The following is a 57236-nucleotide window of genomic DNA, read 5'->3' on the forward strand; positions in this document are numbered from 1 at the left end:
AGGCCACCCGCGTCGGCATGCCCTACGTCAACCAGCGCTGGCTGGGCGGCATGCTGACCAACTTCTCGACCGTGCACAAGCGCCTGCAGCGCCTCAAGGAACTCGAGGCGATGGAGCAGACCGGCGGGTTCGAAGGCCGGACCAAAAAGGAAATCCTCGGGCTGACCCGCGAGAAGAACAAGCTCGAGCGCAGCCTGGGCGGTATCCGGGACATGAACCGCGTGCCGTCGGCCGTCTGGGTGGTGGACACCAACAAGGAGCACATCGCCGTAGGCGAAGCCAGGAAGCTGGGCATCCCGGTGATCGCGATCCTGGACACCAACTGCGACCCCGACCTTGTCGACTATCCGATCCCGGGCAACGACGACGCGATCCGCTCGGCGGCGCTGCTCACCAAGGTGATCGCCGCCGCAGTCGCCGAGGGATTGCAGGCACGCGCTGGCGTCGGCAATGGCGACAAGCCCGACGCCGAGGGTGCCGAGCCGCTCGCCGAGTGGGAACAGGAGCTGTTGGCCAGCGCGACCGCGGACGCGGCTGCCGATGGTGCCGCTGATCCCGAAACCACCACTGAGACTTCTTAGGAAGGCGAAACATTGGCGAACTTCACCGCAGCCGACGTCAAGCGACTGCGTGAGTTGACCGGCGCCGGCATGCTCGACTGCAAGAACGCGCTGGCCGATAGCGACGGCGACTTCGACAAGGCCGTCGAGCTTTTGCGCATCAAGGGTGCGAAGGACGTCGGCAAGCGCGCGGAGCGGGCCACGGCTGAGGGCTTGGTCGCTGCAAAGGGCGGCGCGTTGATCGAGCTGAACTCCGAGACCGACTTCGTCGCCAAGAACGAGGAGTTCCAGAAGCTTGCCGACGACATCGTCGCTGCGGCTGGAGCCGCGAAGGCGACCGATGTCGACGCGCTGAAGGCGGCGAAAATCGGGGACAGCACCGTCGAGCAAGCGGTCGCCGACCTGTCAGCGAAGATCGGCGAGAAGCTGGAATTGCGTCGTGCCACCTACTTCGACGGCACCGTCGAGGCGTACCTGCACAAGCGGGCCGCTGACCTGCCCCCCGCTGTGGGGGTGCTCGTCGAGTACACGGGATCGAATGCCGAGGCGGCCCATGCCGTCGCTCTGCAGATCGCCGCGTTGAAGGCCAAGTACCTGACGCGCGACGACGTGCCCGAAGACGTCCTGGCCAATGAGCGTCGCATCGCCGAGGAGACCGCCCGCAACGAGGGCAAGCCCGAGCAGGCGCTGCCCAAGATCATCGAGGGCCGCGTCAACGGCTTCTTCAAAGATGTTGTGCTGCTTGACCAGCCGTCGGTCTCGGACAACAAGACGACGGTCAAGGCGCTGCTCGAGGAGGCAGGTGTGACGGTCACGCGGTTCGCCCGGTTCGAGGTGGGTCAGGCCTAGGCGTGGAACGTGTGCACGCCTTTCGCGACGACGCGCTGTCGGATTCCGACGCCGTTGCGTTGGTGGAGCGGCTGCGAACCGGTGACGTGTCCGCCTCTGAGGTGGTCGACGCCGCGATAGCGCGCGCCGAAGCGGTGAATCCCGCACTCAACGGGCTGGCGTTCGAGGCGTTCGACCGGGCGCGGGCAGAAGCGATGAGGCCGCGGACCGGATACTTCGCGGGCGTGCCCACGTTCATCAAGGACAACGTCGAAGTCGGTGGCATGCCGACGATGCAGGGCACCGACGCCTGGGATCCGAAGCCTGCACCCGCGGACGGCGATTGGGCGGCAACGTTTCTCGCGACCGGGGTCATTCCGCTTGGTAAGACCCAGTTGTCCGAGTTCGGCTTCAGCGCAGCCGCCGAGCACCCCCGAATCGGGCCGGTGCGTAACCCGTGGAACCTCGATCACACGTCGGGGGCGTCGTCGTCGGGATCGGGTGTTTTCGTCGCTGCCGGTGTCGTTCCGATCGCACACGCCAACGACGGCGGCGGCTCCATTCGGATTCCGGCGTCCTGTAACGGGCTGGTCGGTCTGAAGCCCAGCCGTGGGCGGCTGCCCCTGGACAAGCAGATGCGACAGATGCCGCTGAGGGTGGTTCACAACGGTGTGGTCACCCGGTCCGTGCGCGACACCGCCGCGTTCTACCGCGAGGCCGAGCGGCTCTGGCGACCGCGCAAACTCGCGCCAATCGGCGACGTGACGGCTGCGGGCAGGCAACGGTTGACCGTCGGCGTGCTCACCCGTTCGCTGTACCGGGAATGCGATCCCGAGGTCCGCGAGCTCACGTTGAAGACAGCGGCGCTGCTAGAGGAGCTCGGGCACAGAGTCGAGCACCTCGACAACCCGCCTGTGCCAATGACTTTCGCCGACGATTTCATCCTGTACTACGCCTTCCTGAGCTACGCGCTGGTGCACGGCGGACGGCGAATGTTCGGTCCGAGCTTCGACACCTCGAAATTCGACAATCTGACGATCGGCTTCGAGCGCCACGCCGCGCGCAACATGCACCGCCTGCCGCTGGCCCTCACGAGGCTGCGGCTGATGCGGCGGCGCACGGCCCGGTTGTTCCGCACGCACGACGTGGTGCTGACGCCTACCCTTGCTGACCCGCCGACCCCGATCGGGCACTTCGATCCAACCGCGGACTATCAGCAGATCATCGCCCGGCTCATGGACTGGGTGGCGTTCACCCCGCTGCAGAATGCCACCGGCGATCCGGCGATCTCGCTGCCGCTTGCCGAATCTGCGGCGGGGCTGCCCATCGGGATGATGTTTTCCGCAGCGCCCGGGCAGGAGCGCCGGCTCTTGGAGCTGGCCTACGAGCTCGAAGCGGCGCGGCCGTGGCGCCGGATTCAGGACCCGGCCTCCGCTGCGTGATCCGGCGCGCGCAGGCGCTCGTCGAGATTGGACTTATTGCACGCGATTCGCCTAAAAGCGTGCATCAACTCGGATCTCGGCGCGCGCACCGTCGCAACGGCGGGACCTGGTGTGCCTTGTGGGGCTTGTGGTGCGAATGGTGGCCGACGGGCGCTCGTCGGGCTATCCGCCGCGCCTAGGGGTACGCCATCGACCATTCGACTGCGACCATGAGGCAGGATAAGAACTGCCGTCGCAGGCGATCGCCTCCGATGGCGCTCTCATGCCAGGAGCGGGGAGGAGACAGATGGCGGAAGTCAACGGCTCGCCGCCGGACCGCCCGCCGTACACGCGGGTGTTGCTGAAGCTCGGTGGCGAAATGTTCGGCGGAGGACAGGTGGGGCTCGATCCCGATGTCGTCCATCTGGTGGCCCGCCAGATCGCCGAGGTGGTCCGCAGTGGGATCCAGGTCGCGGTGGTGATCGGCGGCGGCAATTTCTTCCGAGGTGCACAGCTGCAACAGCGTGGAATGGAGCGCAGCCGCTCCGACTACATGGGCATGCTGGGCACCGTCATGAACAGTCTTGCGCTGCAAGACTTTCTGGAGAAGGAAGGCATCGCCACCCGCGTGCAGACCGCCATCACGATGGGTCAGGTCGCCGAACCCTACATCCCGGGGCGTGCTCGTCGGCACCTCGAGAAGGGCCGCGTGGTGATCTTCGGCGCTGGCATGGGCCTGCCATACTTCTCCACCGACACCACCGCCGCCCAGCGCGCCCTCGAGATCGGCGCCGACGTCGTGCTGATGGCCAAGGCCGTCGACGGCGTTTTCACCGCCGACCCTCGCCACAACCCGGACGCCGAGCTGCTCACCGAGATCACGCACCGCGAGGTCATCGATCGCGGGCTGCAGGTCGCCGACGCCACTGCGTTCAGCCTGTGCATGGACAATGGCATGCCGATTCTCGTGTTCAACCTGCTCACCGATGGCAATATTGCCCGCGCGGTCGCAGGTGAGAAAATCGGAACACTTGTCACGACCTGAGGAGATGCCGTGATCGACGAAGCACTCTTCGATGCGGAAGAGAAAATGGAAAAGGCTGTGGGGGTGGCCCGCGATGATTTGGCGTCCATTCGCACCGGCCGCGCCAATCCCGGCATGTTCTCGCGCATCAACATCGACTACTACGGCGCGATGACCCCGATCACCCAGCTGTCGAGCATCAACGTGCCCGAGGCACGGCTGGTCGTGATCAAGCCTTACGAGCAGTCGCAGCTTCCCAACATCGAAAAAGCCATCCGCGGCTCGGATCTCGGTGTCAATCCCACCAACGACGGCAACGTGATCCGGGTGGCGATTCCGCAGCTGACCGAGGAGCGGCGTCGCGAGCTGGTCAAGCAAGCCAAGGCTAAAGGCGAGGATGGCCGGGTGTCGGTGCGCAACATCCGTCGCAAGGCGATGGAAGAGCTGCACCGCATCAAGAAGGACGGCGAGGCCGGCGAGGACGAGGTCAAGCACGCCGAGAAGGACCTCGAGAAGACGACCCACCAATACATCGAGCAGATCGACGACCTCGTCAAGAACAAAGAAGACGAGCTGCTCGAAGTCTGAGCAGCGACCGACTCCTGTGGCCACACCCGAGACCAGCGCCTCCAACGGGGCCGACGCCCCCAACGCGAAGACCTCGCGCGCCGGACGTAATCTGCCCGCCGCGATCGCGGTGGGTGCCGTCCTCGGCGCGATGGCGATCGTGGTCTTGGTCTTCTACCCGCTGGGATGGCTCCCGGTACTTTCCGTCGCGATCGCGATCGCGACCTACGAGGTGTACCGACGGCTGCGCGAGGCCGACTACGACCTGCCGATAGTGCCGCTGCTCGCCGGTGGGCAGGCGATGATCTGGCTGTCGATGTGGCACGGTCCGTACGGCGTCCTTCTCGGCTACGGAGCGACCGTCGTCATCTGCATGGTGTGGCGGCTGATCGGCAGCGGCCAGCAGCCGGTGAACTACCTGCGCGACATCTCCGCCACCGTGTTAGTCGCGACATGGATCCCGCTGTTCGCCAGCTTCAGCGCGATGCTGATCTTTCAGGACGAGGGCGGCTACCGGGTGCTCGCAGTGATCGCGACCGCTGCCTTCGCCGACATCGGCGGCTACGTCGCCGGGGTGCTGTTCGGCAAGCACCTGATGGTGCCTGCCATCAGCCCGAAGAAGTCATGGGAGGGCCTGGGCGGCTCGCTGCTCTTCGGAGTGACCGCGTCGGTGCTCGTGGTGACATTCCTGCTGCACAAGCAATGGTGGGTCGGCATTCCGCTTGGCCTGCTATTGGTGATTACCGGCGTGCTCGGCGACCTCGTCGAGTCTCAGGTCAAGCGCGACATAGGCATCAAGGACATGGGCACGCTGCTACCGGGACACGGCGGGGTCATGGACCGCATCGACGCGATGCTGCCCTCGGCCGTCGCCGGCTGGATCGTGCTGACGTTGCTGGCTTGAGATACTGAGAATTCCATGTCCAGCGGTGCTCAGCTCGTCTTCACGCCTCCTCGGCGCGCGCAGCCGCCGCGGCATCTCGCGGATCTCGACGAAGCCGGCCGCATCGCTGCTGTCACCGAGGCGGGCCTGCCCGCGTACCGGGCCAAACAGCTCGCGCATCAGTACTACGCCCGGCTCGTCGCCGATCCCCGGCAGATGACCGACCTTCCGGCCGCCGTGCGGGAAACCGTTGCCGATGCACTCTTCCCGCAGCTGATCACCCCGCTGCGGGAGATCGCCTGCGACGCTGGCGAGACGCGAAAGACGTTGTGGCGGGCCGTCGACGGGACCACCTTCGAGTCCGTGCTGATGCGCTACCCGCAACGAAATACCGTCTGCATCTCGTCACAGGCCGGCTGCGGAATGGCATGCCCGTTCTGCGCCACCGGGCAGGGCGGGTTGACGCGCAACCTGTCCACCGCAGAGATCGTGGAGCAGGTGCGCTCTGCCGCGGCGCATCTGGCGCAGGCGAGGGACCGGCTGTCCAACGTCGTGTTCATGGGTATGGGCGAGCCGCTGGCCAACTACAACCGTGTGCTCGCCGCCGTGCGTCGGATCGTCGACGCTGCGCCAAACGGTTTCGGGATCTCTCAGCGCTCGGTCACGGTGTCGACCGTGGGACTGGTTCCGGCGATCCGCAAACTCGCCGAGGAGGATCTGGGTGTGACGCTGGCGCTGTCGCTGCACGCCCCTGACGATGACCTCCGCGACACCCTCGTGCCCGTGAACACCCGCTGGAAGGTCGCCGAGGCGCTGGAGGCCGCCCGCGACTACGCCGACGCCACCGGTCGTCGGGTGTCGATCGAATACGCGCTGATCCGCGACATCAACGATCAGCCGTGGCGGGCGGACCTGTTGGGCGAGCGGTTGCATGACGCGCTCGGCTCCCTGGTCCACGTCAACCTGATCCCGCTGAACCCGACGCCGGGGAGCCGCTGGGACGCCAGCCCGAAAGCAGCCGAGCGCGAGTTCGTCCGGCGCGTGCGCGCCCAAGGGGTGCCGTGCACCGTGCGTGATACCCGGGGCCGCGAAATCGCCGCGGCCTGTGGGCAATTGGCCGCACAAGGTTAGTCGCGTTTGAGTCCGCGCCAGCGCATATACATGTCGCGGAAGACAAAAGCGAGCACACCCAACGCGAACACGACGAGAAACCAGTCCTCGGTGTGACCGACGTGGTTGCCGTGCAGTGGTGAGAACTGCGACATCGCAAACAGGAACACGGCGATGAGAATCCCGGCGATGTGCCACACCCGCGGATTCCCCCCGCTCCATCCCCATTCGGCGGACGGCGCGTCCGCGGTGTCGACCTTGGTGCGTCGTTCAACCTCGGTGCTGACCATGGCCGTCATTCTGGCATATCCGGACTAACTGAGGTGTCCGTAGCGCCGCAGCGCCTCCTGGCGCTCCTGCTTGTGGTCGACGATCGGCTCCGGGTAATCGCCACTGTCCAGCTCAGGGACCCAGTGTCGAACGTAATCGCCTGTGGGATCGAACTTCTCGCCCTGCGTCGTCGGGTTGAACACCCTGAAGTAGGGCGCCGCGTCGGTGCCCGAACCGGCGCACCACTGCCAGCCGTGCTGGTTGCTGGCCATGTCGCCGTCGACGAGCTGCTCGAGGAACCATCGGGCGCCCCACTGCCACGGCAGGTGCAGATCCTTGACGAGGAACGACGCGGTGATCATCCGGACGCGGTTGTGCATGAAGCCGGTTTCGCGCAGCTGGCGCATGCCCGCGTCGACGATCGGGAAGCCTGTCTTGCCGCCCTTCCACGCCTCGAAGGACTTCTTGGCCGACGTGTCGGTGTCGACGTCGATCGCGTCGAAGTTGCGGTTCCAGTTCCACCACGCGCTGTCAGGCCAGTGGTACAGCACGGACGCGTAGAAATCGCGGAATGCCAGCTCTCGCAGGTACGCCGCATGGCCTTTCCGGCGTGCGTCCAAGTCCGCAGCCATGGTCCGGGGGTGGATCGTGCCGAACTTCAAGTGGGCCGACATCCTGCTGGTGCCGTCCTTGTCGGGTCGGTTGCGGTCCTCGGCGTAGTCGTCGAGCGCGGTGTCGCGGAACCGCTGCCACTGCTTGCGCGCCGCTTGTTCGCCTGCGCCGAGGTCGAGGTCGGCACCGGGATCAGGGATGTCGGCCCCCCCGCGCAGTCCCTTCGGGTCGAGCCAGCGTGCCGATTTGGTGCTCGTGTCCGCAGGTGCTCGCCAGCCGACGTCGTGCCAGCGGCCGAAGAACGCGGTGAAGACCTTGTAGGGGTTTCCGTCGTCCTTCGCGACGCGCCCGGGCGACACCAGGTACGGCGAGCCCGTCATGTGCAGCGGCACCTCTCCCAGGGCCTCGCGCACCGTGTCGTCGCGCCTGCGCCCAAACGGCGCGAAATCCTCCGATGCGCAGACGCTCGACGCGTCGATCTCTTTGACGATGGCGGGGATTCGTTTCTCGGGGCGCCCGCGCGTGACGAAAAGCCGTCCGTCCAGCGTGTCGCGCAGAGCACGCAGCGAGTCGCCCATGAACTGCAGCCGCCGCGGCCCCGACGACTTGACCAGCTGCGGGTCGAGCACGAAGCACGCCAGCACGTCGTCGCCGTCGGCAGCGGCTTCGGCCAGCGGCGGCAGGTCCTGCACCCGCAGATCGCGACGAAACCACAGCAGCGTTGTCATACCAGTCATGCTGTCCGCAAACGCCGTCGGGAAAACACCTGGCCACCGCCGTCCTGACTGAACCTAGTGCGCGCAACATCCGTGTCATTAATGTGAAGGGAGGACCGGCTGCTGCTGCTTTGCGGCCGGGCAACGATGGATTGAGACCGGAGGGGGCTGTCATGAGCAGTCGACGATTGCGCCTTGGGGCGTTCAGTGCCACGACGTTGGTGGTGGCAGCGATGCTGTTCGGGCTGTATCAGACACCGAAAGTGCAGGCGGATGACCAGCTGACCTTCAGCGGTACCACGCTGTCCGGCTCGTCGTTCAACGCGTCGAGCCTGAAGGGCAAGCCCACTGTCCTGTGGTTCTGGGCGCCGTGGTGCCCCTTCTGCAACGCCGAAGCGCCCGGCGTCAGCCAGGTGGCGGCGTCGAACCCGAAAGTGACGTTCGTCGGCATCGCCGGACGGTCGGACCTCGGCCAGATGCAGAACTTCGTCTCGAAGTACAACCTTAACTTCACCAACCTCAACGACTCCGACGGATCGCTCTGGGCACGTTTCAACGTGCCCTGGCAGCCCGCGTACGTGTTTTACAAGCCCGACGGATCGACGACCTTCGTGAACAACCCGACTGCCGCAATGCCACAACAAGAGCTCGCCCAGCGCGTAGCGGCCCTGACGTAGACCGTAGATAGCGTGTGAACCAGGAACTCATAGCACTTGCCTTCGGAGCGGGATTGGTCGCAGCACTCAATCCATGCGGATTCGCGATGCTTCCCGCGTACATCGCGCTGGTCGTCCGCGGTGAGGACTCCGAACCCGTGCCCGACGATGCGGGCCTAGGCACGTCGTTGTGCGCACTGGGCCGGGCGTTGGCGGCCACGTTCGCGATGGCTGCCGGGTTCGTCACCGCCTTCGGTGTCTTCGGAGTGTTGACCGTGTCGCTGGCGTCGACGGTGCAGAGCTATCTGCCCTTCGTCACCGTCGTCATCGGCGTTGCACTTGTGGCACTTGGGATTTGGTTGGTGACGGGACGCGAGTTGGTGCTGCCGGCGTGGTTTCGCAGAGGCGCGCGATGGGCGCCGAGCGCTGCGCTCGGATCCATGTTCGGCTATGGAGTCAGCTATGCGATCGCGTCGTTGTCGTGCACCGTTGGGCCTTTTCTGGCGGTCACCGGCGTGAGCCTTCGGGGCAGCACAGTCATCGGCGGTGTGTCTGTCTACCTCGCGTACGTAGCCGGGTTCACCTTGGTGGTGGGAACGCTGGCTGTCGCGGCCGCATTTGCAAACTCCGCGGTGATCGAATGGATGAGGTGGGTGCTGCCGTTCGTCAACCGGCTCAGCGGTGCGCTGCTGATCATCGTCGGTCTCTACGTGGGTTACTACGGCGTCTACGAAGTGCGGTTGTTCCACGCCCACGGAAACCCGGTGGATCCCTTGGTGACTGCCGCGGGCCAGCTGCAGGGCACGATCGCAGTGTGGGTGCACCAACACGGCGCATGGCCATGGATCGTCGCGGTCGCGGTGGTGCTTGTGGCGGCGGGCGCCGCGACGGTGTGGCAGGGCCGTCGCGCCGCGCGCCAGCGGCAAGACAAACAAGACCAACAAGACAAAGAAGATAAAGCGGTGGAACAGTTTTCGGAATCCTAGAACTGAGGCCGACGACCCCGCGCTCGTTGACAACCTGAAAGTCAAAGCAGATCTTGGGCCGACCGATTCGCTGACGCCGGTCGGCAAGCCCAAGCCGGTCGGCAAGAAGCCGCGGGAAGCTGGCAGACCGAGCCGGCGAAGAATCGCTTCAGCGGACCGAGCAAGCACCGCTTGACGGATTCACCGACCGTAGGCAAGGCGACTTCGCGCCGGGCACAATAGCGGGGTGAGCAGTCGCATCCGCGTGCTCGTCCTGGGCAGCACCGGTTCGATCGGCACGCAGGCCTTGGACGTCATCGCCGCGAACCCGGACCGATTCGAAGTCGTCGGTCTGGCGGCGGGCGGCGCGAACGTTTCGCTGCTGGCGCAACAGCGAGCCGCGACGGGTGTGACGAACATCGCTGTCGCCGACGCACACGCGGCCGAGGCGCTGGGTGAGGTTGCGTGGGCGGGGCCGAATGCGGCAGCCGAGTTAGTGCGAAACACCCAGGCCGATGTCGTTCTTAACGCGCTCGTCGGCGCGCTGGGCCTGGAGGCCACCCTCGCCGCGCTCGAAGGCGGCGCGCGGCTGGCACTGGCCAATAAGGAGTCGCTGATCGCCGGTGGACCGCTGGTGCTCAAGGCCTCCCGGCCCGGCCAGATCGTGCCGGTCGACTCCGAGCATTCGGCGCTGGCCCAGTGCCTGCGGGCAGGACAGCCCGAGGAGGTCGCCAAGCTGGTGTTGACCGCCTCAGGCGGCCCCTTCCGCGGCTGGCCGGCGCCGGACCTGGAGGCTGTCACTCCAGAGCAGGCCGGCGCGCATCCCACCTGGAACATGGGCCCGATGAACACGCTGAATTCGGCGTCGCTGGTGAACAAGGGCCTCGAGCTGATCGAAACGCACCTGCTGTTCGGCGTGCCGTACGAGCACATCGAGGTGGTCGTGCATCCGCAGTCGATCGTGCATTCGATGGTCACCTTTTCCGACGGGTCGACGATCGCCCAGGCGAGTCCGCCCGACATGAAACTGCCGATCTCGCTGGCACTCGGCTGGCCCGACCGGGTACCAGGTGCGGCCGCTGCGTGCGACTTCTCCGTGGCTGCCAGCTGGGATTTCGAGCCGCTGGACGCGTCGGTGTTTCCCGCGGTCGAACTGGCCAGGCACGCGGGCGAGCTCGGCGGCTGCATGACCGCCGTGTACAACGCGGCGAACGAGGAGGCGGCCGAGGCGTTCCTTGCGGGACGGATCCGTTTCCCGGCGATCGTGCGGACAATCGCCGAGGTGCTGGGCGATGCCGACGAGTGGACGGCGCAACCCGCTACCGTGGAGGACGTACTTGACGCGCAGCGCTGGGCCCGTGGCCGCGCGAGCCGCGCCGTTGCACAGGAGGTAGCACCCGTTCGATGAGCTTATGGCTGGGCATTGTGCTGTTCGCCGTCTTGATCCTGGTGTCCGTCGCACTTCACGAATGCGGGCACATGTGGGCCGCGAGGGCGACCGGAATGAAGGTGCGACGGTATTTCGTCGGCTTCGGTCCGACATTGTGGTCGATACGTCGGCCGAACAAACTGGGTTCGACCGAGTACGGCATCAAGGCGATCCCGTTGGGCGGCTTCTGCGACATCGCGGGAATGACGTCGATTGACGAAATCGCACCCGAGGACGAGCCGTACGCGATGTACAAGCAGAAGGTGTGGAAGCGCGTCCTCGTGCTGTTCGCCGGTCCGGGCATGAACATCCTCATCGGGTTGGTGATCATTTACGCGCTAGCGGTCTCCGGCGGACTGCCGAACCTGCACCAGCCAGCTGTGATCGGCGGAACCGACTGTGTGGCAAGCGATGTCGCGAAGGGCCAACGCGGCGTCTGCACCGGCCCCGGTCCCGCCGCGGAAGCGGGTTTGCAGAAGGGCGACGTGGTGACCAGGGTCGGCGACACGCCGGTCTCCAACTTCGACGAGATGTCGGCGGCGATCCGCAAGTCCAACGGACCGACGCAGTTCGTCGTGCAGCGCGACGGAAAAGAGCTGACGAAGACCGTCGTAGTCGCGCCCACGAAACGCTGGCTCACCAAGAACGATCAGGAGCCGACGACCGCCGGCACCATCGGCGTCGCGCCCGGCGTGCTCGGGCCCACGCGATACAACCCGCTCGCCGCGGTGCCCGCCACCTTCACGTTCACCGGCGACGTCACGGTGGAACTCGGTAAGGCCCTGGTGAAGATCCCCAGCCAGGTCGCCCCGCTCGTGCGCTCGATCGGTGGCGGGGAACGTGATCCCAACGGGCCGATCAGCGTCGTCGGCGCCTCGTCCATCGGGGGCAAGGCCGCCGCGCTCGGACTGTGGCTGGCATTCTGGTTCTTATTGGCCTCGCTGAATTTCATTCTCGCCGTGGTGAACCTGATACCCCTGTTGCCGTTCGACGGCGGCCACATCGCGGTCGCCACCTATGAGAAAGTCCGCGACATGATCAGGGCCGCACGCGGTAAGGCCGCCGCCGGTCCGGTCAACTACATGAAGCTGATGCCGGCGACCTACGTAGTGTTGGTGGTGTTGGTCGGCTACATGCTGTTGACGGTCACCGCGGACTTCGTCAACCCGGCCGATCCGTTCAAGTAGGAGGCTCGAAATGACAGTCGGCCTCGGTCTGCCGGCACCGCCCCCGCCGACTCTCGCCCCGCGTCGCAAGACTCGCCAGCTGATGGTCGGCAACGTCGGGGTCGGCAGCGATTACCCCATCGCGGTGCAGTCGATGACGACCACTAAAACCCACGACGTCAACACCACGCTGCAGCAGATCGCCGAGCTGACCGCAACCGGTTGCGACATCGTGCGGGTGGCCTGCCCGCGTCAGGAAGATGCCGATGCGCTCGCTGAAATCGCCCAGCACAGCCAGATTCCGGTGATCGCCGACATTCACTTCCAGCCGAAGTACATCTTCGCCGCGATCGACGCGGGGTGCGCGGCCGTGCGCGTCAATCCCGGCAACATCAAGGAGTTCGACGGCCGCGTCGCCGAAGTCGCCAAAGCTGCTGGTGCGGCTGGGATTCCGATCCGCATCGGCGTCAATGCCGGCTCACTGGACAAGCGGTTCATGGAGAAGTACGGCAAGGCCACCCCCGAGGCGTTGGTCGAATCCGCGCTGTGGGAGGCGTCTCTGTTCGAGGAACACGGTTTCGGCGATATCAAGATCAGCGTCAAGCACAATGACCCGGTGGTGATGGTCGCCGCCTACGAGCTGCTCGCCAGCAAGTGCGACTACCCTCTGCACCTCGGTGTCACCGAAGCCGGCCCCTCGTTCCAGGGCACCATCAAATCGGCCGTGGCGTTCGGTGCCCTGCTGTCGTGCGGCATCGGCGACACGATCAGGGTGTCGCTGTCCGCCCCGCCTGCCGAAGAGGTCAAGGTCGGCAACCAGATCCTCGAATCGCTGAACCTTCGGCCCCGGGGGCTGGAAATCGTGTCCTGCCCGTCGTGCGGGCGCGCGCAGGTCGACGTTTACACACTGGCCAATGCCGTCACCGCCGGACTCGACGGGCTCGACTTTCCGTTGCGCGTGGCCGTCATGGGCTGCGTCGTCAACGGGCCCGGCGAGGCCCGCGAGGCCGACCTCGGAGTGGCATCGGGCAACGGCAAGGGACAGATCTTTGTCAAGGGCGAAGTGATCAAGACCGTGCCCGAGTCGCAGATCGTGGAGACCCTGATCGAAGAGGCAATGCGGCTCGCCGAAGAGCACGGAGACGAGGCAAGTCCGAGCGGTTCGCCGGTCGTGACCGTAAGCTGATGCGGTAATCGTCAGCGGGTGCGGACGCGAGGAGCATTAGGGTCCTCGGCACCGCAGAAGGAATTTCGATGTCGGCTCCACCGGTCTTCCGCTTAGTCGATGAGCGACGCGTGTCGGTGGCGCGTGACCCTGCCGCAGTACAGCGAGTACTCGACGCGGACGCCGTCGGCAGCTGCATGGTGGCCGCGCGAGTGGCCGACCACGGCATCGACGCCTCCGCGATCGGCGGCGAGCTGTGGACACGCCGCGCCGTGGAAGAATCACTGTGTTACGCAGGGGCAAATCTCATTCCGCTGCGAGGCGCGGCCGTCGACTTGCACGCATTCGCCGACAAGGCGATGGGGTCGGCCCGCCGTTGTTCCTCCGTTGTGGGCCGCGCTGAACTGGTGATGCCGATGTGGCGCCGGCTCGAGCACGTCTGGGGGCCGGCCCGCGACGTCCGCGAGCAGCAACCCCTGATGGCGATGGCGTCTCATCCGTCGTGCGCGATCGACAGCAACGTGCGGCGAGTTCGCGTCGACGAAATCGAGGCGTATCTCGTCGCGGCCATCGACATGTTCATCGGCGAGGTCGGCATCGATCCCCGCCTCGGCGACGGCGGCCGCGGCTACCGGCGCCGGGTCGCCGGGCTGATCGCGGCAGGCCGCGCGTGGGCGCGGTTCGAGCACGGTGAGGTGATCTTCAAGGCCGAGGTGGGATCGCAGTCGCCGGCCGTCGGCCAAATCCAGGGCGTGTGGGTGCATCCCGAACACCGGGGCCGAGGCCTGGGAGCCGCCGGGACGGCCGCGGTCGTCGCGCACGTCGTCGGCAGCGGGCGCATTGCGAGTCTGTACGTCAACGACTTCAACGCCGTGGCCCGCGCGGCGTACGCGAGGGTCGGGTTCGCCGAAGTCGGGACGTTCGCGACCGTCCTGCTGGACTGACTCCGCGGTTTGCCTTCCGCGCTGCGGTGCGCCGAAATTCACGTTATGTAGGCCTCTACTCGATTTTTCTCTGCAGAACGTGCATCTCGGCGCATTCGGTGCGTGCGCTGCGGTGCGCCTCCACCACTCCGGCGTGACCGCTTCGTAACATCTGCCTCAATGGCAACTCTGACATCACGAGTAACAGCACTTATCGCAGCGGCCGTCGTCGTCACGGGTCCGCTCGCCGCGTGCACGCCCCGGCCTGAAGGCCCAGGGCCTGTCGCTGAGCAGTTCTTCGCCGCGCTTGGCGGTGGGCACACCGGTGCGGCCGCCGCGCTGTCTGACCGGCCGGAGGACGCGCGCGCGGCGATGAACAGCGCGTGGGCCGGGCTGCAGGCTGAGCACCTCGACGCCCAGATTCTCGGGTCGAGCTACACCGAGGACACCGGCACCGTCAACTACCGCTATACCTGGCGCCTGCCGAAGAACCGGACGTGGACGTACGACGGCAGGCTGTCGATGGTTCGCGAGGAGGGCCGTTGGCAGGTTCGTTGGACGCCCGCGGGGCTGCATCCGAAGCTCGGTGAGCACCAGACCTTCGCGCTGCGGTCCGCCCCGCCGCGGCGCGCGTCGGTGAACGAGGTCGGCGGCACCGACATCCTCAAGCCCGGCTACCTGTATCACTACGCGCTCAACGCCAGTCAGGCGGGCGCACAACTGATGTCGACCTCTCGCGCCGTCGTCGATGCGTTGCGGCCGTTCGACGACACACTCGACGCGCAGCGCCTCGCTGAGCAGTCGAGCGCGTCGGCGTCGCCGGTGGATCTGATCACCCTGCGCCCTGACGACAACAACCGGGTGGCACCGGCAATCGGCCAGCTGCCCGGCGTGGTGGTGACGCCGCAGCCCGACCTGCTGCCCACCGACGACGGATTCGCACCGGCGCTGGTCGCACAGGTGAAGAAGTCGGTGATGGCCCAGCTCGACGGCGATGCCGGCTGGCGGGTTGTCGGCGTCAACCAGAACGGCGTCGAGGTCGGCATTCTCAACGAGGTGCCCGGCACGCCTGCCCCGTCGGTGTCGATCACGCTGGACCGGGCCGTCCAGAACGCCGCGCAAAGCGCCGTGAACGGTGTCGGAAAGCAGGCGATGATCGTGGTGATCAGGCCCTCGAGCGGCGCGATCCTGGCGATCGCGCAGAACGCCGCAGCTGACATGCAGGGACCGTTGGCCACCACCGGGCTGTTCCCGCCCGGGTCGACGTTCAAGATCGTCACCGCCGGCGCGGCCATCGCGCGAGACATTGCCACCCCCAACACGATGCTGGGCTGCCCGGGGACGATCGACATCGGCCACCGGACGATCCCGAACTACGGCGGTTTCGACCTCGGGGTGGTGCCGATGTCACGTGCGTTCGCGAGTTCGTGCAATACGACCTTCGCCGAGCTGGCCAGCCGGATGCCGCCGACGGGGCTGTCGGTCGCGGCGGCGCAGTACGGCATCGGACCGGACTACAACGTCGCGGGCGTCACGACGGTCTCCGGGTCGGTGCCGCCGACCGTCAACCTGGCCGAACGCACGGAGGACGGTTTCGGACAGGGCAAGGTACTGGTCACCCCGTTCGGCATGGCGCTGGCCGCTGCGACCGTCGCTGCCGGGAAAACGCCTGTGCCGCAACTGATTCTGGGCCGCCCGACCGAGATCACCGGTGACCACACTGACATCACGCCGCAGATGCTCGACGGCCTGCGCCCGATGATGCGGCTGGTGGTGACGAACGGCACCGCGAAGGACATCGCCGGGTCAGGCGAGGTGCACGGCAAGACGGGGGAGGCCGAATTCCAGGGCGGCTCACACTCGTGGTTCGCGGGCTACCGGGGTGACATGGCGTTCGCGGCGTTGATCGTCGGGGGAGGCAGCTCGGAATACGCCGTGCGGATGATCCGCGGGATGCTCGGCGGCCTGCCGCCGGATTACCTGGCCTGAGAGTTCCCGCTGTCACACGTCGTGGGCGCGGTTTTCAGAGGTATGCTGCGCGCCAATTGCGTCAGTGTTCCCCGGCACTGATCTGGCGAACCAAGAGGGGGTGGCCGTGCGGAAGCTGTTCGTCTCCTATGCCCGTGAGAACAAATCCGCCGTCGATGAACTCGTGGAGCATTTGGCCACATTGGGCTACGACACGTGGGTCGATGTCGAATTACGTGGTGGTCAGGACTGGTGGGACGAAATCCTCGAACGCATCACTGACACCGACGTGTTCATCGCCATCTACTCATCAGCCGTGCTGAACTCCACAGCGTGTGCTCGCGAATACGAATGGGCCAATGCGCTCGGCAAGCCGGTCGTGCCTGTTGCCGTTGAGCCCCCCGCGCCGGGCCTGCCCAGCCGCTTCGCCCGGCGGCAGATCATCGACTACTCCGAACCCCAGCAACGACTATCAGCTGCACTGAAGCTCGGAGGTGCGATCGCAACGATTCCACCGGCACCCACATTGCCGAATCCGCTGCCCACACCGCCGGAAGCTCCACTTTCGTACCTCACCGACATCGTCGATGCGATTACTCGATCGGAGCCAATGGATCACGAGACCCAGCGGCAAGTTCTCAGACGGCTGGAACCGGCCCTCGTGTCATCTGATCCGCAGGAACGAGAAAGTGGCCGCGCCATCATGGAACGGTTCAGTAAACGCGATGACCTCTATGCGGACGTGGACCGCCGCATTACCCAGCTCAGAAACGTCGGCCCGCCACCGTCGAACGACCATAGTCCACCACCGAATCCGGCGCCCAGCCATCAGGCACCACAACCGAATCCGGCGCCCAGCCATCAGGCACCACAACCGAATCCGGCACCCAGCCATCAGGCACACCAACCGACTGGCCCGCAAACACCACCACAGACTTATCTACGGGGTTACTCGCAGAGTTACCCGTACAAACCCCCACAGACCTCCGAGGGCAACGCTCACACTTGGCGGCCGCCGAATAAAGGGAAGTCGCGATCTCGCGCAATCGCGGACGTCCTCGTGATTATCGGATTAGTTATTCTCGTGGTGGCCTTCATTCAAGGCATCCCAGGCTTACTTATTATTGGCGGCTTGCCTGTAGTCGTTGCGATAGTCTTCTACATCGTCGGCGCCAAGAAACAGAACTGACTACGCTTCACTCACGGTAGTTTGGGTAGTGCCATGACTACCAGCGAACACTTCGTCGAGCTTCGGGTCAGCGATGCCGACCGCAACGGCACGCTGCGCCGGCTCGCGAACGCGCTGGCGCTCGGTCTGATCGACATCGAGGAGTTCGACGAACGTTCCTCGCAGGTGTCGCGGGCCCGCACCCACGGCGAGCTCGACAGCCTGGTCGGCGACCTGCCCGCGCCCGGCGCCATCGTCACCTCGGCCACCGACCGCGTCGAGCTGCGCGGCTGGGCCGGATCGCTGAAGCGCCACGGCGAATGGATCGTTCCGACGAGGCTCGCCCTGGTTCGACGGCTGGGGTCCGTCGACCTCGATCTGACGAAAGCCCGGTTCGCGGGCCCTGTCGTGGTCATCGAACTCGACATGGTTCGCGGCTCGGTCGACATCCGGCTGCCGGACGGGGCGAGCGCGTCCGTCGACGACGTCACGGTCTACGTCGGCAGCGCGAGTGACCTCCGCAAGCATCCGCCGGCCGAGGGCACACCGCACGTCGTGCTGACCGGACGGATGGTGATGGGCTCGGTGAAGATTCGCGGGCCGCGGCCGCAGAAGCTCGGCAGGTTCCGCAAGAGGTGAACGCTTACCCTGGTGGGATGACTGTTCGTACTGCCCTGCGCTCCGGTGTGCTGTCACCCCCCCGCTCGGTGCCGTCGGTAGTCCTGCGACCTGAGTACGTCGGCAGGCGCACCGCCAACGAGGGCAGCGAGCCGTGGGTGCAGACGCCCGAGGTGATCGAGCAGATGCGCGTCGCGGGCCGCATCGCTGCTAACGCCCTGGCCGAGGCCGGCAAGGCCGTCGCGCCGGGCGTCACCACCGACGAGCTCGACCGTATCGCGCACGAGTACATGGTCGGCCACGGTGCTTACCCTTCGACGTTGGGCTACAAGGGTTTTCCGAAGTCCTGCTGCACGTCTCTGAATGAGATCATCTGCCACGGCATTCCGGATTCGACTGTGATCGAAGACGGCGACATCGTCAACATCGATGTGACCGCCTACATCAACGGGGTGCACGGCGATACCAACGCAACCTTCCTGGCGGGCAACGTCTCCGAGGAGCACCGGCTGCTGGTCGAGCGCACGCACGAGGCGATGATGCGCGCGATCAAGGCCGTCAAGCCAGGGCGGGCCCTGTCGGTGGTGGGCCGGGTCATCGAATCCTATGCAAACCGCTTCGGCTACAACGTTGTTCGTGATTTCACCGGCCACGGTATCGGCACCACGTTCCACAACGGCCTGGTGGTGCTGCATTACGACCAGCCCTCCGTCGACACCGTGCTCGAGCCGGGCATGACGTTCACGATCGAGCCGATGATCAATCTCGGCTCTCTGGACTACGAGATCTGGGACGACGGCTGGACGGTGGCCACCAAGGATCGCAAGTGGACAGCGCAGTTCGAGCACACGCTGGTCGTCACCGACGACGGCGCCGATATCCTGACGCTGGCTGAATGATCCGCTCGCGCAGAATGTGAGCGGGGCGCTGCTGGTTGCTGGCACCAGCTCCGATGCCGGCAAGTCGATGGTCGTGGCCGGGCTGTGCCGGCTGCTCGCCCGCAAGGGTGTCAGCGTCGCACCCTTCAAGGCGCAGAACATGTCCAACAACTCGGCGGTCACCGTCGAAGGCGGCGAAATCGGCCGCGCTCAGGCGATGCAAGCCAGGGCCGCGCGGTTGGCGCCGAGCAACCGGTTCAACCCAATCCTGCTCAAGCCGGGCAGCGACCACTCGTCGCAGCTTGTGGTGCGGGGGCAGGTGGCCGGTGTCGTCAGAGCTGGTGACTACATGAGCCACCGTGACGAGCTCGCTGCCGTGGTCGCCGACGAACTCGCCTCGCTGCGAGCCGAATTCGACGTTGTCATCTGCGAGGGTGCCGGATCGCCCGCCGAAATCAATCTACGGGCAACGGATCTGGCAAACATGGGTCTCGCTCGCGGCGCAGACATGCCCGTCATTGTGGTCGGCGATATCGACCGCGGCGGGCTGCTCGCTCACTTCTTCGGCACGCTGGCCATCCTCGAACCCCAGGACCAGCGACTCATCGCGGGATTCGTCGTCAACAAATTCCGCGGCGATCCCACGTTGCTGGAGCCGGGACTTCGGCACCTTGAGCAGCTCACAGGCCGCCCGACCTACGGCGTGTTGCCCTACACCGCCGACCTGTGGCTGGACACCGAGGACTCGCTGTCGGTACTTGCCGGCCGCGTCGTCGGCCACCCGCAGCCGCCGCGCGGCGCCGACCAGCTGCGCATCGCCGTGATCCGTCTGCCGCGCACGTCGAACTCCACCGACGTTGAGGCGCTGGCCTGCGAGCCCGGTGTGCTGGTCCGGTGGACTGTCGAGCCGACCGACGTCGCCGACGCCGACGTGGTCGTGATCCCCGGTACCAAGGCCACAGCCGCTGATCTGGCGTGGATGCGCGATCACGGGCTGGCCGACGCCGTCACAAGGCACGCCACCAGCGGCAAACCGGTGCTCGGCATCTGCGGGGGCTTTCAGATGCTGTGCCGGCGCATCGACGACAGAGTCGAATCGGCCGGCGGCGTCGTCGACGGGCTGGGTTTGCTCGACGCCGACGTGGAGTTCCGTGCGCAGAAAACGCTGCGGCGCAGCGCCCGGCCGCTTGCCGGGTATGAGATACATCACGGACAGATCGTCAGATGCGCAGAGGCGAACTGGGCCGGCGTCGGCGTCCGCCGCGACGCAATCTACGGGACGCACTGGCACGGCCTTTTCGACAATGACCAGTTCCGTCGGGACTGGCTCTCGGAGTCGGCGCGCACTGCCGGCAGAGACGGGTTCGTGGTCGCCAACGACGTCGACGTCGGCGCACGTCGCGACGCTCAGCTGGACATCGTGGCCGATCTGCTTGCCGCGTACGTAGACCTCGGCGCGCTGTGGGCGTTGCTGGACGGTGCACCTCACCGTCCGGTCGTCACCAGTCGCCTCGGTCAGTAGCCTGACAGCGTGCTACGACAAGCAGCCCTGATCATCGCCGCGATCTCGACCGTCGCCGGTTGTTCGACGGCGATCCAGGGCACCCCGACCTGGCCCGGGGCCAGACTCGAGAAGGTGCTGCTGACGCAGGCCGATTTCCCGCCGGGCGTTGAGTACGGCCGGATCCGCGAGTCGCCGGGTCAACCCGACAACACCGGCGGCCCGCCGCCGATGCTGTCGGTGCCGCAGAATTGCTCGAACGGGTTGACCACCGTGATCGGCGCGTACGCGGACCGCGGACCCGGCAGCGCCGCAAAATACAACCTGATCTACGACGGCGCCCGGATTCTGGTCACCGTGCTGACATCCCCGTTGAACCTCAGCGAACTCTCGGCCGAAGCCAACCGCTGCCACAACTTCGACACCTACTTCGATCGCAACTCCGATCCCATTCCGATCACCACCACCGAGTTGCCGTCGCCGCGGCAGGGGCAGCTGACCTACCAACAGACGATGCGACTTGGGGACACGGACAACAGTGTTTTCATGTCGTTCGAGAATGTCGGGAACATGGGGGTCTTCGGAATCGCTTTTCCGACACCGCAACTGGGTGCCACGCAGTCACCACATCCCAAAGCATCTCTGCCGCAGACGTTCACTGAGATCGTCGATCGTCAGGCCCAGCGAATCCAGTCCGCTTAGAGCTGAATATCTTCTGCGAGACCGGTCAAAACGGCCCGATCGGCGTCGGAGGGCTGTACCGTCCGTCAAGTGCCTTCGACGATGGTCACCGTCGACGGGTTTCCGGTGCCAGTCAGCGTGTCAGGTCCCGAGAAGGGGCCTGTGGTCGTCATGCTCGGGGCAGCTCACCACGCGCCGGCCGCCTATGACGCGGTCTGCCAGCGCCTGCACACGGCGTCTCTTCGCACCGTCGTGATCGCACCGGATAGCAGGCTCACCCCCAAGTCGGTGGTCGGCATCCTCGACTCTCTGGGTATCAAATGGGCCCTGTTGGTCGGGGATCGCGTCGGCGGCGAGATCGCGTGGGAGTTGGCGGCAAGCCGGCTGGACCGTTTCATCGGCCTGGTGGTGATCGACCGGGGCCATCCGCGCGTCGCGGACATGACCGGGGTGGTCCGCGACGAGCACTGCCCGCCGGTGGAGATCAACACAACCGCGCTGGTCAGCACCCCGGCGGCACGTGCCGTCGCAAGAGCCAGCCAGCGGTTCGTCTACGGCGATTTCCGGATGGTGGAGCTGCTGGGCCGGCGCAACGCGCAGGAGTCGACTGCGCAGCTCGCCGCTGAGATCGTGCTGCGCACCAGCACCTGGTGAACGGCTAAGACTCCGGGCGCTCCGGAGTCCACGCCAGCGGCAGGCGCGGGTTGCCTGGAAACAGGTAGTCGATGAACGCTTGTGCGGTCGGCTGTGGTTCGTGGTTGGCGAGCCCAGGGCGTTCGTTGGCTTCGATGAACACGTACTCGCCGCCGGCGACGTCGGGAACCAGCAAGTCGATGCCGGTCACCGGGATTCCGACGGCCTCGGCCACCTTCACCGCCACCCGGCACAACTCCGGATTCACCGCTGCGGTGACATCGTGGATCGTGCCGCCTTGGTGAAGGTTCGCCGTGCGGCGCACCCGCAGGCGCGTGCCCTCCGGCAGCACGTCGTCGTATGACCAGCCGGCCTCGCGCACCGTGCCTTCGGTCACCGCGTCGAGCGGAATGCGTGATTCGCCGCCCGTGGCTGCCGAACGTCGCCTGCTTTCTGTTTCGATCAGTTCCCGCACGCTGTGGTGTCCGGTGCCAATGATTTCGGCCGGCCGGCGAATCGCCGCAGCCACAACGGCACCGTCGATCACGACGAGGCGAAGGTCGTCGCCGGGTGCCCGCTGCTCGATCAGCACCTCGGGACAGTGCTCGTGGGCTCTGGCGAGCGCGGCGTCGAGTTCGTCAGGGCTGTCGATGCCCACAGTGATGCCCTTGCCCTGCTCGCCGCGGATCGGTTTGACTACCACGTCGCCGACGTCATCGAGGAACGTGTGGTCCTCCTCGTCGAACGTTGCAAGCCGGCCCCGCGGGACGTTGACGCCTGCCTCGACGGCCGCGCGGCGTGTCCGTCGCTTGTCGTCGCAGCGGCTCATCGCTACCGCGGAGGTGAACTCCGACAGCGACTCCCTGGTGATCACCGTGCGGCCGCCGTAGGAGAGCCGCAGTTCGCCGGTCTCGGCGTCGAGGACCTCCACCTGGATGCCCCGGCGCAACGCCTCGTCGGCGATGATCCGCGAATAGGGGTTGAGGTCGTCGACGGTTTCCGGCGGGAAGGCCGTGAACAGCGGCTCGTTGATCGCGTTCTTGCGTTTGATGCACAGCACCGGCACGCGCCGGAAGCCGAGCTTCTCGTAGAGGGCGATCGCCGCGGCGTTGTCGTGCACGACAGACAGGTCCATGTACGCGCGGCCCAGCGCACGGTAACGCTCGCCAAGCGCCCGCGAGAGCTGCTCGCCGACGCCGGGCAGGCCTGCTGCCGGGTCGACGCCGAGCGTCCACAGACTGGTGCCGTGCTCGGGGTCGTCGAAGAGTAGTTCGTGGTCAACGCCGGTGACGGTGCCGACGATCGCGCCGTCGGCGTCACGGACGGCGACGAGGTACGTCACCGCATCGTTGCCGACGTGGTTGTCCCAGATCACGTCGACGCGGGCGGGCACCATTCCGCAGCGCACGTAGACGCGGTTCATCTCTTCCGCGTCGGCGGGTGATTCCAGCTCGCGCACAGTGAATCCGGTCGGGTTGACGTCGATCGGCTCGTCGGAGAACCGCAACCGATAGGTGTGGCTCGGATCGATGAACAGCTCGTGTGGCGATCGGGCGACGACGACGTGCGCCTCCGGCGTGTACATGCAGATGTCGCGGCGGCCGGGGCGCTCGCGTCGGAGTACCGCCGCGAGCTCATCCGGATCCGCGAAGGTCTGCCCGAAAATCAGCCGTCCCCAGCCGAGGTCGAGCACCACATTGCTCGACATCGCCTCGATGAGATGCGCAGGCGGATTGTCGTGAAGCCCAAGCGTGATCGCCTCGGGACCGTCGTCGCCGGAATCCGATGCCCGCCTGGCCGCGCACACTCGTCTGACAGTACCCACCGCGGCGGCAATCCATGCGTCGGCCGTCGACAGTCGCGAGTCTGAAACTTCTGCGATGACACGCCGATGAGGTTCGCAGCACGTTCAGATTCGCGCGACGCTTTGTCGCTACGCGGGCTCGGGCTCCGGTTCGACGGCGTCGATCTGCCTGATCGGACCCTTGAACCACTTCTTCACCGAGGCGTGCCAGTAGATCCAGAGCAGGATCAGCACGCCGCCGACCAGGATCGGGGTGTAGTTGACGTACTTCCACTCGAAGGCCGGGTCCCACGGCATCCCGGCGTTGCTGTATGGGAAAAGCGCGATGATCGATGTGATGATGATCTCCGCGATTGCAACGGGCGCCATCCACTTCCAATGCCTGCCCAGATTCCAACTGCCCTGCCGGAATTCGTCGCCCATCCTCCACCGGAAGTAGATAGGCACCGCAAAGCACAGGTACAGGCCCACCACCCCGATCGATACCACCGCGAAAAACGCCACCGGCGACGGCACTTCCTGCCCTCCGATCATCACGGTGACGGTGAGCAGTGCAGGCAACGTGATAATCGCCGCCAGAACGGCCGTCACGATCACACCGTTTGCCGGAACGCGGCTGCGGTTGATCTTGGACCACAGCTGATGGCCCGGCACCGCGCGGTCGCGGCTGAAGGCGAACAGCATGCGCGACGCGCTGGTCTGGCAGGCCGTCGTGCAGAAGAACTGTCCGACGCTCGAGATGAATAACACCAGTACCGCGAGTTTGTTGGTCAACGCCTGGTTGAAGATCTCCGCGACAGGGGTCGGCGCCGCCGACACCTTGTCGGCGTTCTGCACGGCGAACAGGAAGGACAGCAGCAGAATCCAGCCGCCGATCGCCGAGTAGAAGATCGACCGCCAAATCCCCTTGGCCGCCCCGTTCGCGGCGCTCTTGGTCTCCTCGGAGAGGTGCGCGGAGGCGTCATAGCCGGTGATTGTGTACTGAGTGAGGATCGCCGAGATGGGCAGCACGAATATCATCCAGCCCCAGCCCTTTTCGCCGCCGAAGATCCCCGAGTTGTTGATGGTCTTCGCGAACACGTCCGAAAAACTGGCGTGGTGCTCAGGGGCGATGAACAAGATGAGAACGATCGCTGCCGCGCCGATCACGTGCCACCACACCGAAACGTTGTTGATGACTGCGAGGAGGTGGCTCGAGAAGATGTTGATCACCGCGGAAATTGCCAAGATGATGACGAACATCAGGAACACTCGCTTCAGCGAGTAGCCCGCCAACCAGTCTTCGCTGAATGTGCACAGCGTGAGGTCCAGGAAGGTCGCGCAGCCGTAGGACACCGACGCGAGGATCGCAATCAATCCAATGAGATTCAGCCACCCGGTGTAGTAACCCGCCTTGGGCCCACCGAGTCTGCTTGCCCACCAATAGATTCCACCCGACGTCGGAAACGCCGACACCAGCTCGGACATGCACAGCCCGATGATCAGGATGAACGCCGACACAATGGGCCAACCCCACGCGATCGCCGCCGGACCACCGTTGTTCCAGCCGAGCCCGAAGGATGTGAAGCATCCGGCGAGGATCGAGATGATCGAGAAAGAGATCGCGAAGTTCGAAAAGCCCGACCACGTGCGATTCAACTCCTGTTTGTAACCGAGCTCGGCAAGCAGTCGTTCGTCTTCTTGCAAGCCTTCGTGGCCCTCAGGCACGGCATTCTCCTCCTGACTTACAGGCAAAACGCAGCCCACTCGTAGGGGACAATAAAGCGTCAAAGGTCTGAAGTCCTACCTTTGGCAATGACAGTTTCGTAAATTCGAGTCGGGATGTGCTGCAGGAGGCGTGCCCAATGGTTGACTTTCCGTCATGTTGACCGAACAAGAGCTACTCGCGCTCATCGACGCGGGCGACATCGACACGGTGATCGTGGCCTTCGCCGACATGCAGGGCCGGCTGACCGGCAAACGAGTGGCAGCGCGGCTGTTCAGCGAGGAGGTCGCCGCCCACGGCGCGGAATGCTGCAACTACCTGCTCGCCGTCGACGTCGACATGAACACCGTGTCGGGCTACGCGATGAGCAGCTGGGACACCGGCTACGGCGACATGGTGATGCGCCCCGACTTCAGCACCGTGCGGCGCATCCCGTGGCTGCCCGGCACCGCCCTGGTGATGGCGAACCTGACGTGGGAGGACGACAGCCCGGTGAGTGCGGCCCCGCGCAGCATCCTGGCCCGGCAGATCGAGCGGCTGGCCGAGCGGGGTCTGGTGCCCTACGTCGGCACCGAACTCGAGTTCATGTTGTTCGACAACACCTACCGCGACGCGTGGTCGCTGGGTTACCGCGGACTGACGCCCGCGACCGACTACAACGTCGACTACGCGATCCTGGCCACCACCCGGCTCGAACCGGTGCTGCGCGACATCCGGCTCGGCATGATCGGCGCCGGCATGTACTGCGAGGGCGTCAAGGGCGAGTGCAACCTCGGCCAGCAGGAGATCGCGTTCCGCTATGACCACGCGATGGTCACTTGCGACAACCACACGATCTACAAGAACGGTGCCAAGGAGATCGCCGACCAGCACGGCAAGAGCCTGACGTTCATGGCCAAGTTCGACGAGCGGGAGGGCAACAGCTGCCACATCCACATCTCGCTGCGCGGCACGGACGGCAGTGCGGTGTTCGCCGACCCGGATGCCGAGAACGGGATGTCGGAGCTGTTTCGCAGCTTCATCGCAGGCCAGCTGGCGACGCTGCAGGAACTGACGTTGTTCTATGCGCCGAACATCAACTCCTACAAGCGTTTTGTCGAGGGCAGTTTCGCGCCCACGTCGATCGCGTGGGGGATGGACAACCGCACATGCGCGGTGCGCGTGGTGGGGCGCGGGTCGGGCATGCGGATGGAGTGCCGGGCACCCGGCGGCGACGTCAACCAGTACCTGGCAGTGGCGGCGTTGATCGCCGGTGGCCTGCACGGTATCGACCAGAAGCTGGAGCTGCCGGAACCCTTGGCGGGCAACGCCTATGAGAGCGACGCAGATCAACTGCCGACGACACTTGCGGAGGCCGCTGATTTGTTCGCGGGATCAGAGGTCGCCCGGGAGGCATTCGGCGACAGCGTCGTCGGGCACTACCTCAACAACGCGTGGGTCGAAATGGAGACGTTCAACGCCGCCGTCACCGACTGGGAGAGGGTCCGTGGTTTTGAACGGCTCTAGTGAGGTTGCGCGTCCAGTCATCGGCCTCACCACCTACCTCGAGCAGACGCAGAGCGGGGTGTGGAATGTGCGGGCGAGTTTCCTGCCGCACATCTATTTCGAGGGTGTGACGTTGGCGGGCGGCATAGCGGTGCTGCTCCCACCGCAGCCCGTTGACGACGACATCGCCGCCCGGGTACTCGACGGGCTGGACGGCTTGGTGATCACGGGCGGCAAGGACGTCGACCCGGCCCGTTACGGCCAAGCGGCACACCCGAAGACCGACGAACCGCGGCAGGACCGCGATGCGTGGGAGTTCGCACTGCTGGCCGCCGCACTGCGGCGGGGGTTGCCCGTGCTCGGCATTTGCCGCGGCGCTCAGGTGCTCAACGTGGTGCTGGGCGGCACACTGCATCAGCATCTGCCTGACGCGGTGGGGCACAGCCGGCATCAGGCAGGCAACTCGGTGTTCTCGACGTCGCGCGTGGACGTCGTGCCCGGAACACGCCTGGCTGGGTTGATCGGCGAGTCTTCCGACGAGCAGTGCTACCACCACCAGGCAATCGCGGAGCTGGGCGACGGACTGGTCGTGACCGCCCGGGACACCGACGGCGTGATCGAGGCGGTCGAATTGCCCGGAGAGCATTTCGTTGTTGCGGTGCAATGGCATCCCGAGGAACGGCTGTCTGACCTACGGTTGTTCGCAGGCCTCGTCGAGGCGGCGGCGACGCACGCGACCGCGAGGCCGCGCGCATGACCGCGACGCAAGTGATCAACCCCGCGACCGAGGAAGTACTGCGGACGGTCGAACGGGTCGATACCGACGGGGTCGACGATGCGGTCGCCCGTGCGCGTGTCGCCCAGAGAGATTGGGCGGCACTGGCTCCCGCCGACAGGGCCGCAGGGTTGCGGGCATTTTCAGCCGCGGTCGACCAGCACGCACATGAACTGGCCGCGCTTGAGGTCGCGAATTCCGGGCATCCGATCTCCGCTGCCGAGTGGGAGGCCGGCCACGTCCGTGACGTGTTGCAGTACTACTCCGCGAGCCCAGAGCGATTGTCCGGCAAGCAGATCCCCGTCGCTGGCGGCCTGGACGTCACATTCAACGAGCCGCTGGGGGTCGTCGGCATCATCACGCCGTGGAACTTCCCGATGCCCATCGCGTCGTGGGGATTCGCCCCCGCGTTGGCCGCGGGCAACGCCGTGCTGGTGAAGCCTGCCGAGTGGACCCCGTTGACCACGATTCGCCTCGGTGAAATCGCCGTGGAGGCAGGGCTTCCCGCAGACCTGTTCCAGGTGCTGCCCGGCAAGGGCTCCGTGGTGGGCGAGCGGTTCGTCACGCATCCGGACGTACGCAAGATCGTGTTCACCGGATCCACCGAAGTCGGCACGGCCGTGATGGCGGGCGCGGCCGCCCAGGTCAAGCGCGTGACCCTCGAGCTCGGGGGCAAGAGCGCGAACATCGTGTTCGACGACTGCGACCTGGAGCGTGCCGCGGCCACCGCACCGTACGGAGTGTTCGACAACGCCGGCCAGGACTGTTGCGCGCGAAGCCGGATCCTTGTGCAGCGCAACGTCTATGACAGGTTTATGGAGCTGCTCGAGCCAGCGGTCAAGGGCGTGGTCGTCGGCGACCCGGCGTCGCGGAGCACGGAAATGGGTCCACTGGTGTCGCGTGCGCATTGGGACACGGTGTCCTCGTACGTCCCCGACGATGCGCCGGTCGCCTTCCGCGGCGATGCGCCGTCAGGTCCCGGTTTCTGGTTCCCGCCAACGGTGTTGACCCCGCGGCGTTCGGATCGCGCTGTCCGAGAAGAGATCTTCGGCCCCGTCGTCAGTGTGCTAGCGTTCGACGACGAGGCCGACGCGATCGCACTGGCCAACGACACGGAGTTCGGCCTGTCCGGTTCCATCTGGACCGACAACCTGTCGCGTGCGGTGCGAGTTGCCCGAGCGGTGGAATCCGGGAACCTCTCCGTCAATTCGCATTCCTCGGTCCGGTACAACACTCCGTTCGGCGGCTTCAAGCAATCCGGCCTCGGCCGCGAACTCGGGCCCGACGCGCCGCTGTCGTTCACCGAGACCAAAAACGTATTCTTCGCGATCGAACCGGGGGAGTAGGCATGATCGACCTGACGCAGCGGCTGGCCGGCAAGGTCGCCGTGATCACCGGCGGCGGTGGCGGAATCGGGTTGGCGACCGGGCGCCGGATGCACGCGGAGGGCGCCACGATCGTCGTCGGCGACATCGATCACGACGCCGGGCGCGCGGCCGCCGACGAGTTCGGCGGGCTGTTCGTGCCGGTGAACGTCACCGACAAGGACGCCGTCGACGCGATGTTCGACAGCGCGGCCAAGGAATTCGGCTCCGTCGACATCGCGTTCAACAACGCGGGGATATCCCCGCCCGACGACGACCTGATCGAGGTCACCGAACTGTCCGCGTGGCAGCGGGTACAGGACGTGAACCTGACATCGGTGTATCTGTGCTGCCGAGCCGCGTTGCGCCACATGGCTCCTGCGCAGGGCGCGGACGCGAGGAGCACCAAGGGGGGAGGCTCGATCATCAACGTCGCCTCGTTCGTCGCCGTGATGGGGTCGGCCACCTCGCAGATTTCCTACACCGCGTCCAAGGGCGGCGTGCTGGCGATGTCCCGCGAACTCGGCGTGCAGTACGCCCGCAGCGGCATCCGGGTCAATGCGGTGTGCCCCGGGCCGGTGAACACCCCGCTGCTGCAGGAGCTGTTCGCGAAGGATCCTGAGCGCGCCGCTCGGCGGCTGGTGCATGTGCCGATCGGGCGGTTCGCCGAGCCCTCCGAGATCGCGTCTGCTGTGGCATTTTTGGCCAGTGACGATGCCTCGTTCATCACCGCCTCGACGTTTCTGGTCGACGGCGGAATCAGCTCCGCGTACGTCACGCCAATATGAGCGCACAGGCGGTGAGCGACGCGCTGCTGCGGCCAGTGCGGCCTCAGAACGCGTTCGAGGACACCGTCGGGCGCCTCTTGCAGACCATCCGGCTCGGCGTCATCGGCCCCGGGGAATCGCTGCCGCCGGAGCGCGAGCTCGCGGCGCGGCTTCAAGTGAGTCGCGACACCGTGCGCGAAGCGATCAAGTCGCTCGCCGATGCGGGGTATCTGGTCTCGCGCCGCGGCCGGTACGGGGGCACGTTCCTGGCGGACGAATTGCCGAAGCCCGGCGCGGAAACCGGTGGGACACAGGGCATTACCCGGGCCGAGTTGAATGACGCTCTGGTGCTGAGGGAGATACTCGAGGTGGGCGCCGCGCGAATGGCGGCGGCTCGCACGTTGACGGCCGCCGAGCGTGAGCTGCTGTGGGCGCGGATGACCGACGTCCGTGGCGCTGATCCCGCAGACTACCGCCGGCTCGATTCGCGGCTGCACCTGGCGATCGCCGAGCTGGTTCGCTCGCCGTCGCTGGTTCCGCTGCTTGCGGAAAACAGGATGCGGGTGAACCGGCTGCTGGATCGCATCCCGCTGCTGCCGCGCAACATCGCCCACTCCGATGAGCAGCACGAGGCGATCGTGATCGCGATTCTGGCCGGCGACCCGGACGGGGCCGAGGCCTCGATGCGTGCGCACATCGCCGGCTCAGCAGCGCTCTTGCACGGCTTCCTGGACTGAGACGTGCGCTGTTCGGGCTGACCGCAGGCCTCAGTGTTGCCGTGATGGTGGCCACGGCGGCTCGCCACACAGGGCGAGCAGCGCGTTCTCGATCACCTCGGGCAGCGCGGGATGAATCCAGTACTGCCCCCGCGCCATGTCCTGCGCGGGCAGGCCGAAGCTCATCCCCTGAATGATTGGCTGGATCAGCGACGACGCCTGGGGACCCATGATGTGCGCACCGAGAAGCAGGCCGGTGTTGTCGTCGACGATGAGCTTCGCGAACCCGGTGGCGTCTTCCAACGCCCAGCCGTAGGCGACGTCGCTGTAGTCCTGAACTTTGACCCTGACGCGATGTCCCTTCGCCCGGGCCTGGTTTTCGGTGAGCCCGACGCTGGCGATTTGCGGATCGGTGAACACCGCGGACGGCACGAACCGATGGTCGGAGGGCATGAGTGTGTCGGTGTCGTCCCAGTCCTGCAGCAGGTTGTGCCGGACCACTCGGGCCTCGTGGTTGGCCACGTGCTTGAGTTGGTATTCGGAGCTGACGTCGCCGAGCGCGAAAACGCCTCGCGCGGAGGTGCGTTGGTATTTGTCGACGAGCACGCGTCCGTCGGCGTCGACGTCGACTCCGGCCTCGTCGGCATTGAGCAGGTCGCCGTTGGGCGTTCGCCCTGTCGCGACCAGAAGGACGTCCCCGCGCACGCTCCCGCCGCTGTCGCAGATCACCTCGATCTGTCCGTGGTCTTCACGCGCGTCGACGACATTGCTGTGGGCGTGGATCTCCCATTTCTTGGCGGCGATGTCGGTGAATCGCATCATGATCGTGTCGTCATGGCCGCGCAGCAGGGTGCTGCCGCGGATCACCATCGAGACGTGACTGCCGAGCGACGAGAAGATGTGCGCGAACTCGCTCGCGATGTAGCCGCCGCCGACGATCACCACATGCTTCGGCAACTCCGGAATCCGCATGACTGTGTTGCTGGTGTGATACGCCACCCCGCAGCTGGCGATCGCGTCCGGTATGACGGGACGGGAGCCGGCGGCGATGACGACCTTGTCGGCGGTGAACTCGTCTCCGTCGTCGGTGCGCAAGGCGTAGCGGTCGCCGCGTTTGGCCACGAATCGGGCGTGGGAGTCGTAGACGGTGACATTCGGCGAGGCGCGGCGATAGTTCTCCCCGCCCAGCGAAAGCGGATCGATGCGGCCGAAGACGCGCGACACGATATCGGGCCAGCGCACGCCGCTGACCGAGGCGTCGACACCGAAACGCGCTGATTCGCTGGCATTTTCAGCCACTTCAGCCGCGTAGACGAACATCTTCGTCGGGATGCAGCCGACGTTGAGGCAGGTACCGCCGAACACCCCTTGCTCGCAGATCGCCACGCTCATGTCGATGTAGCGTTCGTCGAGAATCGAGTTGCCCGAACCTGTCCCGATAATGGCCAGGTCGACGTGCGTCATGACATCTGCTTCGCGTCGCGCAGCAAGGTATCGAGCCACGCCGACAGTTCCCGGTAGACCGCACGGCGTGGCTCCGCCAACGACAAGAAGACGTCGTGTTTCGCGTCGGTGATCGGGATGATCGTGGTGCGGTTGCCCACACATCCGGCCCAGCGCGCGATCTGCCTGACGTCGAGTACCGCGTCCCCGCGTTGCATCTTGGCAGGATCCTTGGTCTCCGGAATTGTCTTGTCGGAGCGCAGGATCAGGCTCGGCACGCCCACGTCGAGCCCGCGGTGCAGCCTGGCCTGGCCGCGCCGGATCGCGCGGATCCAGCCGACCGTGACCGGGAACCCGCCCAACGGCTTCCACGCGAGGTTGTAGTCGAACTCCCCGCCGTAATCGCGGTGAAGGCTGCTCCCGTAACCGCTGTCGCCGGTGGCCCGCAGCACTCGTTTGGTATTCAGCCGCGACGCTGCACCAATTGCAGCGGATGTCACCGGTGTGCGCAGGATCGCCGGCCCGCGCAGGTCGAAGAAGGGGCTGTTGAGTACCAGGCCTGCGATGCCCATCCTTGCGGTGACACCGAGGCGCCGTAGCTGGTCGAGCCAGAGCGTCACGATCAGTCCGCCTGCAGAGTGCGCGGAGAGGACTGTCTTGGCCCCCGCAGTCTCGTCGGCGATCAGTGCCATCGCGCGTTCGAGTTCGATGTCGTATCGCGAAAGGTCTGTGGTGAAGTGTGGGGTCTGGCCGTCTCGCCAGGACCGCCCGCATTTGCTGAAGTCGATTGCGTAGAACGCGAAGCCCAGGCCCGTGAAGTAATCGGCGAGCTCAGTGTTGAAGAAGTAATCGGTGTAGCCGTGGATGTCGAGCACTGCATGCGCGGGGGACGGGTCGCCGTGCTCGGGCAAGCCTTTGCGGACTAGGGTGGCGACGATCTCGCCCTCGCCGTCCGGGTCCACCCCCAGCGACAGCGTGCGCTGAAAGTACCCCGGCAGAACGTCAGGCTCCCACGAGTCCTGCGCCTCATGAGAGCCGTTCATCGCTGTAGGCGCCACGCGACCTACCTTAACGAGACCGGCGAGCAGCCTGGCGGGATAATCTTGGCCATCGTGTTAGACCCACCAGCCACCACGACCGATGCGGTCCTCGTCGGCGCCGGAATCATGAGCGCCACGCTGTCGGCCTTGCTGCGGCTTCTCGAACCGGACTGGTCCATCACCCTGATCGAGCGCCTTGACGGCGCCGCGTGCGAGAGCAGCGATCCGTGGAACAACGCGGGCACCGGCCACTCGGCGCTGTGCGAACTCAACTACACCCCGCAGCGTCCCGACGGTTCGATCGACATCACCAAGGCCGTCAACGTCAACGAGGAGTTCCAGATCTCGCGGCAGTTCTGGGCGTATGCGGCCGAGAACGGGGTGCTCACGGATGTCCGCGGCTTCCTCAACCCGATCCCGCATGCGAGCTGGGTGCAGCGCCGCGACCAGGTGGATTTCATGCGGCGCCGCCGAGAAGCACTGGTGGGCAATCCGCTCTTTGAGTCGATCGAGCTGATCGAGGATCCCGATGAGTTCGCCAGGCGCCTACCGCTGATGTCGGCCGGGCGCAACTTCTCGGAGCCGATCGCTCTCAATTGGGCCCCGTATGGCACCGACGTCGACTTCGGAGCCCTGACCAAACAGCTCATCGGTTACGGGGTGCGCAACGGGACCGAGGCGCTCTTCGGTCACGAGGTCCGCGATCTCGCACGCCAGCGCGACGGCACGTGGACCGTGAAAGTGCGCAACAACCGCACCGGCGCGACCACCAAGATCCATGCCAAGTTCGTGTTCGTCGGTGCGGGCGGCGCCGCACTGAGGCTGATGCAACGGTCAGGAATCCCGGAAATCAAGGGGTTCGGGGGTTTCCCGGTGAGCGGCAAGTTCTTGCGCAGCGACAATCCCGAGCTGGCCGCCCGACATCGGGCCAAGGTCTATGGATTTCCGGCCGCGGGCGCGCCGCCGATGTCAGCGCCGCACTTGGACGCCCGCCTCATCAACGGCAAGACCTGGCTGTTGTTCGGGCCTTTCGCCGGCTGGTCGCCGAAGTTCCTTAAGCAGGGCCATGTCACCGACCTTCCGATGTCGGTGAAGCCGAACAATCTCGGCGAGTTGCTCAGTGTCGGGGTCTCCGAGAGGGCGTTGGTCTCGTACCTGCTGGGCCAGTTGACGCTGTCTGACGACGACCGCATCGACGCGCTGCGTGAATTCGCGCCGTCGGCAACGTCTTCCGACTGGGAGACCATCGTCGCGGGGCAACGCGTCCAGGTGATACGGCCGGAGAAGGATAAGGGCGGCGTGCTGGGGTTCGACACGACGGCGGTGATCTCGGCCGACGGCAGCATCGCCGGGCTTCTGGGCGCGTCGCCGGGCGCGTCGACGTCGGTGCACGACGTGCTCGATGTGATGGAGAGGACCTTTGGAAGCCGTTACGAGTCGTGGCTGCCCAGACTGAAGGAAATGGTGCCGTCGCTTGGCGTGAAGCTCTCCGATGAGCCTCGGCTGTTCCACGAATTGTGGGACTGGACCACACGCGCGCTGGGACTCTCATGACTGTGGCGCTGCATCGAGCCTGGGCCGAGGACCTCGACACGAGGACCCTGTATGAGCTGCTGAAGCTGCGGGTGGAGGTGTTCGTCGTCGAGCAGGCGTGCGCCTACCCCGAACTCGACGGGCGCGACCTGCTTCCCGAAACCCGCCACTTCTGGCTGGAAGATCCACGGGGAGAAGTGATTTGCACGCTGCGATTGATGGAGGAGCACCCGGGCGGCGAAAAGGCGTTCCGCCTCGGGCGGCTGTGCACGCGGCGCGAAGCCCGCGGCCACGGGCATACGACGCGGCTCCTGCTGGCCGCGCTGGCGGAGGTCGGTGACTATCCCTGCCACATCGACGCGCAGACCTATCTCGAGGAGATGTACTCGCGGCACGGTTTTGTGCGCGCCGGCGAGGAGTTCCTCGACGACGGCATCCCGCACGTGCCGATGGTCAAGCACGGGCCTGGGCCGCGTCCTGCCGCCGGACGTGACGAGGCGCCGTGACGATCTATCCCTTCAGCGCGATCGTCGGCCATGACCAGTTGCGGTTGGCCCTGGTGTTGTGCGCGGTGCGCCCGGAGATCGGCGGCGTGCTCATCCGCGGCGAGAAAGGCACCGCGAAGTCGACGGCGGTGAGGGGGCTCGCGGCGGTGCTGGCCGAGGCGGGCTTCGCGCGGCTGGTGGAGCTGCCGATCGGTGCAACCGAGGACCGGGTGATCGGGTCGCTGGATCTGCAACGGGTGCTTCGCGACGGCGAGCACGCGTTCACGCCGGGTCTGCTGGCCGAAGCGCACGGCGGCGTGCTCTACGTCGACGAAGTGAACCTGCTCAACGACTACCTCGTCGACGTCCTGCTCGACGCTGCCGCGATGGGGCGGGTACACATCGAACGCGACGGCGTCTCGCACACTCACGAAGCCAGCTTCATGCTCGTCGGCACAATGAATCCGGAGGAGGGTGAGCTGCGCCCGCAGCTGCTCGACCGGTTCGGCCTGACCGTCGAGGTGCGAGCGTCCCGCGAGGTCGACGAGCGGACCGAGGTGATCCGGCAGCGGATGGCGTTCGAGGCCGATCCGCATGCGTTTGTCCGCCGCTATGCCGATGCGGACGCCGCGCTGGCGCGGCGGATCGCCGCTGCGCGCGCGGCCGTCGGCGATGTGGTGTTGCCGGAGCGTGAGCTGCGCCGAATCGCCGCGCTGTGCGCGGCATTCGGTGTGGACGGAATGCGGGCCGATCTCGTGGTGGCGCGCGCCGCGGTGGCGCACGCGGCGTGGCGTGGCGCGAACGAGGTCGACGAACAGGACATCCGGGTGGCGGCCCAGCTGGCGCTTCCGCACCGCCGTCGACGCGACCCGTTCGATGAGCCGGAGCTCGACCCGCAGCAGCTCGACGACGCGATGGCGCAGGCGGGCGATGAGGGGGAGCCGCCGCCGGAGCCCGATCCGGACCCGCCGGGGGGTGGTCAGTCGAATCCTTATGACTCGCAAGGGGATTCGGCACCTGCGCCGAAGCCGCCCCGGCCCAGCGCCGCCCCGTCGGCGCCGTTCCGTACTCGTCTGCTCACGGTACCCGGCGTCGGTGACGGGACGCCCGGCCGTCGCTCGCGGGCCCGCAACCGAACCGGTGCGGTGATATCCGCGCATCCCACCGACGGATTCGGCGTCCATCTGTTCGGCACGGTGCTCGCCGCGGCGCGCCGCGGCAGCTCGGCGGGACCGCCTCGCGTCCAGCCTGACGACGTGCACCGGGCTATCCGCCATGGGCGGGAGTCCAACCTGGTGATCTTCGTGGTCGACGCGTCGGGGTCGATGGCCGCGCGCGACCGGATGGCAGCGGTGAGCGGCGCGACGCTGTCGCTGTTGCGCGACGCCTACCAGCGGCGCGACAAGGTTGCCGTAATCACTTTCCGTGGTTCGGGCGCGAAAACACTTCTGCCACCGACGTCCTCGGTGCACGTGGCGTCGCGGCGACTGGCGCGGTTTGAGACCGGCGGGAAAACGCCTCTTGCGCAAGGTCTTCTGGCCGCTCGGGACATGGTCAGGCGTGAACGTGTACGTGACCTGGGCCGCCGCAGCCTGGTGGTGGTGCTCACCGATGGCAGGGCGACGGGCGGCCCTGACCCGCTGGGCAGGGCAGAAGCGGCAGCGGCTCGGTTGGTGGCCGAGGACGTTGCAGCGGTCATTGTCGACTGCGAAACATCCTATGTGCGTTTGGGTTTGGCCGAGCACCTGGCGCGTCATCTCGGGGCGCCGGCGGTGCGGCTGACGCAATTACGGGCCGACGGCCTCACGCAGGTCGTCCGCGGCGCGGCCTGAGGGAGACGCTGAGAATGCCGCAGGGCAGGCCAGTCGTCATTCCCGATGACGGGAAGACCACCCGGGCGCGGCGTCAAGCGCCCGTGTTCGCGGTCCATACCGGCACCGGCAAAGGGAAGTCGACGGCGGCGTTCGGGATGGCGTTGCGGGCGTGGAACGCCGGGCTGTCCATAGCGGTGTTCCAGTTCGTCAAGAGCGCGAAGTGGAAAGTGGGGGAGGAGAGCGCTTTTCGTGAGTTGGGCAGGCTGCACGAGGAGCGCGGGATCGGCGGCAGCGTCGAATGGCACAAGATGGGCGCAGGCTGGTCGTGGTCGCGCAAGGCCGGCACCGATGACGATCACGCCGCCGCCGCGGCTGATGGCTGGGCCGAGATCGCGCGGCGGCTTGCGCAGCAGCGCCACGACTTCTATCTGCTCGACGAGTTCACCTACCCGCTCAAGTGGGGCTGGGTGGACGCCGACGAGGTGGTCGCAACGCTGGCGAGCAGGCCCGGTACCCAGCACGTCGTGATCACCGGCCGTGACGCTATGCCGCAGTTGCTCGACGCTGCCGATCTGGTCACCGACATGACGAAGGTCAAGCACCCGATGGACGCCGGCCGCAAGGGCCAGAAGGGCATCGAGTGGTGAGCACGCCGGCTGTCGTGATCGCTGCTCCCTCGTCGGGCAGCGGAAAGACCACGGTGGCAACGGGTTTGATCGGCGCGTTGCGCCGCATCGGTCAGACGGTCGCACCGTTCAAGGTCGGACCCGACTACATCGATCCGGGCTACCACACGCTCGCCGCCGGCCGCCCGGGCCGCAACCTCGACCCGGTTCTGGTGGGAGAGCACCTCATCGGCCCGCTGTACCGGCATGGATGTGCCGGGGCCGACATTGCCGTCGTGGAAGGCGTGATGGGACTGTTCGACGGGCGGATCGGGGAGGAAGCCGCGGGAGTAGCGCGCGGGTCGACCGCCCACGTCGCAAGGCTTCTCGGCGCCCCGGTGGTCCTGGTCGTCGACGCGCGGGGCCAGAGCCAGAGCATCGCCGCGCTGTTGCACGGGTTCACGACCTTCGTCCCCGCCGTCCGGGTCGGCGGGGTGATCCTCAACCGCGTCGGCTCGCAGCGTCACGACGAGGTGCTGCGTGAGGCGTGCGCGCACGCTGGCATCGCGGTTCTCGGCGCGATTCCGCGACTGGCTGAATTAGCTGTGCCGTCAAGGCATTTAGGGCTCGTGACTGCGGCCGAGCACGGCACCGCCGCACGGCGCGCAGTGACCGCGATGACCGATGTCGTCGCCGAGCACGTCGACGTCGCGGGCGTCGCCGCCATCGCAGGCACCGCGGTGAACAACCCCGCGTGGGACCCCTCAGCCGGCATCGCCACCGAAGACGCCCCTGTCACGGTGGCGATCGCCGCAGGTAACGCATTCACCTTCGGCTACGCCGAGCACGAGGAGATGCTCTCTGCCGCAGGAGCGGACGTCGTCGGATTCGACCCGCTGACCGACACGTTGCCCGCCAACACCGATGCGCTCGTACTGCCGGGTGGGTTCCCCGAACAATTCACCGCTGAGCTCTCCGCGAATGACTTTGTCCGCCAACAGATCCGGGCATTGGCGGAACGCGGGGCGCCGGTCCACGCCGAATGCGCGGGGTTCACCTATCTGATGTCCGAGCTCGACGGGCACCCGATGTGCGGCGTGCTGTCCGGTTCGGCGCGGTTCACTGATCTCCTGACGCTTGGCTACCGCGACGCCGTCTCCGTCACCGACTCGTCCGTCCGCGCCGCGGGGGACCGCGCCGTAGGCCACGAATTTCACCGCACCACAGTCGAATTCGCCGAACCCTATCAGCCGGCGTGGGTGTACCGGGGCCAGCACGCCCGCGCCGTGCGCGACGGCGCCGTTTACGGAGGGGTCCACGCGTCCTACCTGCACGCCCACCCGGCCGCGTCGCCCGGCGCGGTGTCCCGCTTCGTCGCGCAGGCTGCGCGCTCTAGGCTCCTCAGGTGACCGAGAACCCGTATCTGGTCGGACTACGGCTTGGCGGCAAGAAAGTCGTCGTCGTGGGAGGCGGCAGCGTCGCACAGCGTCGTCTCCCCCTGTTGATCGCCAGCGGCGCGGACGTGTTCGTCGTCACCCGCTCTGCCACACCGGCAGTGGAGGCACTCAGCCGACAGCAGCCCGGAATATCGTTGGAACTGCGCGACTATCGCGACGGCGACCTCGACGGCGCGTGGTACGCGATCGCCGCGACCGACGATCCCGACGTGAATGCGGCGGTTGTCGCCGAGGCGGAGAGGCGCACGATTTTCTGCGTCCGGGCGGACATCGCGAGGGACGGAACCGCCGTCACCCCTGCGTCATTCGAATACGAAGGGCTGGCCGTCGGAGTCCTTGCCGGCGGCGAGCACCGGCGTTCGGCCACGATCCGTTCGGCGATTCGCGACGCGCTGCAGCAGGGCATCATCACCGTCGAGACCCCAGATGTGATCCCGGGCGGTGTAGCCCTGGTCGGAGGCGGGCCGGGGGATCCGGAGCTGATCACGGTGCGTGGGCGGCGGTTGCTGGTGCATGCCGATGTCGTTGTCGCAGATCGGCTCGCGCCCGCCGAGCTGCTTGCCGAACTACCGCCACACGTCGAAGTGATCGACGCGGCGAAGATTCCGTACGGCCGGGCGATGGCGCAGGACGCGATCAACGCTGTCCTGATCGAACGTGCCAAGGAAGGCAAGTTCGTCGTGCGCCTCAAGGGGGGCGACCCGTTCGTGTTCGCGCGCGGATACGAGGAGGTGCTGGCGTGTGCCGATGCCGGTATCCCGGTGACGGTCGTGCCAGGTGTGACGAGCGCCATAGCCGTACCCGCACTGGCCGGCGTCCCGGTCACCCACCGGTCGATCACACACGAGTTCGTGGTGGTCAGCGGCCATGTACCACCGGGTGATCCCGAATCGTTAGTGAATTGGGATGCGCTGGCCGCGATGTCGGGGACCATCGTGCTGATGATGGCCGTCGAGCGAATCGAGCAATTCGCCGATGTGCTGCTGAAAGGTGGACGACCAGCGCAAACCCCCGTGCTGGTGGTGCAGCAGGGCACGACGGCGGCAGAACGCACGGTTCGTGCAACGCTTGCCGACGCGCCGAAACGCATTCGCGAAGAAGGTGTGAGACCACCCGCGATCATCGTGATTGGCGCTGTCGCGGGATTCCCGGAATTAAAGGAAAGCTAAGAATACTGTAAGGTAACCGTCCATGACGGCTCTCAATGACGCAGAGCGCGCGTTCGTGGAACACCATGACCGCAGAACGCTGAATCGCGCCAACAAGGCCGCCCTGGACGCTTCGCGAGAGTCCGGCCGGTCGCGGCCCGCGTGGCTACCCTCGCGGAAGTTCATCGCCGCGGTTGTCGCCATTGGCGGCATGCAGCTGCTCGCCACGATGGACAGCACTGTCGCCATCGTCGCGCTGCCCAAGATCCAGAATCAGCTGAACCTCTCCGATGCGGGACGCAGCTGGGTGATCACCGCCTACGTGCTGACCTTCGGCGGGCTTATGCTCCTCGGCGGCCGGTTGGGCGACACCATCGGGCGCAAGCGCACGTTCATCTCCGGCGTCGCCCTGTTCACCATCGCGTCGATCCTGTGCGGGCTGGCCTGGAACGAGGGCACGTTGGTCACGGCCCGTCTGCTGCAAGGCGTCGCGGCCGCTATCGCGTCGCCCACGGCGCTCGCGCTGATCGCGACCACATTCCCGAAGGGGCCCGCCCGCAACGCGGCGACGGCGATCTTCGCCGCGATGACCGGCATCGGCTCGGTGATGGGCCTGATCGTCGGCGGCGCGCTCACCGAGTTCTCATGGCGCTTGGCCTTCCTCATCAACGTGCCGGTCGGGCTGCTCATGGTCTACCTCGCGTACACCACGCTCGTGGAAACCCACCGCGAACGGATGAAGCTGGACGCCACCGGCGCCATTCTGGCCACGCTTGGCTGTACCGCTGCCGTGCTCGCCTTCTCGATGGGGCCCGAACAGGGCTGGTCATCGCCGGTGACGATCGTTTCGGGCATCGCAGCCGTGGTGTCCCTCGGGGCGTTCGCGCTTGTGGAGCGCACCGCTGAGAACCCGTTGGTGCCCTTCGACCTGTTCCGCGATAGGAACCGGCTTGCGACTTTCACCGCGGTCTTCCTGGCCGGCGGTGTGCTGTTCACGCTGACCGTGCTCATCGGCCTGTACGTGCAGGACATCCTGGGCTACAGCGCGCTGCGCGCAGGTGTCGGCTTCATCCCGTTCGTGATTGCACTGGGCGTCGGCCTGGGTTTGTCGTCTCACCTGGTCTCGCTGTTCCCGCCGCGTGTGCTGGTCATTGCGGGCGGCGTTCTCGTGCTCGGCGCGATGATCTACGGGTCAACGCTGCACCGGGGGATCCCGTACTTCCCCGACCTGGTGATACCGATCGTGGTCGGCGGCGTAGGAATCGGGCTTATCGTCGTGCCGCTAACGGTGTCGGCGATCGCGGGTGTCGGCTTCGACCGGATCGGCCCCGTCTCGGCGATCGCACTGATGGCGCAGAACCTCGGCGGGCCTGTCGTGCTGGCGGTCATTCAGGCGGTCATCACATCGCGGACCCTCTATATGGGCGGCACCAACGGCCCGGTCAAGAACATGAACCCCGCGCAGCTACACGCCCTCGACCAGGGCTACGCGTACGGACTGCTGTGGGTGGCCGGGGTGGCCGTGCTGGTCGGCGCGGCAGCGCTGCTCATCGGCTACACCTCCGAAGAGGTCGCGCACGCGCAGGAAGTCAAGGACGCGCTGGACTCTGGAGATATCTAGCCCTCCCGTGAACGTCGACTTTGTGTCGACTTTTGGCCACGATCTCGACAAGAACTCGACGCTCGCGGCTCATGGTGGGATGGGGAGGCCTGGACACACTTCCATGTAGTCCCTGCCCGGCACCCAGGCTTGCCATTGCTTGCGGCTGAAACTGACGCTGGCGCGCCTGCTACTCGAACTTTCCCGCGCTGGTCTCAGTTTCGACGAGAGCCAGATCGCGGCGGCCCAGCACACCCTCGAAGCCGTCGAGTCGGGCGAGCTCTAGGCTTGTCGGCTGTGATCACCCGCATGTCCGAGCTCTTTCTGCGCACCTTGCGTGAGGACCCCGCCGACGCCGAGGTGCCCAGCCACAAGCTGCTGATCCGCGCGGGATACGTCCGGCCCGTCGGCCCGGGCCTCTACACGTGGCTGCCGCTCGGGTTGCGGGTGCTGCGAAAGATCGAGCGAATCGTCCGCGAAGAGATGAATGCGATTGGCGGACAAGAGATCCTGATACCGGCGTTGCTGCCGCGCGGGCCGTATGAAGCAACCAACCGATGGACGGAGTACGGCGACGGAGTCTTTCGGCTCAAGGACCGACGCAAGGCCGACTACATGCTCGGGCCCACGCACGAGGAGCTGTTCACGCTCCTGGTGAAGGGGGAGTACAGCTCGTACAAGAACTTTCCGCTATTGCTGTACCAGATCCAGACGAAATACCGCGACGAGGCGCGTCCCCGCGCCGGCATTCTTCGGGCGCGTGAGTTCGTGATGAAGGATTCGTATTCGTTCGACGTCGACGAATCCGGTCTCAAAGATCACTATCACGCCCACCGCGAGGCATATCAGCGGATGTTCAACCGGATGGAGGTGGCCTACGTCATCGTCTCCGCGGTGTCAGGCGCGATGGGCGGCAGCGCATCCGAGGAGTTCCTCGCTGAAAGTCCCGTCGGTGAAGACACTTTCGTGCGTTGCAAGGAATCCGGATACGCCGCCAACGTAGAGGCGGTGATCACCCGGCGGCCCGAGGCGGTCCCGTTCGAGGGGTTGCCGGAGGCGGTGGTGCATGACACTCCGGGAACGCCGACGATCGCGACGCTGGTCGAGTGGGCGAACTCCGCGGGTGTACTGGGACGCGAGGTGAGCGCGGCCGACACGCTGAAGAACGTGGTCGGCAAGACCCGACTCCCCGGTGGCGATTGGGAACTGCTGGCGATCGGCGTGCCGGGCGATCGCGAAGTCGACGACAAGCGGCTGGGCGCGGCGCTGGAACCGGCGGAGTACGCGCTTCTCGATGACAGCGACTTCGAGAAGTACCCATTCTTGGTGAGAGGCTATATCGGACCAAAGGGACTGGCGCAGAACAATGTTCGCTATCTCATCGACCCGCGGATCGGCGACGGGACGAGCTGGATCACCGGCGCGGACGAATCCGGCAAGCACGTCGTCGGGCTGGTCGCCGGGCGCGACTTCGTCGCCGACGGGACGATCGAGGCCGCCGAGGTGCGCGACGGCGACATGTCACCCGATGGCGCAGGACCGCTGGTGGCCGCCCGCGGCATCGAGATCGGCCACATCTTCCAGCTCGGCCGCAAGTACACCGACGCTTTCACGGTCGACGTGCTCGGCGAGGACGGCAAGCCCGTGCGCCTCACGATGGGTTCCTACGGCGTCGGGGTGTCGCGGCTGGTCGCCGTGATCGCCGAGCAGCATCACGATGAAATCGGCTTGCGATGGCCGTCGTCGGTGTCGCCGTTCGACGTGCACGTGGTGATTGCGAATAAGGACACCGCCGCCAGGGACGGCGCCGAAGAGCTGGTCCGCGATCTGGACCGCCTCGGCATCGACGCGCTGTTCGACGATCGGTCAGCAGCGCCCGGCGTCAAGTTCAAGGACGCCGAGCTGCTGGGTGTGCCGTGGATCGTGGTGGTCGGCAGGGGGTGGGCCGACGGCGTGGTCGAGCTGCGCGACCGGTTCAGCGGCGAGACCCGCGAGATCGCGGTCGGTGCGGCGGCGACGGAGATCGCGACGGCCGTCTCAGGATGACGGCTTCTCGCTGCCCCCGGGAAACGGCACTGTGGGCGGCCACTTGTTCAGCACCTGCCGCCAGCGTGCCGCCCGTACCGCGCACTCGGTCAAGGCGGTCACCGCGAACGCCCGATCCTGCGACGTCGTCGCCTGCTCCAGCACCGCTCGCCAGGCCACGGCGTCGTCGCCTTCCATCGTGACGGCCAGTGTTGCGGCGTCGTTGTAGTTCTTGACCGTGATCGGCAACCGGTAGCCCACCGCGGCGATCGGCGCAGCCAGAGATCGTGACGCGAGGATGGCGATCGCGGCCTCGCGGCGCGCGCGGTGTTCGTCGAGGGAATCCGAGACCAGCTCGTTGACGTCGGGCATCGAGTGCGCGGACACGAACCCGTAACCGTAGATCGTCGCGTGTTCGGCCTCGATCGCGTCGGCGAGCGCCTTGTCCGGGGGCGCATCTGGGCGCTGCGTTGGCGTCGGCTGCGGAGAGGTCACCGGGCGGGCTCCTTCATCACCAGCGAGACCGCTACCGATGCGGCGCACGACGCGGCGATGGAGCCCAGCAGTCCCGCGCGGTAGCCGGACAGCTCGGCAGCCAGTTTGGTTGCGCTGTCGGCGGATTCGCGCACCGCGGTGATGACGTCGGTGCGCGAGGGCGGGGGCTGCGCCGACCCCGACGACGTGGGCGCAGCCGACGTCGACGACGTGGTGGTGGTACCCGCCATGCGGGCAAGCTCGACGGACAGCGCGTTCGCATGCATCTTGCGTTCGTCGGCCACCAGGCCGAGCAGCGGGCCGTCAAAGGGCCCGGCCGCCGTCGCAGCGGCGGCAGCCATCTGGCTGTCGCGGCGCGCGAGATCGAGCTGGCCGATGAGCTCGTCGAGCTTGGGCGGTTCCTTGGCGCCGCACGCAGCCGTGGTGGCCCCGAGCGCGGCCGCAGCAGCTGCGCCGATGAGCACGGTGCGCCGGCTCAGCTGCGGGACGGCGGGCACGGGATCCAGATTGCTCCTCACGTCCGCAGAAGGCATCTGCGACATACTGCCATCCGCGTTTGCGCCGTTAGGGCCCGGCAGCAACGATGGGCTTTGCCTTCGGTGTCGTCGTCGTGGAGGTGTCGGATTTCTGCGGGGCGGTCTGTCCGGCCGGCATCACGATCGGCGGCGCCGAGGATTTTCCACTCTTTTCGGTGTCGTCGGCCTTGAGGAGGTCACTTGGCGGCCAGTCCAGATCCGTCGGGGGCCAGGCGGTGTTCTCGTCGGTGGTTTCGCCGCTGCTGTTGCTGCCGTCGCCGACTTGGGTGACGTCGTTGTTGTTGGTGTTGCTGTTGCTGTTGTCGGCGCTGGCCGGCGCCGCCAGACCCAGGGCCGCCACTACCAGCAGTCCGGCCAGTCCAATGCAGAACGCTCGATTCATAGAGTCAGGATGTCCCCGTAGGTGTTGACGCTGTCGTTGCCGAGATCCGTTGTGATCGAGGTGTAGGCAAAGAATCGGAGTGAGACGACGCCGGCACACCCGTCGACCTTGATGTGCGCATCGTGAACCGTGACTTCGCCGCTGCGTCCTTTGAGTGACATCTTGCCCAATCCGAGCGTCTTGATGTTGCCGGGCAGCAGGTTGATCGAGCCGTTGATGCCCAAGTCCGCGTATGGACCGAAGTCAGACAAACTCGTGAAGCCGCCGCTGATGCCGATGTCGGCGTTGGCGCCAACGTTTCCGCCCTGGCTCAGGTCGAGCTGACAACCCAGCTGAGCGCCCATCAGGAGGGTGCCGGAATTGACCGGGGACTTGCCGCTGCCGTCGATCTTGGCAACTGCCTTCCCCGTCACGAACGCCTCCTTGGTCAGTGGGGTCGCCGCCATGTTGGGAACCGAGTTGATGGTCATCTTGACGAGCCCAGCGCTGAAATGCCAGCCGTCGTCGGTATCGGCGGCCTGGGTCACGTCGGCGACGGGGATGGGTTCGGCCACCGCGACGCCGCAGCCGAGAAAAAGTGTTGACAAGACAACAACGGCGGAACGAAGGATCGTGCCCACAGCACCGCCTTAGCAAGACTCCGGGTGGTCGCGGCAATCGTATTGACCGATGCTGGGAATTACGTACGAGCTTGATGGCGCTTAGCCAGGCGGCTGGGGACGGAGTCAGCCACGGGGCCTTCGGGGCCTGATCGCCGCCTGAATGCGCCTGGTCGATCGGGGTTTTGAAACGGTCCTTCTGGCGTATCGTTGAAACTTGGCTCCGCGTGCGGAGCAACTGTCCGGACAACTCAAGATGAGGAGCTCGCCGTGGTCACGGGGTTGCCGTCGCAGGAACAGGTGATCGAGCTACTCGATGACGAGTTCGCGCGCGCAGGCTATGAGATCGAGGGCGTGGTCGTCGACGGAAAGGCCCGTCCGCCCCGGATCACGGTGATCGCCGACGGCGACGAACCTCTCGACCTCGACACCATCGCCTCGCTGTCCCGGCGCGCGTCGGCCCTGCTGGACGACCTGGACGACAACGCTGCACGCGGCCTCAGCTATGTGCTCGAGGTCAGCTCTCCAGGGGTCGACCGCCCGCTGACCAGCGAGAAACATTTCCGGCGGGCTCGCGGCCGAAGGGCCGAGTTGACCACGACGGACGGTGCGACGGTGACCGGGCGGGTGGGACACGTCGACGAGGGAATCCTGCGATTCGTGGTCCGGTCGAGCCAGTCCGGCTGGACGGTGCGCGAGATCCCGATCGCGCAGATCGCCAACGCGGTTGTCCAGGTTGAGTTTTCGCCGCCGAATCCGCGCGAACTCGAACTTGTGCATGGGTCCGTGACATGAACATCGACATGGCGGCGTTGCACGCGATCGAGGTCGACCGCGGGATGTCGGTCGGCGAATTGCTGGAGACCATCAAGTCTGCCCTGCTCACCGCCTACCGGCATACCCAAGGCCATCACGCCGATGCCCGCATCGAGATCGACCGCAAAACGGGCGAGGTCACCGTCATCGCGCGCGAAACCGACGAAGACGGCAATGTGCTCAGCGAGTGGGACGACACCCCGGAAGGCTTCGGCCGCGTCGCCGCCACCACCGCCCGCCAGGTCATGCTTCAGCGGCTGCGAGACGCGGAGAACGAGAAGACATACGGCGAGTTCTCGGCGCGAGAAGGCGACATCGTCGCGGGGGTCATCCAGCGCGATGCCCGCGCGAACGCCCGCGGGCTGGTCGTCGTGCGGATCGGCAGCGAGACGAAGGGGTCCGAGGGCGTCATCCCATCCGCGGAGCAGGTACCCGGCGAGCGCTACGAGCACGGCGACCGTATCCGTTGCTACGTCGTCGGCGTGAGCCGCGGATCGCGCGAGCCGTTGATCACGCTGTCACGCACGCATCCGAACCTGGTGCGCAAGTTGTTCTCGTTGGAGGTGCCCGAGATCGCGGACGGGTCGGTCGAGATCGTCGCGGTTGCCCGCGAAGCCGGCCACCGGTCCAAGATCGCCGTGCGGTCGCGGGTGCCGGGACTCAACGCCAAGGGCGCCTGCATCGGACCAATGGGCCAGCGGGTGCGCAACGTAATGAGTGAACTGTCGGGGGAGAAGATCGACATCATTGACTACGACGATGAACCCGCGCGGTTCGTCGCCAACGCACTCTCACCTGCGAAAGTGGTGTCGGTAAGCGTGGTCGATCCGAACACCCGCGCCGCCCGGGTCGTCGTCCCCGACTTCCAGCTCTCGCTGGCCATCGGCAAGGAGGGGCAGAACGCCAGGTTGGCTGCCCGACTGACCGGGTGGCGCATCGATATCCGCAGTGACAACGAGGCGCCGCAGGGGCAGCCGACGGCCTGACGCTGTCCGGTCGCCTTCTCGCGGGTGGCCACGGGCACGGTACCGGCCATGATTGAGGTTCGGAGCCTGTTCGGACGCCCACGTCGTGTGACGTAGACTGAGCCGTGATCCAGCGCGAGACTTCGGCACCCTGCAACGGGCCGGTGCGGACATGCATCGGATGCCGGAGACGAGAGTTGGCCGACGAACTGCTTCGCGTGGTTGCGGTGTCGGATGGGAACGGCGGGTTCGCCGTATCCGTTGACATCGCGAGAAATCTGCCGGGGCGGGGTGCGTGGTTGCACCCCGATTCGCAGTGTCTGCGCGCAGCGATTCGGCGGCGAGCATTCGGCCGAGCGCTGCGCATCACCGGTTCACCGGACACCTCCGCGGCCGTCGAGCACATCAACGGGCTCGCCGACGCGGCAAGAGAACAGGTAGCGAAGAACATGAGCACACCGTGAAGTCCCGATGACCATGCGTCATAGCTAAACCCGGGCGCGGCCTACCACAGCCGTCGCCTCGAGAGATGGAGAGGTAGTGGCAGGTAAGGCCCGCGTACACGAGTTAGCAAAGGAACTCGGTGTCACCAGTAAAGAAGTTCTCGCCCGGCTCAATGAACAGGGTGAATTCGTAAAATCCGCGTCGTCGACGGTGGAAGCCCCCGTCGCGCGGCGACTGCGTGAGTCCTTCGGCGGCGGCAAGGCCGCACAGCCCGCGCGGTCGGGCAACGGCGCGGCCGTGAAGTCCGACGGTGCCACGGCAGTGAAGGCAGCTGCGCCTGCGGCCAAGGCGGCGGCCCCCGAGGCGAAGGCAGCCGCGCTGGCGGCGGCCCCACCGACGCCCGCGGCCGCGTCCCCGGCAGCCGCTGTCGCGCCGCCCGCTGCGCCGTCGCGGCCTGCTCCGGTGCCGGGGCCTCCGACCGTCAAGGCGGCGCCGGCCCCCGCGCCCAGCCCGGCCCAGCCCGGCCCGTCTCCAGGTCCGCGGCCCGGACCGACCCCCAAGCCGGCACCGCGCACGCCGCGCGTCGGCAACAACCCGTTCTCGTCGGCGCAGCCCGTCGACCGGCCGATTCCGCGCCCACAGGGCCCGCGCCCGGGCCTGCCCCGGCCCGGCGCACGACCGGGCGCGTCTCCCGGCAACATGCCCCCGCGACCAGGCGGACCCGGCGGCCCCCGGTCAGGGGCTCCGCGTCCCGGCGCCGGCGCCCGCGGACCCGGCGGCCCCGCGGGCGGACGTTCCGGCGGTGGCGGCGGCGGCGGTGGCAACTACCGCGGCGGCGGTGGCGGCGCAGCCGGTGCGGGCGCTCCTCCCGGTGGGGGCTTCCGCGGTCGGCCCGGTGGCGCCGGTCGCCCCGGCCAGCGGGGTGGAGCGGCCGGCGCGTTCGGCCGTCCCGGCGGTGCGCCGAAGCGCGGCCGCAAGAGCAAGCGGCAGAAGCGGCAGGAATACGACTCCATGCAGGCGCCGGTCGTCGGCGGCGTGCGGTTGCCGCACGGCAACGGCGAAACCATCCGGCTTGCACGCGGCGCGTCGCTGTCCGATTTCGCGGAAAAGATCGACGCCAACCCGGCGTCGTTGGTGCAGGCGCTGTTCAATCTCGGCGAGATGGTCACCGCGACTCAGTCTGTCGGTGACGAGACGCTCGAGCTGCTCGGCAGCGAGATGAACTACAACGTCCAGGTCGTCAGCCCCGAGGACGAGGACCGCGAGCTGTTGGAGTCGTTCGACCTGAGCTACGGCGAGGACGAGGGCGGCGAGGAGGATCTTCAGACTCGGCCTCCGGTGGTGACCGTGATGGGTCACGTCGACCACGGCAAGACCCGGCTGCTCGACACCATCCGTCAGGCCAACGTCCGCGAGGAGGAGGCCGGCGGCATCACCCAGCACATCGGCGCCTACCAGGTGAGCGTCGACCTCGACGGCAGCGAGCGGCTGATCACCTTCATCGACACCCCGGGCCACGAAGCGTTCACCGCAATGCGTGCCCGCGGCGCGAAGGCCACCGACATCGCGATCCTTGTGGTGGCCGCCGACGACGGCGTCATGCCGCAGACCGTTGAGGCGATCAACCACGCGCAGGCCGCGGACGTGCCGATCGTGGTGGCCGTCAACAAGATCGACAAAGAGGGTGCCGACCCGGCCAAGATCCGCGGCCAGCTGACCGAATACGGCTTGGTCGCCGAGGATTTCGGCGGCGACACCATGTTCGTCGACATCTCGGCCAAGCAGGGCACCAACATCGAGGCGCTGCTCGAGGCGGTCGTGCTGACAGCCGATGCCGCGCTGGACCTCCGGGCCAATCCGGACATGGAGGCTCAGGGCGTGGCCATCGAGGCTCACCTCGACCGCGGTCGCGGACCGGTTGCCACCGTGCTGATTCAGCGCGGCACGCTGCACGTCGGCGACTCAGTGGTGGCCGGCGACGCGTACGGCCGAGTCCGCCGAATGGTCGACGAGCATGGCGAAGACATCGAGGAGGCGCTGCCATCGCGGCCCGTGCAGGTCATCGGGTTCACCTCGGTACCTGGCGCCGGCGACAACTTCCTCGTCGTCGACGAGGACCGCATTGCCCGCCAGATCGCCGACCGGCGCAGCGCGCGCAAACGCAACGCACTGGCGGCCCGCACCCGCAAGCGGATCAGCCTGGAGGACCTGGATTCGGCGCTGAAGGAGACCAGCCAGCTGAACCTGATCCTGAAGGGTGACAACGCAGGAACGGTCGAAGCCCTGGAGGAGGCGCTGCTCGGGATCCAGGTCGACGACGAGGTGGAACTGCGCGTCATCGATCGTGGCGTCGGCGGTATCACGGAGACCAACGTCAACCTGGCATCGGCCTCCGACGCGATCATCATCGGGTTCAACGTGCGCGCGGAGGGCAAAGCCACCGAGCTGGCCAACCGCGACGGCGTGGAGATTCGGTACTACTCGGTGATCTACCAGGCCATCGATGAGATCGAGAAGGCGCTGCGTGGGCTGCTCAAGCCGATTTACGAGGAGAACGAACTGGGCCGTGCCGAGGTGCGCGCACTGTTCCGCTCGTCGAAGGTCGGCCTGATTGCGGGCTGCCTCGTGACGTCCGGCATCATCCGCCGCAACGCGAAGGCGCGGCTGCTGCGGGATAACGTGGTGGTCGCCGAGACCATGACCGTGCAGTCGCTGCGCCGGGAGAAGGACGACGTCACCGAGGTGCGCGACGGCTACGAGTGTGGTCTCACAGTGTCCTATTCCGACATCAAGGAAGGCGACATCATCGAGACGTACGAGCTCGTTGAAAAGGAACGTGCCTAGGCATGGTCGATGAGCCGCTTGCGCGAAGAGCGATATTCGATGAGCCGCTTGCGCGAAGATCGATATGAGTGATCCGGCACGAGCACGCCGGTTGGCCAAGCGGATCTCGACGATCGTCGCGTCGGCGATCGAGTATGAGATCAAGGATCCGCGGCTTGCCGGCGTGACGATCACCGACGCTAAGGTCACCGCCGACCTGCACGACGCCACGCTGTACTACACCGTGATGGGCGCCTCGCTGGACGACGAGCCCGACTATGCCGGTGCGGCGGCGGCGCTGGAGCGAGCGAAAGGCGTGCTGCGCACGAAGGTGGGCGCCGGAACCGGCGTGAAATTCACTCCAACGCTGACGTTCGTGCGCGACACCGTGCCCGACGCGGCGCACAGGATGGAGGAACTGCTGGCGCGCGCGCGGGCGGCCGACGCGGATGTGGCCAGGGTCAGGGAGGGCGCCAAACCTGCGGGCGACGCACAGCCGTACCGTGTGGTAGGAGATAACGAAGACAACCCGGCCGACCATACCGATGAACCTGGACAGCGATGACCGCGATCGACACGCCTGAAGCCAGAATCGGCACGCGCGTCGACGCCGGGGGAGCGGCAAAGGCGCTCGACGACGCCGCCACGGTCAGCATCATCTGCCACGTTCACCCCGACGCCGACAGCGTCGGCGCGGGGCTGGCGTTGGCACTGGTCCTCGACCGCGAAGGCGCCGACGTCGAAGTCAGTTTCGCGTCGCCGGAACGCCTGCCCGAATCGCTGCAGGCGCTGCCGGGGTGTGAGTACCTGGTTCCGTACCGCGACATGCGCCGCGACGCCGATCTGGTGGTCACCGTGGACGCGCCCAGCAAGAAGCGGCTGGGTGCGTTGGCCGAACTGGCTGCACCTGATCGCGAGGTGCTGGTGATCGACCACCACAAGTCGAACGGCTTGTTCGGGAGCCTCAATTTGGTTGATGCAAAAGCAGATTCGACGACGATGTTGGTCGCTGACCTGCTCGATGCGTGGGGCAAACCCATCGACCGCGACGTGGCCACCTGCCTCTACGCCGGGTTGACAACCGACACCGGATCGTTCCGGTGGGCCTCTCCGGAGGCGCTGCGGCTCGCAGCTCGGCTCGTCGAAGCCGGCGCGGACAACAAGGCCATCTCGAGGCAGCTGCTCGATACCCATCCGTTCTCCTGGCTGCCTATGTTGTCCCGGATCCTGGGCACGGCACAGCTGCGGCCCGACGCCGTGGGAGGCCGCGGACTGGTGTACGTGGTTGTCGGCCACGACGACTGGGTGACCAGTCGCGCGGAGGAGGTCGAGAGCATCGTCGACATCGTCCGCACCACGCACGAGGCCGAGATCGCCGTGGTGTTCAAGGAGATCGAACCTCAAAACTGGTCGGTCTCCATGCGGGCCAAGTCATACGATCTCGCTGCGATCGCAACGCGATTCGGTGGCGGTGGCCATCAACTGGCCGCGGGATACTCGGCCACCGGCTCGGCCGACGAGGTTGTGCGCGCGTTGTACGCGGCTCTGCGCTGAGCCGGATGACGTTGCTCGACGTCATCCGCGACCGGCGGCCGTCGGTCGTTGTCGGGGCCGTCGCGGCGGCGGTCTGCGCGGTGGCGGCGGCGGCTCTGCTGAAGCTCTCGACCGTGGTGCCGTACGACTTTCTCGTGTATCGGGGCGCCGGGTACGCGTTATTGCATGGGATCAGCCTGTACGGCAAAGACTTTCCCGCAGAGCTGCCATTCACGTACCCACCGTTCGCGTCGTGGCCGTTTGTGGTGCTCCAGTTGGCGCCGTGGCAGATCATGTTGTGGCTGTGGACGTTTGCGACGCTGATCGTCCTGGCGTGGGTGATCGTGCGATCGTTCGACCGCGTGCTGCCCACGGATCCCTGGTGGCGCGCACTGGCGGTTGCCGTGCTGCTCATCGCGTTTGCGGCCACGTCACCCGTGATGGACCACATCGGCTTTGGCCAGGTGAATGCCTTCCTGATGGCCGCGTGTCTTGCTGATCTGCTCGGGGCGCGGCCGAAGTGGCTGCCGCAAGGAGTGCTGATCGGGCTGGCCACCGCGGTGAAACTCATGCCGGCGTTGTTCATCATCTATCTGCTGATCACTCGCCGACCGCGGGCGGCTGTGACCGCCGCACTTGCAGCCGCCGGGGCGACGCTGGCCGCTTTCGTTGTGTCACCGACGGATTCGCGGCTGTTCTTCGGACACATGCTGTGGGGCCTGGACGCCCGAGTTGGGCTCAACAACAATGCCACGATCGGCAACCAGTCCCTCAAGGGGGCGTTGTTGCGGATTCTGCCCGGCGGTGACGTCAGCGGGCTGTGGATTGTCGTGGCGGTCGTCGCCGGCGTTGCGGGGATGTGGGCTGCGCATCGGGCATGGGCGCGCGGCGGGGAGCTGGCCGGCGCCGCAGTGACGGGGTTAACTGCTGGTCTGGTGTCGCCCGTCACCTGGGCCCACTACCTGGTGTGGCTGATACCTGCCATTGGAGTGTTGGTGGGCAACGGCAAGCACTGGGGGCCGGTGATCGGGAGCGTGGCGGCGTGGCTGTTGACAGTGATCAGGAGCCACCGGATCGGCCAAATGATCGTCGACGCCCACCCCGGCGGTCCGGCGTCGATCCTCGGAGAAGTGTTGCGCAGCAGCTACGTTCTGATATGCATTGCGCTCATCGCGGCGCTGGCGGTTCGCGCTGATGACCGGGCGCCGCCGTAGACATGTCATCGTCGCCGACGGCAAGCGGGCGCCGGATCGCAGCATTGGCGCTGCCCACCCTCGGTGTCCTCGCCGCCGAACCGCTGTATCTGCTCTTCGACCTCGCGGTCGTGGGGCGGCTGGGCGCCGTCGGGCTGTCCGGTCTGGCTATCGGTGGGCTCATACTCGGACTCGTCGGCTCTCAGGGCACTTTCCTGTCGTACGGCACCACCGCCAGATCGGCGCGCTTCTACGGAGCCGGAGATCGCGCGTCGGCAGTCGGCGAGGGTGTCGCGGCAACATGGCTGGCCGTCCTCATCGGTACGGTGATCGTCATCGCGGTGGAATCCGCTGCGGTGCCACTGATTTGGGCCATCGCGTCGCGTGGTGAGATCGCGAATGCGGCACTGCCGTGGCTACGCATCGCGATTGCCGCTGCGCCGGCCATCCTGATCTCGCTGGCCGGTAACGGCTGGATGCGCGGCGTCCAGGACACCGCCCGGCCGTTGAGATACGTCGTCATCGGATTCGCGATCTCCGCGGTGCTCTGTCCGCTGCTTGTCTATGGATGGCTCGGCATGCCGCGTCTTGAACTGGCCGGATCGGCGGTGGCCAACGTGGTGGGGCAGTGGATCGCCGCGCTGCTGTTCTGCCGCGCCTTGATCATTGAGCGGGTGCCGCTGCGTATCCACCCGGCGGTACTGCGGACCCAGCTGGTAATCGGCAGAGACCTTTTTGTCCGCAGCCTCGCGTTCCAAGCGTGCTTCGTGTCCGCCGCTGCGGTCGCGGCGCGGTTCGGGGCAGCTGCGGTGGCTGCCCATCAGGTGGTTCTGCAGCTGTGGAATTTCCTTGCGCTCGTGTTGGATTCGCTCGCGATCGCCGCGCAGTCACTCGTCGGTGCCGCGCTCGGGGCCGGGCGCGCCGAGCATGCGAAGTCGGTGGCGTGGCGGGTGACCGCCTACTCCGCTGTGGTGGCCGGCGTGCTCGCCGCCGTGCTTGCCGTCGGCGCATCGGTGCTGCCGCAGCTCTTTACCAACGACAGGCACGTGCTCGACGAGATAGGCGTGCCCTGGTGGTTCCTTGTTGCGCAGTTGCCTATCGCCGGAGTGGTTTTCGGGCTGGACGGGGTGTTGCTGGGTGCCGGCGACGCCAGATTCATGCGCAATGCGACGGTGTTCAGCGCACTGGTCGGCTTCCTGCCGCTGACGTGGCTGTCGCTCGCATTCGGTTGGGGACTGGCGGGTATCTGGTCGGGGCTGAGCGCCTTCATTGTGTTGCGTCTGGTGTTCGTCGGCTGGCGCGCGTTCTCTGGGCGGTGGGCGGTTACCGGCGCCGGTTGACCGTCACTTCCACTGCTCGTAGCAGTTCTTCTCGTCGCCGAGGACACCGGCACGGAAAGCGTTGACACGAGCGAATCCCGACGGTGCATGCTCTCCCTTGACATTTGACGCGGCCTCGCCGTTGAGGAGCACGCCAGTGACCGCCTCGTCGAGATCCCCGCCCGTCAGGTTCATGGCTCCTTCCTTGCTGAGCTGCTCGGTGATCGCGCCGGTGAGGCACGCCGTCCGCAGGCCGGCGTCGGTGTTGTCGAGTGACAGCCCCCGTTCCTTTTGAGCCGCGAGCATCATGCGCGAGACGAGCACGGAATACGCCGAGTAGTCGCCGTAAAGCGGGGCGGTATAGGTGTCGACGTACGCTGAGCCGCGGGTGAGGCTGGTGCCCATCAGCACGAGACGGTTCATGTCGACCGCGACGGTGTTCGTCGACGGGCAGTACGTCGCCGCCGCATTGGCCGTCGCGTCGGGACAGGGCGGGTGGTCGAACGCGAGCTTCGGAGGGCTCGTGGGTGACAGCATCTTGACCACTGTGTCGAACAGCGTCCGCACCGACGCCTCGCTGACTTTGACTTCCCCAGATTGGCCCTGTTTCAGCAGATCTGGCGGCAGGTCACCCCGGCGGCGGCCGATCTCCTTCCCGTCGATGGCCGCACATGCCGTGATGCCGTCGGGGTGAAACCCATCTGGAAGGCAGTGATTCGCTCGAACCCCGACCCATGAATGGCCTCCGTGACGTAGGGATCGGATTCGCCAAACAATGAGTCGCGGACCGCGAGCTGCGAGGCCACCATCTGGTCGAGCGTCTCGCCGGTGTTCATCGTGAAGCGGGGCGACTTGCCGTCGGCGATCCAACGCAGGTAGACCCCGGCGAAGCAGTCGGCCTGCTGCTCGGCGACCAAGCCGGCAGTCTGGTCGTCGGACTCGTGGATCAGGTCGGCCATGTCTTGGATCGCGTGCCCGTACTCATGCCCGAGATCTTCGGCGATCAGCATGACACCGAACATGTCCCGGTCCTGCGGTACTTGTACGCCACGATCCCACGCAATGGTGTTGGCGGCCGGCGTGCACTCCTTTGGATCGGCGGACGGACAGTTTTGCGCCTCTGGGTCGTCGCAGAAGGAGAGGTTGACATTGTGATGTGAACTCTCGCCGCAAACCATGCCTTCCTTGTACGGCGAGTCATACGAGAACAGGGCAGTGACCGGCGTGAATTTCCCTTCCAACGGCGGCCCGTAAGCGCTCTTCCAGAACTCCTCGATGTCGGAGATTGCCATCAGCGCCAGGTGGTCCATCTCGCCGCCGTCGCTGTTCAGCGCCGTCCGCGCTGGGCCGGGTGCGTTGGGCCGCAGCCCCGACGGTGTCTCAGTGACCGGCTTTCCCGCAACCTGATTCGGATCGTTGCCCGACGAGACCGGCCTTCCGTCAACGACTTTCGCGCAGCTGGCAAGCAACAGGGCAGTGCTGCCCAGCGCGACGGCTGCGGGCAGTGCCTTGTTATGACTTGGCCAGCTTGGTCAGAATGACGTCCGCGCTCGCGAGGTGTGACTCCGCATCGTAGAGCGGGCTTTCGACGTAATCGCGCGCGTCCTCGCGGTCGGTGATCTTTTTGGCGATCACCTCCGAGCAGTTCTTGGCTGACGTGTCGATATTGTCGACGGCCTGGTGAAACTCCACTGACAGGGCAGGATCCGGCGTCGACATCATTGCGTGCAGCGCAACATTGGCGGCACTCAACTGGTCGCACGGCGCTTCAGCGCGTTGACGTCTTCCAGCGGTGCCTCGTGCTCTTGTTGCTCGTCGACGTAGACCGGCGCCAAGATCGGGGTCAACGCGTCTTCTGCGAGGTGGACCTGTTGAATCGGGTCGAAAACCCTTGTGAGCCAAGCGGCCAGCGCGGCGTCGTCTGCGCGAGAGACCGGTGCCGCGATGACGCCGACGAGAACTACAGCCGTGCCAGCAACCGGCATGTGGCTGCTGCGAAACCAGTGTCTGGCGACCATGTTTGGCCTTTCCTGTCAAGCGTGTCGCCAGGTTGGCCCCCTCGTAGGCCCGAAGGAGCAGGTTGAAGAAGCCTGTGAGTTGGCCGTCTTAGTGGATCTGCGAGCGCCCGCGGGCAATCACCGCGTCGCGATTGGCGGCGATGTCGTCGCTGCTCGCATGCCCACGGATCCACTCGGCTGCAGACAGTTGTTCGACCCGGAAGCTCGCGTGCATTTGCGCGTCGTCGATCCGGTGATATGACGCGAGCAGGGCCTGCACGGCGTCGCGGTTGTTGCCGACAATCGAGCTCGCGACCGCTCTCGCGGTATCCATCAACTCGTCGTGCAGCGCGACTTCGGTGACCAGCCCGACGCGCAGCGCGTCGTATGCGCCGAGGTAGTCGCCGGTGAGGCTCATCCGGTGTGCGAGGCCGCGGCCGACGGCCTGCGGCAGGCGCACCGACATCCCCCAACTCGGCAGCAACCCGACCCGGGCGTGGGTGTCGGCGAAGCGGGCGTTCTCCGATGCGATGAGGATGTCGCAGCACAGCGCCAGCTCGAATCCACCGGTGACCGCGACACCGTTGATCGCTCCGATCACAGGAGTGGACATCGGTGGCCACGCG

57 protein-coding genes (1 of these 57 running past the window's edge) are annotated in these 57236 nt (G+C 66.4%); 42 read left to right on the forward strand and 15 right to left on the reverse strand.

Annotation, left to right across the window (positions count from 1 at the left end):
* The 7 genes from rpsB to rlmN form a co-directional block, all read left to right on the forward strand.
* Nucleotides 1-581: 30S ribosomal protein S2 (gene rpsB / locus QOH60_RS06060; RefSeq protein ID WP_526418156.1), on the forward strand; the 581-nt coding region annotated here is incomplete at its 5' end.
* Between the two features lie 12 nt (nt 582-593).
* Nucleotides 594-1409 (forward strand): translation elongation factor Ts, encoded by an 816-nt coding sequence (gene tsf, locus QOH60_RS06065; protein ID WP_526418158.1) that lies wholly within the window; start codon nt 594-596, stop codon nt 1407-1409.
* A 2-nt stretch (nt 1410-1411) separates the two neighbouring features.
* The gene (locus tag QOH60_RS06070; protein ID WP_526418160.1) at nt 1412-2830 is read left to right on the forward strand and encodes an amidase; all 1419 of its coding nucleotides are present in this window, start codon (nt 1412-1414) and stop codon (nt 2828-2830) included.
* Between the two features lie 286 nt (nt 2831-3116).
* Entirely contained in the window at nt 3117-3854 is a 738-nt protein-coding gene (pyrH, locus tag QOH60_RS06075; protein ID WP_526418162.1) for a UMP kinase, read from the forward strand.
* Between the two features lie 9 nt (nt 3855-3863).
* Nucleotides 3864-4421 (forward strand): ribosome recycling factor, encoded by a 558-nt coding sequence (gene frr / locus QOH60_RS06080; RefSeq protein ID WP_526418164.1) that lies wholly within the window; start codon nt 3864-3866, stop codon nt 4419-4421.
* A gap of 16 nt (nt 4422-4437) precedes the next feature.
* Entirely contained in the window at nt 4438-5304 is an 867-nt protein-coding gene (locus tag QOH60_RS06085; protein ID WP_526418166.1) for a phosphatidate cytidylyltransferase, read from the forward strand.
* A gap of 15 nt (nt 5305-5319) precedes the next feature.
* Complete coding sequence (gene rlmN, locus QOH60_RS06090; RefSeq protein ID WP_526418168.1) at nt 5320-6414, forward strand: dual-specificity RNA methyltransferase RlmN; 1095 nt, start codon at nt 5320-5322, stop codon at nt 6412-6414.
* On the opposite strand, the gene QOH60_RS06095 is transcribed toward rlmN, so the two are convergent.
* Both QOH60_RS06095 and QOH60_RS06100 read right to left on the reverse strand, forming a co-directional pair.
* Entirely contained in the window at nt 6411-6683 is a 273-nt protein-coding gene (locus tag QOH60_RS06095) for a DUF2631 domain-containing protein (RefSeq protein ID WP_526418170.1), read from the reverse strand. The two genes, rlmN and QOH60_RS06095, sit on opposite strands and share 4 nt — an antisense overlap.
* Nucleotides 6684-6707: 24 nt before the next feature.
* The gene (locus tag QOH60_RS06100) at nt 6708-8003 is read right to left on the reverse strand and encodes a cryptochrome/photolyase family protein (protein WP_526418172.1); all 1296 of its coding nucleotides are present in this window, start codon (nt 8001-8003) and stop codon (nt 6708-6710) included.
* A gap of 161 nt (nt 8004-8164) precedes the next feature.
* On the opposite strand from QOH60_RS06100, the gene QOH60_RS06105 reads away from it, so the two are divergent.
* From QOH60_RS06105 to QOH60_RS06165, 13 genes are all read left to right on the forward strand, one after another.
* Nucleotides 8165-8668 carry a protein disulfide oxidoreductase gene (locus QOH60_RS06105; RefSeq protein WP_526418174.1) on the forward strand — a complete coding sequence of 168 codons (504 nt, stop codon included), beginning with the start codon at nt 8165-8167 and terminating at the stop codon, nt 8666-8668.
* A gap of 14 nt (nt 8669-8682) precedes the next feature.
* Complete coding sequence (locus QOH60_RS06110) at nt 8683-9633, forward strand: cytochrome c biogenesis CcdA family protein (protein ID WP_526418176.1); 951 nt, start codon at nt 8683-8685, stop codon at nt 9631-9633.
* Between the two features lie 226 nt (nt 9634-9859).
* A complete protein-coding gene (dxr, locus tag QOH60_RS06115; RefSeq protein ID WP_526418178.1) occupies nt 9860-11020 on the forward strand; it encodes a 1-deoxy-D-xylulose-5-phosphate reductoisomerase in 1161 nt (386 codons plus the stop codon).
* Nucleotides 11017-12228 (forward strand): M50 family metallopeptidase, encoded by a 1212-nt coding sequence (locus tag QOH60_RS06120; RefSeq protein WP_526418180.1) that lies wholly within the window; start codon nt 11017-11019, stop codon nt 12226-12228. The genes dxr and QOH60_RS06120 overlap by 4 nt, the downstream gene beginning before the upstream one ends.
* A 10-nt stretch (nt 12229-12238) precedes the next feature.
* The gene (ispG, locus tag QOH60_RS06125) at nt 12239-13393 is read left to right on the forward strand and encodes a flavodoxin-dependent (E)-4-hydroxy-3-methylbut-2-enyl-diphosphate synthase (protein ID WP_526418182.1); all 1155 of its coding nucleotides are present in this window, start codon (nt 12239-12241) and stop codon (nt 13391-13393) included.
* 68 nt (nt 13394-13461) lie between these two features.
* The gene (locus QOH60_RS06130) at nt 13462-14316 is read left to right on the forward strand and encodes a GNAT family N-acetyltransferase (protein WP_526418184.1); all 855 of its coding nucleotides are present in this window, start codon (nt 13462-13464) and stop codon (nt 14314-14316) included.
* 159 nt (nt 14317-14475) lie between these two features.
* Nucleotides 14476-16284 carry a penicillin-binding transpeptidase domain-containing protein gene (locus tag QOH60_RS06135; RefSeq protein ID WP_526418186.1) on the forward strand — a complete coding sequence of 603 codons (1809 nt, stop codon included), beginning with the start codon at nt 14476-14478 and terminating at the stop codon, nt 16282-16284.
* A gap of 106 nt (nt 16285-16390) precedes the next feature.
* Nucleotides 16391-17452 (forward strand): TIR domain-containing protein, encoded by a 1062-nt coding sequence (locus QOH60_RS06140; protein ID WP_526418188.1) that lies wholly within the window; start codon nt 16391-16393, stop codon nt 17450-17452.
* Nucleotides 17453-17485: 33 nt separating this feature from the next.
* Nucleotides 17486-18070: a DUF1707 domain-containing protein gene (locus tag QOH60_RS06145; protein ID WP_526418190.1), complete on the forward strand. Its 585-nt coding sequence runs from the start codon at nt 17486-17488 to the stop codon at nt 18068-18070.
* A gap of 17 nt (nt 18071-18087) precedes the next feature.
* A complete protein-coding gene (gene map / locus QOH60_RS06150; protein ID WP_526418192.1) occupies nt 18088-18948 on the forward strand; it encodes a type I methionyl aminopeptidase in 861 nt (286 codons plus the stop codon).
* A gap of 16 nt (nt 18949-18964) precedes the next feature.
* Nucleotides 18965-20449 (forward strand): cobyric acid synthase, encoded by a 1485-nt coding sequence (locus tag QOH60_RS06155; protein ID WP_526418194.1) that lies wholly within the window; start codon nt 18965-18967, stop codon nt 20447-20449.
* 9 nt (nt 20450-20458) lie between these two features.
* Entirely contained in the window at nt 20459-21130 is a 672-nt protein-coding gene (locus QOH60_RS06160) for a hypothetical protein (RefSeq protein WP_526418196.1), read from the forward strand.
* Between the two features lie 81 nt (nt 21131-21211).
* Entirely contained in the window at nt 21212-21763 is a 552-nt protein-coding gene (locus QOH60_RS06165) for an alpha/beta fold hydrolase (protein ID WP_526418574.1), read from the forward strand.
* Between the two features lie 4 nt (nt 21764-21767).
* On the opposite strand, the gene ngg is transcribed toward QOH60_RS06165, so the two are convergent.
* Together ngg and QOH60_RS06175 are read right to left on the reverse strand one after the other, a co-directional pair.
* A complete protein-coding gene (ngg, locus tag QOH60_RS06170; RefSeq protein ID WP_526418198.1) occupies nt 21768-23549 on the reverse strand; it encodes an N-acetylglutaminylglutamine synthetase in 1782 nt (593 codons plus the stop codon).
* A gap of 126 nt (nt 23550-23675) precedes the next feature.
* Nucleotides 23676-25253, reverse strand: coding sequence for an amino acid permease (locus QOH60_RS06175; RefSeq protein WP_526418200.1), 1578 nt, complete (start codon nt 25251-25253; stop codon nt 23676-23678).
* A 154-nt stretch (nt 25254-25407) separates the two neighbouring features.
* On the opposite strand from QOH60_RS06175, the gene QOH60_RS06180 reads away from it, so the two are divergent.
* From QOH60_RS06180 to QOH60_RS06200, 5 genes are read left to right on the forward strand one after another with little or no spacing between them, the layout of a single operon-like run.
* Nucleotides 25408-26757, forward strand: coding sequence for a glutamine synthetase family protein (locus QOH60_RS06180; protein WP_526418202.1), 1350 nt, complete (start codon nt 25408-25410; stop codon nt 26755-26757).
* Entirely contained in the window at nt 26738-27493 is a 756-nt protein-coding gene (locus QOH60_RS06185; RefSeq protein WP_526418204.1) for a gamma-glutamyl-gamma-aminobutyrate hydrolase family protein, read from the forward strand. Before QOH60_RS06180 ends, QOH60_RS06185 begins: the two co-directional genes overlap by 20 nt.
* Nucleotides 27490-28857: an aldehyde dehydrogenase family protein gene (locus tag QOH60_RS06190; protein WP_526418206.1), complete on the forward strand. Its 1368-nt coding sequence runs from the start codon at nt 27490-27492 to the stop codon at nt 28855-28857. Before QOH60_RS06185 ends, QOH60_RS06190 begins: the two co-directional genes overlap by 4 nt.
* A gap of 2 nt (nt 28858-28859) precedes the next feature.
* A complete protein-coding gene (locus tag QOH60_RS06195; RefSeq protein WP_526418208.1) occupies nt 28860-29663 on the forward strand; it encodes a 3-oxoacyl-ACP reductase in 804 nt (267 codons plus the stop codon).
* The gene (locus QOH60_RS06200; protein WP_526418210.1) at nt 29660-30379 is read left to right on the forward strand and encodes a FadR/GntR family transcriptional regulator; all 720 of its coding nucleotides are present in this window, start codon (nt 29660-29662) and stop codon (nt 30377-30379) included. Before QOH60_RS06195 ends, QOH60_RS06200 begins: the two co-directional genes overlap by 4 nt.
* 30 nt (nt 30380-30409) lie before the next feature.
* Here the strand turns inward: QOH60_RS06200 and mtr are convergent, their stop codons facing one another.
* Together mtr and QOH60_RS06210 are read right to left on the reverse strand one after the other, a co-directional pair.
* Entirely contained in the window at nt 30410-31822 is a 1413-nt protein-coding gene (gene mtr, locus QOH60_RS06205) for a mycothione reductase (protein ID WP_526418212.1), read from the reverse strand.
* Nucleotides 31819-32844 (reverse strand): alpha/beta hydrolase, encoded by a 1026-nt coding sequence (locus QOH60_RS06210; RefSeq protein WP_526418576.1) that lies wholly within the window; start codon nt 32842-32844, stop codon nt 31819-31821. The genes mtr and QOH60_RS06210 overlap by 4 nt, the downstream gene beginning before the upstream one ends.
* Nucleotides 32845-32913: 69 nt before the next feature.
* On the opposite strand from QOH60_RS06210, the gene mqo reads away from it, so the two are divergent.
* The 9 genes from mqo (at nt 32914) to QOH60_RS06255 (ending at nt 43529) form a co-directional block, all read left to right on the forward strand.
* Nucleotides 32914-34395 carry a malate dehydrogenase (quinone) gene (gene mqo, locus QOH60_RS06215; RefSeq protein WP_526418214.1) on the forward strand — a complete coding sequence of 494 codons (1482 nt, stop codon included), beginning with the start codon at nt 32914-32916 and terminating at the stop codon, nt 34393-34395.
* Nucleotides 34392-34880, forward strand: coding sequence for a GNAT family N-acetyltransferase (locus QOH60_RS06220; protein WP_526418216.1), 489 nt, complete (start codon nt 34392-34394; stop codon nt 34878-34880). The genes mqo and QOH60_RS06220 overlap by 4 nt, the downstream gene beginning before the upstream one ends.
* Nucleotides 34877-36691 carry a VWA domain-containing protein gene (locus QOH60_RS06225; protein ID WP_526418218.1) on the forward strand — a complete coding sequence of 605 codons (1815 nt, stop codon included), beginning with the start codon at nt 34877-34879 and terminating at the stop codon, nt 36689-36691. The genes QOH60_RS06220 and QOH60_RS06225 overlap by 4 nt, the downstream gene beginning before the upstream one ends.
* Nucleotides 36692-36705: 14 nt before the next feature.
* The gene (gene cobO / locus QOH60_RS06230) at nt 36706-37320 is read left to right on the forward strand and encodes a cob(I)yrinic acid a,c-diamide adenosyltransferase (protein ID WP_526418220.1); all 615 of its coding nucleotides are present in this window, start codon (nt 36706-36708) and stop codon (nt 37318-37320) included.
* On the forward strand, nt 37317-38687 hold the full coding sequence (locus QOH60_RS06235; protein WP_526418222.1) for a cobyrinic acid a,c-diamide synthase CobB: 1371 nt from the start codon (nt 37317-37319) through the stop codon (nt 38685-38687). Before cobO ends, QOH60_RS06235 begins: the two co-directional genes overlap by 4 nt.
* Nucleotides 38684-39904, forward strand: a complete 1221-nt coding sequence (gene cobA, locus QOH60_RS06240) for a uroporphyrinogen-III C-methyltransferase (protein ID WP_526418224.1) — start codon at nt 38684-38686, stop codon at nt 39902-39904. The genes QOH60_RS06235 and cobA overlap by 4 nt, the downstream gene beginning before the upstream one ends.
* Before the next feature lie 22 nt (nt 39905-39926).
* Complete coding sequence (locus QOH60_RS06245) at nt 39927-41504, forward strand: MFS transporter (protein WP_526418226.1); 1578 nt, start codon at nt 39927-39929, stop codon at nt 41502-41504.
* Nucleotides 41505-41643: 139 nt separating this feature from the next.
* Nucleotides 41644-41769, forward strand: a complete 126-nt coding sequence (locus QOH60_RS06250) for a hypothetical protein (RefSeq protein ID WP_526418228.1) — start codon at nt 41644-41646, stop codon at nt 41767-41769.
* Between the two features lie 11 nt (nt 41770-41780).
* Nucleotides 41781-43529 (forward strand): proline--tRNA ligase, encoded by a 1749-nt coding sequence (locus QOH60_RS06255; protein WP_526418230.1) that lies wholly within the window; start codon nt 41781-41783, stop codon nt 43527-43529.
* On the opposite strand, the gene QOH60_RS06260 is transcribed toward QOH60_RS06255, so the two are convergent.
* The 4 genes from QOH60_RS06260 to QOH60_RS06275 are packed head-to-tail and all read right to left on the reverse strand — an operon-like array spanning nt 43521 to nt 45475.
* Nucleotides 43521-44003, reverse strand: coding sequence for a ferritin-like domain-containing protein (locus QOH60_RS06260; RefSeq protein ID WP_526418232.1), 483 nt, complete (start codon nt 44001-44003; stop codon nt 43521-43523). The two genes, QOH60_RS06255 and QOH60_RS06260, sit on opposite strands and share 9 nt — an antisense overlap.
* On the reverse strand, nt 44000-44536 hold the full coding sequence (locus QOH60_RS06265; protein ID WP_526418234.1) for a hypothetical protein: 537 nt from the start codon (nt 44534-44536) through the stop codon (nt 44000-44002). The genes QOH60_RS06260 and QOH60_RS06265 overlap by 4 nt, the downstream gene beginning before the upstream one ends.
* A gap of 31 nt (nt 44537-44567) precedes the next feature.
* Entirely contained in the window at nt 44568-44921 is a 354-nt protein-coding gene (locus QOH60_RS06270; protein WP_526418236.1) for a hypothetical protein, read from the reverse strand.
* A complete protein-coding gene (locus QOH60_RS06275) occupies nt 44918-45475 on the reverse strand; it encodes an MspA family porin (RefSeq protein WP_526418238.1) in 558 nt (185 codons plus the stop codon). The genes QOH60_RS06270 and QOH60_RS06275 overlap by 4 nt, the downstream gene beginning before the upstream one ends.
* Before the next feature lie 315 nt (nt 45476-45790).
* On the opposite strand from QOH60_RS06275, the gene rimP reads away from it, so the two are divergent.
* From rimP to QOH60_RS06315, 8 genes are all read left to right on the forward strand, one after another.
* The gene (gene rimP / locus QOH60_RS06280; RefSeq protein WP_526418240.1) at nt 45791-46315 is read left to right on the forward strand and encodes a ribosome maturation factor RimP; all 525 of its coding nucleotides are present in this window, start codon (nt 45791-45793) and stop codon (nt 46313-46315) included.
* Complete coding sequence (gene nusA, locus QOH60_RS06285; protein WP_526418242.1) at nt 46312-47322, forward strand: transcription termination factor NusA; 1011 nt, start codon at nt 46312-46314, stop codon at nt 47320-47322. Before rimP ends, nusA begins: the two co-directional genes overlap by 4 nt.
* Nucleotides 47323-47426: 104 nt before the next feature.
* On the forward strand, nt 47427-47765 hold the full coding sequence (locus QOH60_RS06290) for a YlxR family protein (RefSeq protein WP_526418244.1): 339 nt from the start codon (nt 47427-47429) through the stop codon (nt 47763-47765).
* 76 nt (nt 47766-47841) lie between these two features.
* Complete coding sequence (gene infB, locus QOH60_RS06295) at nt 47842-50589, forward strand: translation initiation factor IF-2 (RefSeq protein ID WP_526418246.1); 2748 nt, start codon at nt 47842-47844, stop codon at nt 50587-50589.
* Nucleotides 50590-50653: 64 nt separating this feature from the next.
* The gene (gene rbfA / locus QOH60_RS06300) at nt 50654-51133 is read left to right on the forward strand and encodes a 30S ribosome-binding factor RbfA (protein WP_526418249.1); all 480 of its coding nucleotides are present in this window, start codon (nt 50654-50656) and stop codon (nt 51131-51133) included.
* Nucleotides 51130-52122, forward strand: a complete 993-nt coding sequence (locus QOH60_RS06305) for a DHH family phosphoesterase (RefSeq protein WP_526418251.1) — start codon at nt 51130-51132, stop codon at nt 52120-52122. Before rbfA ends, QOH60_RS06305 begins: the two co-directional genes overlap by 4 nt.
* 5 nt (nt 52123-52127) lie before the next feature.
* Nucleotides 52128-53315 carry a glycosyltransferase 87 family protein gene (locus QOH60_RS06310; RefSeq protein WP_526418253.1) on the forward strand — a complete coding sequence of 396 codons (1188 nt, stop codon included), beginning with the start codon at nt 52128-52130 and terminating at the stop codon, nt 53313-53315.
* A 2-nt stretch (nt 53316-53317) separates the two neighbouring features.
* Complete coding sequence (locus QOH60_RS06315) at nt 53318-54634, forward strand: MATE family efflux transporter (RefSeq protein ID WP_526418256.1); 1317 nt, start codon at nt 53318-53320, stop codon at nt 54632-54634.
* 3 nt (nt 54635-54637) lie between these two features.
* On the opposite strand, the gene QOH60_RS06320 is transcribed toward QOH60_RS06315, so the two are convergent.
* From QOH60_RS06320 to QOH60_RS06340, 5 genes are all read right to left on the reverse strand, one after another.
* Nucleotides 54638-55180, reverse strand: coding sequence for a hypothetical protein (locus tag QOH60_RS06320; protein WP_526418258.1), 543 nt, complete (start codon nt 55178-55180; stop codon nt 54638-54640).
* A 41-nt stretch (nt 55181-55221) separates the two neighbouring features.
* Nucleotides 55222-56082 carry a neutral zinc metallopeptidase gene (locus QOH60_RS06325; protein WP_526418260.1) on the reverse strand — a complete coding sequence of 287 codons (861 nt, stop codon included), beginning with the start codon at nt 56080-56082 and terminating at the stop codon, nt 55222-55224.
* 43 nt (nt 56083-56125) lie between these two features.
* Nucleotides 56126-56335 (reverse strand): hypothetical protein, encoded by a 210-nt coding sequence (locus QOH60_RS06330; RefSeq protein ID WP_526418262.1) that lies wholly within the window; start codon nt 56333-56335, stop codon nt 56126-56128.
* A gap of 26 nt (nt 56336-56361) precedes the next feature.
* Entirely contained in the window at nt 56362-56598 is a 237-nt protein-coding gene (locus QOH60_RS06335; RefSeq protein WP_526418264.1) for a hypothetical protein, read from the reverse strand.
* A gap of 121 nt (nt 56599-56719) precedes the next feature.
* A protein-coding gene (locus QOH60_RS06340; RefSeq protein WP_526418266.1) for an enoyl-CoA hydratase crosses the window boundary here: on the reverse strand, nt 56720-57236 show its 3' portion. It continues 257 nt past the right edge of the window; 517 of the gene's 774 nt are visible here — the last part of the coding sequence; the start codon falls outside the window, past its right edge; it ends in the stop codon at nt 56720-56722.

Source organism: Mycobacterium sp. (assembly GCF_032159765.1).
Taxonomy (GTDB): Bacteria; Actinomycetota; Actinomycetes; order Mycobacteriales; family Mycobacteriaceae; genus Mycobacterium.

Excerpts from the sequence above, each read along its gene's own strand:
- pyrH (WP_526418162.1), top strand. The coding sequence starts at position 3,117 with ATGGCGGAAGTCAACGGCTCGCCGCCGGACCGCCCGCCGTACACGCGG.
- rlmN (WP_526418168.1), top strand. The coding sequence starts at position 5,320 with ATGTCCAGCGGTGCTCAGCTCGTCTTCACGCCTCCTCGGCGCGCGCAG.
- QOH60_RS06095 (WP_526418170.1), bottom strand. The coding sequence starts at position 6,683 with ATGGTCAGCACCGAGGTTGAACGACGCACCAAGGTCGACACCGCGGAC.
- QOH60_RS06100 (WP_526418172.1), bottom strand. The coding sequence starts at position 8,003 with ATGACAACGCTGCTGTGGTTTCGTCGCGATCTGCGGGTGCAGGACCTG.
- QOH60_RS06105 (WP_526418174.1), top strand. The coding sequence starts at position 8,165 with ATGAGCAGTCGACGATTGCGCCTTGGGGCGTTCAGTGCCACGACGTTG.
- QOH60_RS06120 (WP_526418180.1), top strand. The coding sequence starts at position 11,017 with ATGAGCTTATGGCTGGGCATTGTGCTGTTCGCCGTCTTGATCCTGGTG.
- ispG (WP_526418182.1), top strand. The coding sequence starts at position 12,239 with ATGACAGTCGGCCTCGGTCTGCCGGCACCGCCCCCGCCGACTCTCGCC.
- QOH60_RS06130 (WP_526418184.1), top strand. The coding sequence starts at position 13,462 with ATGTCGGCTCCACCGGTCTTCCGCTTAGTCGATGAGCGACGCGTGTCG.
- QOH60_RS06135 (WP_526418186.1), top strand. The coding sequence starts at position 14,476 with ATGGCAACTCTGACATCACGAGTAACAGCACTTATCGCAGCGGCCGTC.
- QOH60_RS06145 (WP_526418190.1), top strand. The coding sequence starts at position 17,486 with ATGACTACCAGCGAACACTTCGTCGAGCTTCGGGTCAGCGATGCCGAC.
- map (WP_526418192.1), top strand. The coding sequence starts at position 18,088 with ATGACTGTTCGTACTGCCCTGCGCTCCGGTGTGCTGTCACCCCCCCGC.
- QOH60_RS06165 (WP_526418574.1), top strand. The coding sequence starts at position 21,212 with ATGGTCACCGTCGACGGGTTTCCGGTGCCAGTCAGCGTGTCAGGTCCC.
- QOH60_RS06180 (WP_526418202.1), top strand. The coding sequence starts at position 25,408 with ATGTTGACCGAACAAGAGCTACTCGCGCTCATCGACGCGGGCGACATC.
- QOH60_RS06190 (WP_526418206.1), top strand. The coding sequence starts at position 27,490 with ATGACCGCGACGCAAGTGATCAACCCCGCGACCGAGGAAGTACTGCGG.
- QOH60_RS06195 (WP_526418208.1), top strand. The coding sequence starts at position 28,860 with ATGATCGACCTGACGCAGCGGCTGGCCGGCAAGGTCGCCGTGATCACC.
- QOH60_RS06200 (WP_526418210.1), top strand. The coding sequence starts at position 29,660 with ATGAGCGCACAGGCGGTGAGCGACGCGCTGCTGCGGCCAGTGCGGCCT.
- mtr (WP_526418212.1), bottom strand. The coding sequence starts at position 31,822 with ATGACGCACGTCGACCTGGCCATTATCGGGACAGGTTCGGGCAACTCG.
- QOH60_RS06210 (WP_526418576.1), bottom strand. The coding sequence starts at position 32,844 with ATGAACGGCTCTCATGAGGCGCAGGACTCGTGGGAGCCTGACGTTCTG.
- QOH60_RS06220 (WP_526418216.1), top strand. The coding sequence starts at position 34,392 with ATGACTGTGGCGCTGCATCGAGCCTGGGCCGAGGACCTCGACACGAGG.
- cobO (WP_526418220.1), top strand. The coding sequence starts at position 36,706 with ATGCCGCAGGGCAGGCCAGTCGTCATTCCCGATGACGGGAAGACCACC.
- QOH60_RS06245 (WP_526418226.1), top strand. The coding sequence starts at position 39,927 with ATGACGGCTCTCAATGACGCAGAGCGCGCGTTCGTGGAACACCATGAC.
- QOH60_RS06265 (WP_526418234.1), bottom strand. The coding sequence starts at position 44,536 with ATGCCTTCTGCGGACGTGAGGAGCAATCTGGATCCCGTGCCCGCCGTC.
- QOH60_RS06270 (WP_526418236.1), bottom strand. The coding sequence starts at position 44,921 with ATGAATCGAGCGTTCTGCATTGGACTGGCCGGACTGCTGGTAGTGGCG.
- nusA (WP_526418242.1), top strand. The coding sequence starts at position 46,312 with ATGAACATCGACATGGCGGCGTTGCACGCGATCGAGGTCGACCGCGGG.
- rbfA (WP_526418249.1), top strand. The coding sequence starts at position 50,654 with ATGAGTGATCCGGCACGAGCACGCCGGTTGGCCAAGCGGATCTCGACG.
- QOH60_RS06305 (WP_526418251.1), top strand. The coding sequence starts at position 51,130 with ATGACCGCGATCGACACGCCTGAAGCCAGAATCGGCACGCGCGTCGAC.
- QOH60_RS06310 (WP_526418253.1), top strand. The coding sequence starts at position 52,128 with ATGACGTTGCTCGACGTCATCCGCGACCGGCGGCCGTCGGTCGTTGTC.
- QOH60_RS06315 (WP_526418256.1), top strand. The coding sequence starts at position 53,318 with ATGTCATCGTCGCCGACGGCAAGCGGGCGCCGGATCGCAGCATTGGCG.
- QOH60_RS06330 (WP_526418262.1), bottom strand. The coding sequence starts at position 56,335 with ATGATGTCGACGCCGGATCCTGCCCTGTCAGTGGAGTTTCACCAGGCC.
- QOH60_RS06335 (WP_526418264.1), bottom strand. The coding sequence starts at position 56,598 with ATGCCGGTTGCTGGCACGGCTGTAGTTCTCGTCGGCGTCATCGCGGCA.